The sequence below is a fragment of the Nonomuraea solani genome, assembly GCF_900108335.1.
GTDB classification, from domain to species: domain Bacteria; phylum Actinomycetota; class Actinomycetes; order Streptosporangiales; family Streptosporangiaceae; genus Nonomuraea; species Nonomuraea solani.
Genome location: NZ_FNVT01000007.1, coordinates 1 through 56,833, shown reverse-complemented (window position 1 = coordinate 56,833; position 56,833 = coordinate 1). Strand labels below are relative to the sequence as shown.

Sequence of the window (56,833 nt, the reverse complement as noted above, 5' to 3'; positions counted from 1 at the left end):
CTGGAACCTGAACCAGAAGTGGTGGGCGCCGGGGGTGCCGCGGACCTCCGTGCAGGTGGGGGCCTGCGGCGAGCACGTGGCCGCCGCGGCCGGGCCCACGCCCAAGGAGCATAAGGAGATGACGGCCGCCGCGACGGCGAGGCAGGACTTCAGCATGTGGCTCCCCACTCACGAGATCTTGATACTGATTTCTAACACGGTCAGCCCTTCACCGAGCCGGCGAAGTTGAAGGAGCCCGCCAGATACTTGTTGACCGCCACGTAGAGGACCACCGCCGGGGCCGTGTAGAGGATGGAGAAGGCCGCGAGCTGGCCGTAGGCGACCTGGCCGTACTGGGAGAAGAAGGTGAAGATGGTGACGGCGGCCGGCTGTTTCTCCGGGGCGTCCAGCAGCACGAACGGGGCGAAGAAGTTGCCCCACTGGCCCACGAAGACGAAGATCGCCACGACCGCGATCCCCGGCGCCATCAGCGGGCCCACGACCGACCTCAGCGACTGCACCCAGCCGGCGCCGTCCACCCAGGCGGCCTCCTCCAGGCTGACCGGCACGCCGTCCATGAAGTTCTTCATCATCCAGATCGAGAACGGCAGCGAACTCGCCGTCAGGAACAGCACCATCGCCGGCACCGAGCCGTACAGGTTGAACCGGAAGAACATCGCGTAGACCGGGACGAGGATCGCCGTCACCGGCAGGCCCGTGGTGAACAGGAGCGTCAGCATGAACGAGCGGCGGAAGCGGAGCTGGTAGCGCGACAGTGGGTAGGCGGCCAGGCCCGCCACCAGGACCGTCAGGATCGCCGTGGTGCCCGAGATGACGATCGAGTTGATCATCGGCAGGATGATCGTCTCCCAGGTCAGCACGGCCTTGAAGTTGTCCAGGGAGAAGGTGAGCGCCGGCGCGGCGGCCAGCGTCGCCTCCGGCTGGACCGAGGCGATGACCACCCACAGGAACGGGCCGACGAAGGCCAGCGTGATGAGCAGGAGGGAGAGCCAGGCGGCCCCCCGCGCGGCGAGTCGCGTCATGCGTCCTCCACCTTGATCAGGCGCAGGTAGATCAGCGAGAACAGGGCGCCGATCACCAGCATGACGAGGGCGATGGCCGAGCCGTAGCCGATCTCGAAGTAGCGGAACGCCTGCTCGTACATGTAGAGCGGGGTGGTCTGGCTCTCCGTGCCCGGGCCGCCGCCGGTGAGGGCGTAGATGAGGCCGAAGCTGGCCAGGGTCTGCAGGGTGATCAGCATGAGGTTGGCCATGATGGAGCGGCGGATCAGCGGCAGGGTGATGTGCAGCAGCCGCCGTACGGGGCCCGCGCCGTCCACCGCGGCGGCCTCCACCAGGTCCGAGGGGACCTCCGACAGCGCCGCCGAGTACACCAGCATCGAGAACGCCGTGCCGCGCCAGACGTTGGCCAGGATCACCGCCACCATCGGGGCCGTGTAGAGCCACTCCTGGGAGATGCCGAGCACGGTGTTGAGCGTGCCGTCCTCGGCCAGGAACGAGAACCAGCAGGCCGCCGCCACGATCTCCGGCATCACCCAGGCGGCGATGACGACGCCGTTCACCACGCTGCGCGTCACCCGGCCGCGGCCGCGCTGGAGGAGGGCGATGATCAGGCCCAGCGTGTTCTGGCCGATGACGGCCGAGCCGATGACGAAGACGAACGTGAGCACGAACGAGTTGACGAAGTTCGGGTCGGCGAACATCTTGACGAAGTTGTCGAAGCCGACGAACCGGGAGTTCACCGAGGCCGAGCCGGTGAGGGTCTCGTTCGTGAAGGCGATGTAGAGGCTCCAGAGGATGGGCCCCGCCAGGAAGATCGTCAGCAGGACCAGCGCCGGGGCCAGGGGGAGCAGCCAGCGCAGGACCCGCCGCCGCCGTGACGGCCCGCCGGGTGGCGAGCTCGTCACGGACGGGGAGAGCGCCGTGGCGACCGTCATCGCGCCAGGACCTTGTCGGCGCCCCCGACGACCGCCGGCAGGGCCTTGGCGTAGGCCGCCGTGGCCTCCTCAGGGCTGCGGGCGCCCGTGGTGACCGCCTCCATGGCCTCCTGGACCTGGGCCGACACCTTCGGGTAGACCTCGAAGGCGGGCCGGTAGTGCGTCACCGCGGCCAGGTCCGTGAAGAACTTCACGCTCGGGTTGTCCGCGCTGTACGCCGGATCGGCCGCGACGTCCTTGCGGGGGGCCAGGTCGCCCGAGCCGACCGCGTACGTCATCGAGTTCTGCTTGTTCGTGGCGGTCGTGATGAAGTCGAACGCCTCCTGCTTGAGCTTGGTGTACGAGCTCATCGCCATGACCCAGCCGCCCGACATGCTGACCGCGCCCGGAGCCTCGCCGTTCTGCGTCGGCATGGCGGTCCAGCCCATCTTGTCCTTCCACTGCGGCCACGGCTTCGTGCTGGTCGGCTTCCAGGCCCCGGCGGACCAGGCGCCGTCGAGCGAGATGCCGACCTTGCCGGCCGGGAACCACTCCAGGTTGACCTTGTCGCCCAGCTTGGGGTTGTGGGCGTCGGCCTGCTTGGGGGCGAGCTCCTCGCGGTAGACGGTGTTGACGAAGGTCAGGGCGTCGGTGAAGTTCTTGCCGCCGGCCACCCACTTCTTCTGGGCGTCGTCGTACAGGGTGCCGCCCGCGGTGCCGTACAGAAGCATCTCGAAGCCCTGCATGGTCGACGCCTCGCCGTGGATCTTGGTGGAGTACATGCTGAACGGGACCACGCCGGGCAGCTTCTGCTTGATCGTGCGGGCCGCCGTCAGGACGTCGTTCCAGGTCTTCGGCTCCCAGGGGACGGGCAGGCCGGCCTTGGCGAAGACGTCCTTCTGGTACCACAGGCCGCGGGTGTCGGTGCTGATCGGGACGCCGTAGATCTTGCCGTCGCCGCCCTTGGCGGCCTCCTTGACCGAGTCGGGGAACTGGGTGTTCCAGTCGTTCCACTTGGTCAGGTAGTCGTCGAGCGGGGCCAGCTTGCCGGCCGCGACGTCCGCGTTGACCTGGAAGGTGTCGTGGTAGTAGAGGTCGGGCGCCGAGTCGGGAGAGCGATTCAACAGGGCCAGCTTGGTGTAGTAGGCCTCGTTGTTGCCCTGGACCGCGGTGAGTTTGATGGTGACGCCGGGATGGGCGGTCTCATACTGCTTTTTGGCGTCGGTGAGCATCTTCTCCAGATGCGGCCACGTCGGCTCGACCTTGTAGAGGACTTCGAGTTCCTTGCCGCCCGATGTGGTCTGCGAGGTGCCACCGCAGCCGGTCACGGCTGTCAGCAGCAGGAGCGAACCGGCCAGCGTACGTCTCATCACGGCCTCCCCGTGTTTCCTTGCGGAGAACGTAAATCTTTTTGATTTACTAAGTCAACACTCTGTGGTGACATGACTCACATGCAGCAGGGCACGAATCTGCCCAAGGTGGGGAGCTACAACCAGGCGGTGGTCCTGGAGGCGATCCAGGCTTCAGACGGGATCAGCCGGGTGCAGATCGCCGCCGTGAGCGGGCTCACGGCGCAGACGGTGTCGGTGATCGTGCGCAGGCTGCTCGAAGAGGGGCTGGTCGTCGAGGACGGCTCGGCGCCGTCGAGCGGTGGCAAGCCGCGGACGATCCTGCGCGTCGACGCGGGGGCGGGATACGCGGTCGGCGTGCACTTCGACCCGCAGGAGCTGTCCTGCGTGCTGGCCGACCTGGCGGGCCGTCCGGTCGCCCGGCTGCACCTGCCGGTGCGGCCCGGGGCCCGGCCCGACGCCGTGGTCCGGCAGATGGCCCGGGCGGCGCGGCGGATCCTGCGGGAGGCCGGCGTGCCGGACGGCAAGGTGCTCGGGGTCGGGCTGGCCTGTCCGGGGCCGCTGGACGGCGAGGGCGTGATGGTGTCGCCGCCCCGGCTGCCCGGCTGGGACCAGGTGCCGATCAAGGGGCTGCTGCGGGAGTACACCGGCTTTCCGGTGACCGTGGACAATGACGCGACGGCGGCGGCGATCGGCGAGCGGTGGGCCGGGATCGCGCGCGCCACGCCCAGCTTCGCCTACCTCTACCTCGGGACCGGCATCGGTGGCGGGCTCATCCTGGACAACCAGGTCTACCGGGGGCGGTCGCTGAACGCCGCCGAGTTCGGGCACATCACCGTCGAGCCCGACGGGCCCGAGTGCTACTGCGGCAACCGGGGCTGCGTGGAGGCCGTGTGCTGCCCGAACGCCATCGAGGCGGCCATGGGCGCCGACCACGCCTCGGTCTGCGCGGCGGCCGCCGCCGGGGAGCCCGAGGCGCTCCGGGTGATCGAGCGGGTGGCCGGGCGGCTCGCCGACGCCGCCGTGAGCGTGGTGAACATGCTGGACATCGACCTGCTGGTGCTCGGCGGGCCCGCGCTGCGCGAGGTGGGCGAGATCTACCGGGAGGTGATCACGCGGGCCGTGTCGGAGCGGGCGCTGACCAGGCGGCTGCACGCGGTCCGGGTGGAGACCTCGCCGATCGCGGCCGACGCCGCCGCGATCGGCGCCGCGTCGCTGGTCTTCCACGCCACGTACGCGCCCCGCCTGGGCACCCTGCTGAGCGGATAGGGACCCGTGGTCCCTGCCCGCCGGAACGTCAGGCCCGCTTCAGCCGCAGCGTGACCAGCTCGAACGGCCGCAGGGCCACCGGCAGCGCGTCGCCGGCGCTCCGCGGCTCGCCCGTGGGCCGCTCCAGCAGGTCCGTGGTGACCACCTCCGCGACCGGGAAGGCCGCGCGCAGGGTGGCGCGGGCCCGGCCGCCCCGCGACTCGTGGAAGCGCACGATCACGTCGCCGCTCTCGTCGTCGGCCAGCTTGACCGCGGTCACCACGACGGCGTCGTCGTCCACCGCCACCAGCGGCTCGACCTCGGCGTCGCCGGGCACGCGGCGCTCGGGCTGGTTGATGGACCAGCCCTCGCGGACCGCGTCGCCGATCTCCGCGCCCGGCACCAGCGCGTGCCGGAAGCGGTGCACGCCCTGGTCGGTCTCCGGGTCGGGGAAGCGCGGGGCGCGCAGCAGTGAGACGCGCAGCGTCGTGGTCGTGCCGTCGTCGCCGACCGTGCGGGTGACGTCGTGGCCGTAGGTCGAGTCGTTGACCACGGCGACGCCCCAGCCGGGCTCCTCCAGGTGCACGAAACGGTGGTTGCACGCCTCGAACTTGGCGGCCTCCCAGCTCGTGTTGGTGTGCGTGGCGCGGAAGGAGTGGCCGAACTGGCTCTCGGAGGCGTACCGGTCGGCGCGCACGTCAAGAGGGAAGGCGAGCTTGAGGAACTTCTCCGTCTCGTGCCAGTCGACCTCCGTCTCGATCTCCAGCCGGCCCTCGGCGAGCGCGAGCCGCTGGGTCACCGCCGACGTCCCGAACGAGCGCCTGACCACGACCGCGTCGCCGTCGAGGCGCACCTCGTCGGCCTCGGTCAGGTCGGTGACCGTGTTGCGGTAGAACTCGTCCACGTCCCAGGCGTCCCACTTGTTCGGGAAGTCGGGGTGGAGCTGCAGCAGGCCGGCCGCCCGGCCCGGCGCGACCGTCTCCCGGCCGGCGGTCAGGTCATAGGCGGAGACCACCAGGCCGCGCCCGTCGATCTCCACCCTGAGCAGGCCGTCGTCCAGGACGAAACCGCCGCCCTCGCGGGCGCTCGCGTCGACGCCGCGGGGGAGCGCGGGCCGCGCGGCGGCGCCGGCCGGGACGCCGTTGCGGGCGTGCGGCGCGCCGTTGAAGATCAGCGTGCCGCCCGCCGGGTCGCCCGCCAGCGCCCGCTGGGCGCCGTCGATGATCGCGTTCAGCTCCTCCGCCACCAGCTCGTACGTCCTGCGCGCCTCCCGGTGCACCCACGCGATCGACGACCCGGGCAGGATGTCGTGGAACTGGTGCAGCAGCACCGTCTTCCAGAGCCGGTCGAGCTGGGCGTACGGATACGCCGCCCCCGTACGCACGGCCGCCGTCGCCGCCCACAGCTCGGCCTCCCGCAGCAGCGCCTCGCTGCGCCGGTTGCCCTGCTTGGTCTTGGCCTGGCTGGTCAGCGTGGCCCGGTGCAGCTCCAGGTAGAGCTCGCCGACCCACACGGGCGGGCTGGGATATTCGGCCTCGGCCTTGGCGAAGAACTCGGCCGGCGTCTCCCAGGCGACGGCGGGCGAGCCCTCCAGGTCGCGCACCCGCGCCACCTTGGCCACCATCTCCCGCGTCGTGCCACCGCCCCCGTCACCCCAGCCGGTCGGCGCCAGGGAGTGCCGGGCGACGCCCTTGTCCTTGAAGTTGCGGGCCGCGTGCGCCAGCTCCCGGCCCTGCATCGAGCAGTTGTAGGTGTCGACCGGCGGGAAGTGCGTGAAGATCCGCGACCCGTCGATGCCCTCCCACAGGAACGTGTGGTGCGGGAACGTGTTCGTCTGGCTCCACGAGATCTTCTGCGTGAGCAGCCGCTTCGACCCGGCCGCCTTGATGATCTGCGGCAGCCCGGCCGCGAACCCGAACGTGTCCGGCAGCCACACCTCCTCGTTGTCCACGCCGAACTCGTCGATGAAGAACCGCTTGCCGTGCACGAACTGGCGGGCCATGGCCTCCGAGCCGGGCATGTTCGTGTCGGACTCCACCCACATGCCGCCCGCCGGGACGAACCTGCCCGTGGCCACCGCCTTGGTGACCTTCGCCCACACCTCGGGCCGGTGTTCCTTGACCCAGGCCCACTGCTGCGCCTGGGACATCGCGAACACGAACTCCGGCTCGTCCTCCAGCAGCGCCGTCATGTTCGAGGTGGTGCGGGCCACCTTCCGTACGGTCTCGCGCAGCGGCCACAACCAGGCCGAGTCGATGTGCGCGTGGCCCACCGCGCTGATCCGGTGCGCCGACGGCACCGCCGGGGACGCGAACACGCCGGTCAGCTCGGCTCGGGCGGCGGCCGCCGTGCCGTTGACGTCCTGGAGGTCGACGGCGTCCAGCGCCCGGTTCAGCGCCCGCAGCAGCTCAGCGCGGCGGCCGCTGTCCACGGGCAGCTCCAGCATCAGCTCGCCCAGCACCTCCAGGTCCATCACGAGCTGCCACACCGTCTCGTCGAACACGGCCAGGTCCATGCGGGTCAGCAGGTAAAGGGGGTCGCTCCCGGCCGTCTCCTTCTCACCCATCAACGTCGGCAGGAAGGGGTGGTAGTCGAGGATCACGGGGTTGGAGGCGGCCTCGATGTGCAGCCGCACCTCCTCGCCGCCCTCGACCGGCGAGCCGATCCTGACCCACTGGTTACGCGGGTTGAGACCCTTCACCGGCGTGCCGTCGGGCCGGTAGATCAGGCCCTCGCACTGGAAACCCGGCTTGTTCTCGTCGAAGCCGAGGTCGAGGATCGCCTCGACGGTCCGGCCCGCCCACTCCGCGGGCACGGTGCCGGTGACCGTGAACCAGCTCGTGCCCCACGGCACGCCCCACATCCGGCCCACGGAGATCGGCTCAGGCGTCGCCGCCAGGCCCTCGGCCACCGGCACGGGCTCGTCCGGCGCGTGCCAGACGCTCACCTCAAGGGGCACGGACTCGGGATAGATCGCCGGGCGGATCCGCTCGTTCAGGACACGCCTCAGCCGGGCCTCGATCAGATCGCGGTCGTCATGCATCAGAACTCCTCAAGGCATGGTGATGAGATCATGAGTCACACAGCACGTTAGGCACCCCGGCGGCAAACGGGCAATGCCACAGCCAAAGGGCTATACCGGGCGGCGGTCGGTCAGGTTCATGCGGATGTCGTTGTCCGCCCACAGGACGAAGCGTTCCACGGGCACCACGGGATGGCCGGCGACCGGCTCGAAGCGGAACCTCTTGAGCAGCACCGCGAGCACCAGCTCGGCCTCGACCATGGCCAGGGAGGCCCCTTCGCAGCTCCGCGGGCCCAGCCCGAACGGGACGAACGCGTAGCGGGGCCGGGCGGCCTGCGCCTCGGCGGTGAACCGGGCGGGGACGAACGCGTGCGGGTCCGGCCAGTAGTCCGGGTTGAGGTGCACGGCCCAGAACGGGTAGAAGATCGTGGTCCCGGCCGGGACGTGGTGGTCGCCGAGGGTGAGGTCCTCGGTGGTCTCGCGGGCGCCGTACGGGCCGGGCGGGTAGAGCCGCATCGACTCCTTGAGCGCCATCTCCAGGTGGGGCAGCCGCTTGAGATCGGCGTAGTCGGGCGCGGTCCGGTCGCCCAGCACCTCGTCCAGCTCGGCGGCCACCCGCGCCGCCTCCGCCGGGTGCCCGGCCAGCAGGTGCAGTGTCCAGGAGACCGCGACGCCGGTCGTGTGGTGCGCCGCCAGCATGATCATCAGCACGGTGTCCCTGATCCTGGCCGGGCTCAGCTCGGCCCGGTCCAGGGCGGCGACCAGGTCGCTGCCGCCGGCGGCCAGCACGCCGTCCGTGACCTCGCGCAGGTAGGCCAGCGCCTGCTCGGCCCGCGACAGATCGTCGCCCTGCTCGTAGAGGCGGCCCAGGTAGCCGGTCAGGACGGTCTCGAAGGCGCTCACCACGCGGGCGGGGTCGTCGACGCCGCCACCGAGGGCGTAGCGGCAGATCATCCGCAGCGACAGCTCGCTGAGGTCCTGCTGCAGCTCCACGGGACCCTTGGCGGCGTGGTCCGCCCACCGGCCGGCCAGCTCCTCGGCCAGCGCGGTGAACCCGGCGAAGTGCGCCTCGTGCGAGCGCCGCCCGGCCAGCGCCGTCAGCAGCGCCCGGCGCAGCGGCGCGTGCTCGCCGGACGGCAGGGTCTGCAGGTTGCCCGCCTCGCAGAGCGGGGCCAGGAACTCGAACAGCTTGTCAGGGCGTTCGTTCACCGCGGCGGTGGCCTCCAGCAGCACCGGGTCGGCCACCGAGACCGCGTCCTGCGCGCCGGGGAGCTGGAAGCGCACCACCGGTCCGTAGCGTTCGTGCAACTGGAGCTGGTAGGTGTGCAGGCCGCCCGCCGTCGCGATGGCGCTCAGCCCGCCGTCTGCCTGGGGCGGGGGTCCTGGGATGTCGCGCACGTCGCCACGGTCTAACGGCCGCGCCCGCTTGGCAAGGTCAGGACGGAAGGAGTTCGCGCAGCGCCGTGGCGAACTCCGCCGGGCTGCGGAGATAGCCGACGTAGTCGCCGGGCAGTTCGACGGGCTCGACGGCCAGGTGTTCTGCGACGGCGAGCGTGGCGCGGTGGATGAGGCGGCCCCGGGTGCCGGCGCCCGAGGCGAGGACGAGAGGGGCGTCGCGCAGGGCCCTGGCGTCGGGGACGAAGGCGCCGAAGGAGCGCACCTCGTACAGGAGGCTGGTCTCCATGTTGGCGATGATCCTGGTCAGCATGTCGCGCACCCACGGCGGCAGGCCCGGGTCCGGCTCGGGTGGCGCGGCCGTGCCGGTCTCCTCGCCGAACTTGCGCATCGCGGGGCCGATGCCCTCGCGGTGGCAGACGTCCACCGCCTCCTGCGCCAGCCGCCGCCAGTGGGCGGCGTCGGGGAGGAGGTCGAAGGCGGGCGGTTCGTGGGCGACCAGGCGGCGGATCCGCTCGGGATGGCGGGCCAGGAGGTCGAGGGCGATCAGGGCGCCCGAGTGGGTGGCGAACACGTACGCGGGGCCGGAGCCGGCCGCCCGCAGCAGGCGCAGGGCGTCGTCGGCGTGGACCTCGATGCGCTGCTCCGCGAGCGGGCCGGTCAGCGGGCTGCGGCTGGCGCCGCGACGGTCGTAGGTGATGACCGTGAAGTGGGCGGACAGCGCCTCGGCCAGCGGGCCCGCCATCGCCGCGTCGCCGCCTCCGCCGAGAATGGTCAGCAGCGCCGGGCCGGTGCCGCGTACCTCGAAATAGAGGCGCGCGCCGGGAACCTCGAGCAGTCCAGTGTCCATGATTGGCCAATGTAGGACGGATGCGGCGAGCGGTCGAGACCGCGCCGTGGATGGCGGATGTGCGACAAGTCATGATGTGGCCACCCGAAATTCATGGACAACAGCAGCTCAGGGTCGCTAGGAATTCGGTATTCATGCTTACCGATGTTCTGGAGGTCGTCCGATGCTGCGTGGCATGGGCCGGATGGGGCGCTTGCGGCGGGGGACGGTGATGGCCGTCACCACGGCCGTGGCGGCCTCCTTACTCTCGGCCCCCGGCGCGCACGCGACCACCGCGCCGCCCGTGACGTTCACGGGTGACGCGGCGAGCGATGAGATCACGTTGATCACCGGTGACCGGGTACGGGTGCGGGCCGTGGACGGCGCGCACCAGGCCGTCACGGTCACCCCGGCGCCACGGCCCGACGGCTCGGTGCCGGCGTTCCAGGTGCTGGAGTCGGAGGACGGCGTGACCGTCATCCCCGACGACATCGCCGCCCAGGTGCCGGAGCGGCTCGACGCCGCCCTGTTCAACGTGACGGAGCTGGCCGGGCAGGACTACGGCGGCACCATCCCGGTGATCATCACCTACGCGGGCCAGGCCCCCGAGGCGGCGGTCACGCTGGAGAGCATCGGCGGCGTGGGCGTGTCGCTGGCCGCCCCGGCCAAGCTGGAGCCGGGTGTGACCAAGGTGTGGCTCGACCGCGAGACGGCGAACGGCCGGCTGTCCGCGATCATCGACGGCCTGGAGAAGGCGGCCGCCGAGAAGCCCGCAGAGGCCGTGAAGGTGGCCGAGGCCGGCGGCCCGGTGGAGGCGGCGGTGAAGCGGCTGACCGAGCGGTACGGCACCCGGTTCGACTGCGACTCGTGCCCTTCCACCGAGTCCCAGGCGAGCGCCGGGGAGGAGCGGGTCGAGCTGCGCGTGCGCGGCATCGCCAGGGACGGCCGCCCGGGCCGGGGCGGCTTCACCGTGCTGAACCTGGACGAGGGCACCCTGGTGGGCCGCGTGCTCCCCGGCGACCCCGCCCAGCCCTGCACCGACGCCAAGAACGGCTCCGGCACCTGCCTGCTGGTCAAGCCCGGCACCTACTCCGTGCTCGGCCACATCTTCACCATGCCCGCCACCCAGCCCAGCACCGAGGGTGGCAAGCCGCTCAACGAGAGCCTGGTCGGCGACCCGGAGATGGAGATCACGCGGGACACCGAGGTCGTGCTGGACGCCCGCGAGGCCGTCGAGGTCGAGATCGAGACGCCCGACCACGTGACCAAGCGCAACACCGGGGCGGCCGCCGCGCTCAAGTGGTACCGCGCCGGAGAGCGGGGCACCGTGCTGCGCGGCGGCACCACCATCTCGCCCGGCGGCCAGATCGAGGAGCGGCTGTTCGTCCAGCCGACCAGGCAGGTCACCAAGGGCACGTTCGTCGTCGCCACCCGCTGGCGGCTGAAGGCCCCGGAGATCACCCTCACCACGCCCGGCGTCGAGCTGTCGCCCCAGTACGTGGACCCGGTGCAGTTCAGCGACTTCGCCACCGAATATCCGCGCCTCGACGGCACCCGCGAGCTCACCGCGGTCAACGCGGGCCGGGGCGGCGCGGAGGAGATCAAGGCTCTCAACCTGCGCGGCCGGCTCGCCGTCATCCGGCGTACCGACGGCGTGCCGGTATCGGCCCAGGCCAACGCGGCCGCGGCGGCGGGCGCGGCGATGGTCGCGCTCTACAGTGACCGGCCGGGCGCGGACGTCACCACGGGCGGCAGCAAGGTCAAGCTGGCCGTCCCGACCGTGCGGCTGACACATGAGGAGGGCCTGGCGCTGATCGACCGGCTGGGCCGGCTGCCGGCCCCGGTGGTGGCCCAGGGCGAGCCCGCCAGCCCGTACGTGTACGACCTGTACCTGCGCGAGCAGGGCCGGGTGCGCGACTCGCTCACGTACGTGGTCAAGACGGCCGACCTCGCCAGGATCGACACCGGCTACCACACCCAGCTCTCCGACGACGTGACGGTCAACGAGACCCGTTTCGTCTTCGAGCCGTGGGACACCACGTCGATCTCCTCGAACCTGCCCATGGCCCAGGCGCCGCGCACCCGGGTCGACTACGTCACGCCGGGCGCCGACCTGCGGTGGAGCTCGTCGGCGATCGCGCCGGAGCGGCACTACAACACCATGTGGCCGCACCCGGAAACGCCTCGCGTCGCGGTGTCGTCGCCCGAGTTCCGGCCGTACGAGGCGGGGGAGCGGGTCACGACGACGGTGTTTCAGCAGCCGCTGCTGCCCGGGGTCAACCCGCGCAACCCGCTGCGCAGGGAGGGCGACAAGCTGCGCGTCTCGATGCAGGGGTTCGTGGACGCCGCCGGTAATTACGGCGACGTCTACACCAGCACCTTCGAGCGCGGCATGAAGACCGACTTCCGGCTTTACCAGGGCGACGACCTGCTGTGGCGGACGGAGTTCCTGCCCTCGGGGTCGGGGACGCTGACGCCGGGCAAGGCCACGTACCGGATCGAGTACGACCTCACCAACGAGGCCGAGTGGGCCAAGATGTCGACCAGGACCAGGGGCGTGTGGACGTTCGCGTCCGAGCGGGCCGCGGAGCCGACCGTGATCCCGCTGCTGCTGGCCACGTTCGACGCGCCCGTGGATCTGAAGAACCGGACATCGGCGCGCACGCTGGAGGTGAAGTTCCGCCATCAGGAGGGTGCGGCGCAGAGCGCGGTCAAGGACGTCACGCTGGAGGCGTCGTACGACGACGGCGCCACCTGGCTGCCCGCCGTCCTGCGGGACAAGGGCGACCGGGTCTACGAGGCCACGCTGACCCGGCCGCGGCCCGGGTTCGTCTCGCTGCGGCTGAAGGCGTCCGACGTCAACGGCAACACCGTGTCGCAGGAGGTCGTGCGCGCGTACGCGCTGAGCTGATCAGGCCCACTCGGGCTCGTTGATGGAGGCCGTCGTGTGGGGCGCGGCGCGGGTGAGCATGGCCTGGGCCAGGTTCGCCTTGACCAGCGCCGCGCCGCGCACGACCGGCAGCAGCGTCAGCGCGAACAGCACGCCGGCCACCGTGTTGGCGCCCACGAACATCGCGTCGCCGCCGCCGATCCCCAGCATCGCGGGCCAGCCGCCGTCGACGCCCGGGAGGCTGGCGAGGATCCACCCGTAGAGGGGGAAGGTCAGCCCGGCGATCGCGCCGCCCCACCACACGAGGGCGATGACGCCCGCGACCAGCGAGATGGGGAAGGAGACGATGCCGTACAGCACGTCCACCCAGCCCTGCCCGGTGGCGAGGGGGTTCATCATGCGGCGGAACCAACCGGCCCCGGCCGGAGCCGGCGGGTACGGCGGGCGGGCGACCGGGCGGCCGAGCACCTCGGGCAGCGAGACGCGCTCGAAGTCGGCGAGGTTGCGCGCCACGGCGGCGGTCCCGGCCAGGATCGGCAGGCCGACGAACGCGACCGCGGAGCCCAGCCCGGCGCAGAGCCCGCCCAAGGAGATGGCGAAGGAGACGGCGGCCATCGGCAGGCCGAGCAGGGTGTAGCGGGAGTCGGTGGCGAGCCGCTGGAGGGGTTTCATGAGGAGAACGCTACGGATCGGGGCCGCGCCGGACAATCTTGCGCACGGCCCCGTGGATGGTAGGGCCAGCCCTACCATCCACGGGGCTGCGCGCCGGGGATGGCGGCGAGCAGTTCGCGGGTGTAGTCGTCGGCGGGCCGGTCGAAGATCTCCTCCGCGGTGCCGCTCTCCACGATCCGGCCGTCGCGCATGACGTGCACCGCGTGCGAGATCATCCGGACCACGGCCAGGTCGTGGCTGATGAACAGGTAGCTGAGCCCCAGCTCCCGCTGCAGGCCGGCGAGCAGCTCCAGGATCTGCGCCTGCACCAGCACGTCCAGCGCGGAGACGGCCTCGTCGAGCACGACCAGCTCGGGCGAGAGCGCCAGGGCCCTGGCGATGGCCACCCGCTGGCGCTGGCCGCCGGACAGCTCGTGCGGCAGCCGCTCGGCCATCGACGCGGGCAGCGACACCTTCTCCAGCAGCTCGGCCACGCTCTTCTTACGTTCGGCGGCGGTGCCGACGCGGTGCACGCGCAGCGGCTCGGTGATCGACCGCTCGACCGTGTAGCGCGGGTCGAGCGAGGCGTACGGGTTCTGGAACACCGGCTGCACCCGCCTGCGGAACGCGAACAGCTCCCGCCGCCCCAGCCCGGCCAGGTCGGTGCCGTCGAACCGGATGCCGCCCGAAGTGGGGTCGTCCAGGCCGAGCAGCAGGTTCGCGGTCGTCGACTTGCCGGAGCCCGACTCGCCCACGATCGAGACGGTTCGCCCGCGCGGGATGGTGAACGACACCCCGTCCACGGCCGTGAGCTCCTCGCCGGTGCCCCGGATCGGGAAGACCTTGCGCAGCCCCTCGACCACCACCAGGTCCCGAGGCTCACCGGCCGGCTCGGCCACCCGCACCGACGACAGGCTCGGCACGGCCTTCAGCAGCCGTTTCGTGTACTCGTGCGCCGGCTCTCCCAGGATCCCGGCCGCCGGCCCGGTCTCGACGATCTCGCCCTCGTACATGACCACCACCACGTCGGCCCGCTCCGCCGCCAGCGCCAGGTCGTGCGTGATGAGGAAGACGGCCGTACCCATCTCGGCGGTGAGCCGTTCGAGCTGGTCGAGGATGCGCCGCTGCACGGTCACGTCGAGCGCGGAGGTGGGCTCGTCGGCGATGAGCAGCTTCGGCCGGCAGGCCAGCCCCATGGCGATCAGCGCCCGCTGCCGCATGCCGCCGGAGAACTCGTGCGGATACTGGCCCACCCGCCGCGCCGCGTCCTGGATGCCCACCATGTCCAGCAGCTCCACCACCCGGGCGCGGGCGGCCCTGCCGGTGGCCAGGCCGTGCACCTCCAGAGCCTCGGCGATCTGGTCGCCGACGCGCATCAGCGGGTTGAGGTTCGACATCGGGTCCTGCGGGACCAGGCCGATGCCCGCGCCGCGGATCGCCCGCATCTCGCGCTGCGTGGCGGTGGCCAGGTCACGGCCGTCGAACAGCACCTGGCCGCCGGTGATGCGGCCGTTGCCGGGCAGCAGCCGGTTGACCGCGGCCGCCGTGGTGGACTTGCCGGAGCCGGACTCGCCCACGACGGCGACGGTCTGGCCCGGCAGGATCTCCATCGAGACGTTCCTGACGGCGGTGACCTCCCGCCCGCGGGTGCGGAACGCGACCGACAGGTCCCGGATCTCCAGCAGCGGCGTCATTCGGTCCTCGATCGTCGAGCGGTGGCCTGCAGCAGGTCGTCCCAGAGGAGGTCGGTGGAGGCCGGTTGCCCCTCGACGAGGAGCCGGTTGCTCGCCAGCGCCAGGGCGACGTCGCGGCCGGGCACGAACCCGACGGCGCAGCCCACGTGACCCGGGTGGCCGAGCACGGTGACGCTTTCGCCCGCGAGGTCGAGTTCGTACCTGCGGAAGCCGAGGGCCTGCTCCGGGTCGGGGCCGGGGGCGAAGAACTCCCTGGCGACCTCGGGCCGCCACAGGTGGTCGTACTCCTCGTAGCGGGACAGGGCGGTGGCGTACCGCAGCAGGTCGGGCACCGTCGAGAACAGCCCCGCGTGCCCGGCCACGCCGCCGAAGGCGTGGTGGGCGTTGCCGTCGGCGACCTGCCCGGCGATGGGCTCGGTGCGCCAGCCCGCGAAGTCGGTGCTGCGGTAGGGCACCGGGTACGGGCGGCCGGTGTCGAGCATGGTCATCTCGACCCGGTCGTCCAGCGCGCTCGTGGCCACCTCGGCGCCGGCCGGGCCCGCGTACGTGGTCGAGGTGAGGCCGAGCGGCCGGGTGACCAGCTCGGCCAGCGCCCGGTCCAGCCGCAGCCCGGTGACGGCCGCGACGATCCGGCCGAGCAGCACGAACCCCAGGTCGGAGTAGTGGCGGGCGCGGCCGGGACGGTAGCGCGGCGGCGGGAGCTGCGGCTGGATGTACAGCGGCCACCACTCCCACAGCCCGCCCCGGTGCAGCAGCAGGTCCCGCACGGTGATCGCCTCGTAGGAGCGCGACAGGTACGCGCTCAGCGGCGCGTCCAGGTCCACGAGCCGCTCGGACACCAGGCGCATGAGCATCGTGGTCGTGGCCACGACCTTCGTGACCGAGGCCAGGTCGTGGTAGGTGTCCAGGGTCATCGGCGCGTCGCCGGCCGCGTCACGGTGGCCCGTGCACTCGTTGAGGTCGAACCACGGCGTGCGCGCCGCCATGATCAATCCGGGCGGAGCCTGTCCGCGCGCCTCGTTCATCGGCCCAGCACCAGTGAGCGCGGCCGCTCGGCGACCGGCGACGGCAGGACCAGCGGGCCCGCGCCCGGGGTCAGCGTGCCGAGGATGCGGCTGCCCGCGGCCCCCGTGCCGCCCGGGACCGTTCCTGGCAGGCCGTGCGCGGTCAGCCAGCCGATCAGGGCGAACGCGATGGCCTCCTTGTCGTCGGCGGGCGCGCCGAGCTCGTCGGACGGTGCCACCTCGACCTCCGGCAGCGCCGCCCGCAGCCCGTCCATGATGACCGGGTTGCGGCAGCCGCCGCCGGAGACGACCAGCGCGCCTGTCCCGGCCGCCCGCACGTCCCGCGCGACCGTCCGCACGGTCAGCTCGGTCAGCGTGGCCACCAGGTCGGCGTCGCCGACGGGCGTGCCCACCTTGGCCTGGGCCGCCTCCACGTATCCAAGGTGGAACAGCTCCTTGCCGGTGCTCTTCGGCGCCGGCAGGCCGTAGTAGGGCTCGTCCAGCAGCACCTCCAGCAGCCGTTCGTGCACCCGCCCGGCGGCGGCGATCCGCCCGCCGCCGTCGAAGCCGCGCGGATCCAGCGCCCTGCTCGTGACCACGGCGTCGATCAGCGCGTTCGCGGGGCCGATGTCGTAGGCGTACAGCTCGTCGCCGCGTACCACGGTCATGTTCGCGATGCCGCCCAGGTTGAGCGCCGCCGCGCCGCCCGCGCGCCCGCCGAGCAGCAGCCCGTCGAGCACCGACACCAGCGGGGCGCCGTGCCCGCCCGCCGTGATGTCCCTGATCCGCACGTCGGACAGCACCGGCGCGCCCGTGCGCTCGGCGATCCAGGCCGGCTGCCCGATCTGCAGCGTGCCGAGCGCGTGCGCGCCCTCCACCCAGTGGTAGACCGTCTGCCCGTGCGACACGATCAGATCGACGGGCCCGCCCGCCGCGATCGCCGCGGCCGCCGCGCCGGCGAAGCTCTGCCCGATGAGCGTGTCGAGCTCGCACACCTCGGCCAGCGTCGCCGGCGCCGGCGGCAGCGCCGCGATCAGCCGGGCCCGCAACTCGTCGGGGTACGGCGTGCTCGCCGTGTGGCCGACCCGGCCTTCGAGCACGCTCCCGACGAGCTCGAAGTCCACCACGGCCACGTCGATCCCGTCGTGCGAGGTGCCGGAGATCATTCCCAGAACTTTCATGCCCGCCCGGCCTCCTCGTCGTCTTCGCGGGGCGACACGATCGCGAAGACCTGTTCCGGCGGCGTGGAGAAGGCCGGCGGGCACTGCGAGGCGTCCAGCGCGCCCAGCCTGCCGGGGGTGCCCGCGCCGGGCACGGTGGCGCCGGCCGCGTTCATGGCGTCGATGCGGGGGCCGGCGGATTCCGTCGCCGGTTCTGAGAGGTTCACCGATGTCCTCGGTTCCGGGGGTCGAGGGTGTCGCGCAGGCCGTCGCCGAGCAGGTTGAGACCCACCACGAGCAGCACGACGACCGCGCCGGGCGCGATCAGGGTCCATGGGGCGATGAAGACGAGGCTGCGCGCCTCGAAGATCATCGAGCCGAGCGACGGCGCCGGGGGCGGCGTGCCGAGGCCCAGGAAGCTCAGGGAAGCCTCCGTCAGCACCGCCCACGACAGCGACAGCGCCACCTGGACGACGATGATCGAGGTGATGTTGGGCAGCACGTGGCGCAGCATGATCTGCCAGCGGCTCTGGCCGGTCGAGACGGCCGCCCTGACGTACTCGATCTCCCTGAGCGACAGCACGGGGCCGCGGGTCACCCGGATGAAGATGGGCACGTACACGATGGCGATGGCCACGGCGATCGTGAACCAGTTGCGGTTCAGCACCGACGCCAGCGACAGCGCCAGCAGCAGCGGCGGGAACGCGAACAGCACGTTCGTGACCCCGCCGATCGCGCCGTCGGCGAACCCGCGGTAGAAGCCGGACACCAGCCCGCCCAGCGTGCCCACCACGGTCGCGAACGTCACCGCGATCACCGCGATCAGCGCCGAGTTGCCCACCCCGGCCGCCACCCGCGAGAACACGTCCCGCCCGAACTGGTCGGTGCCGAACAGGTGGCCGCCCGACGGCGCCAGGAACCGCGACGGCGGATGTTGCGCGATCGGGTCGTACGGCAGCAGCCCCAGATACGACAACACCGCCACGACCGCCAGCAGCGCCAGGATCACCACGCCCGCCAGTCCCGCGGGGTCGCGCCTCACGACGCCCTCACCCGCGGGTCGATGACCCGGTACAGCAGATCGGTCAGCAGGTTGACCAGCACGAACGCCAGCGCGATCACCAGAACCGTGCTCTGCACGACCGCGTACTCCTTCTGTTGGATCCCCAGCAGCACCTGACGGCCGATGCCCGGCACGGAGAAGATCTGCTCCACCACGACCGCGCCGCCCAGCAGGTAGCCGAACTGCAGCCCGGTCATGGTCACGATCGGCACGAGCGCGTTGCCGAGCACGTGCCTGATTTGCAGCCGCCGCTCCGGCACGCCCTTGGCGCGGGCGGTGCGCACGAAGTCGTTCGAGCGCACCTCCAGCACCGCCGCCCGGGTGGTGCGCAGGATCGGCGCCGCGATGCCGAACCCCAGCACCAGCGCGGGCAGGAGCAGTTGCCGCAGGTTGAGCAGCGGGTCGGCGAAGAGCGGCGCGAAGCCCTGCCCGTTGGGGTTGAACCCGAACGACGCCGCGAAGACCGACAGCAGCGTGGTGGCCAGCAGGAACGCCGGGATCGACAGCCCGGCCAGGCTCACGACCTGACCGGCGGCGTCGCGGGCGGAGTTGGTCCTGGAGGCCGCCAGCATGCCGAGCGGCACCCCGATCAGCAGGGCGAGCACGATCGACAGCACCGCCAGCTCGACCGTCACCGGCAACGACTGAAGGGTCAGGTCCAGCACGCTCTGCTGGGCGCGGGCCGAGTAGCCGAGGTTGCCGGTGAACATGTTGCCGAGCCACGAGAAGAACTGCGTGACCAGCGGCTGGTCGAGGCCGTAGTAGCGCTCAAGGGCCTGCTGCTGGGCCGGGGTGAGCGCCGCCGCCTCGGTGCCCAGCCCCGCCGTGATCTGGTCGCCGGGGATCGCCCGGAGCATGACGAAGACGACCACGGCCACTCCGAACAGGGTGCCGAGGATCTCCGCGGTGCGCCGGACGGCCCGGTTGCGGAGCAGCCTCATCCGGCGGACGTGGTGCGAAGGTACTGTAGCGAGCCGCTGGCCATCGGGACGAAGCCTCGCACGTTCTGGGCCGTGGCGGTGTAGGTGAAGCCCGAGAACAGCCAGATCCAGGCGGCGTTGTCCTCCAGTTGAGCCGCGACCTTGTCATAGACGACCTTGCGCGCGGCCTGGTCGGTGGTGGCCTTGCCCTCGGCGAACAACTCGTCGAGCTCGGGGGAGCTGTAGCCGGCGACCTTGTTCAGGTTGCCCTTGCTGGTGAAGTAGCGGCCGTAGGAGCCGTCGGGGTCGGGGCGGCCGCCGTTCAGCGCCACGGCCGCGTCGAAGTCGGCCGCCACCCAGCGGTCCACGAACGCGCCCGACTCCAGCACCTCCAGCTCCAGGTTGATCTTGGCCTCGGCGAGCTGGGCCTTGAGGTTCTGGGCCTCGTTGACGGAGGTGGCGTACTCTCCCTGGGAGACGATGGTCTTGACGGTCACGCCGCCGGGCTTGCCCGCCTTGCCGAGATACTCGGCCGCCTTGGCCAGGTCGCGCTTCGGGCAGGGACGCTTGTCCGGGTCGGACTTGAACGCCGGGGCGGTGATCGGCCCGGTCACCTCGCCCTCGCCCAGCGCGGCGGTGTCGAGCACCTGCTTGCGGTCGATCGCGCACTGCATGGCCAGGCGCACGTTGACGTCCTTGAGGTCGCCCTTCTGGGCGTTGAGCTGGAGCACGTGGTAGTTGAGCTGCGGCGTCTTGGCGACGGTGACCGTGCCGCCCTGCGCGGTCTGGGCGACGAGCGGGTCGTTGAAGACCGCGAGCTGGACGTTGCCCGACTGCATGGCCGACACGATCGACGACTCGTCGGGGATCACCCGGAACTCGACGGAGGCGACCTTCGCCTTCTCGGCGCCCCAGTACTTGTCGTTCCTGGTCAGCGTGATCGACTGGCTGGCCACGCGCTTGCCGAAGGTGAAGGGGCCGGTGCCGTTGGGCTTGGTGCTGAGCCCGGCCTCGGAGTCGGCGGAGGAGATCATGGCCATGTTGACGCTGGCCAGGTTCGCGGGCAGCGCGGCGTCGGGGCCGGTCAGCTCCAGCACCAGCGTGCTCGCGTCCGGCGCCTCGACCGACTTCACCGAGGCGAGCGACGTCCTGGCCACGGCCGCGGTCTCCTCGTCCATGATCAGCTCAAGGGAGTCCTTGGCGTCCATCGAGTCGAAGGCGCTGCCGTCGGCGAACGTCACGCCCTGGCGGAGCTTGAAGGTGAGCTTCCTGCCGTCATCGGAGGTCTCCCAGGACTCGGCCAGGCCCGGGACCACGGTGAGGTCCTTGTCGAACTCGGTGAGCGTGCCGTACAGGTTCTGCAGCACGTTGACGGCCTGGAACTGGGTGGCCTTCCAGGGGAAGAGCGTGTCGGGGTCGGAGGTCACGCCGACCACCAGTTTCCCGGCGGAGCCGCCGCTGCCGGTGCTGGGGGCGGGCCCGGAGGAGGACGAGCAGCCGGTGAGGGCGAGGGAGAGCGCAGCGGCGATGCCGGCCGCGGAGAAGGCGCCACGGCGCATGTGGTCTCCTCTGGGCAGTAGGTCATAAAATTACGCAGACCCTACCACCAGGGTATTTTCTTTTCCTTCGCCGGGACGGGTGACGATGGACGAGGACGCCGGGACCGCACTGATCCGCATCCGTGCCGCCCTGCCCGCGCTGCGGCCCTCGGAGCGGCGCATCGCGGAGCTGTTCCTCGGCGGCCCCGCCGGGACGGCGAACCTGTCGATCGCCGAGGTGGCCGCCCGCTGCGCGACCTCGACGACCTCGGTGGTGCGCTTCTACCAGCGCCTCGGGTACGCCCACTACAAGGACTTCAGGATCGACGTCACCCGGGCGGTGGCCAGGGAGGAGCTGACCAGGCCGGGCCTGCCCGAGTCGGGCGACATCGACCGCGACGACAGCCTGGAGGGCATCGTCTCCAAGGTGGCGATGAACGAGACGCTCTCCATCGCCGACACCGCCCGCTCGCTCGACACGACCGCCCTGGGCCAGGCGGTGGAACTCCTGCTGGCCGCCCGCAGGATCGACAGCTTCGGCGTGGGGGCGAGCGCCCTGGTGGGCCTCGACCTGCAGCAGAAGCTGTCACGGATCGGGCGGACGGCGATCAACTGGCCAGACTCGCACTCGGCCTGGACCTCGGCGGCCACGCTCGACCCGGCCTGCGTGGCGGTGGCCGTCTCGCACACCGGGGTGACCGCGGACACGGTCGAGTTCCTGTCGATCGCCCGCAGGTCGGGGGCGGCCACGGTGGCGATCACCAACTTCCGCGACTCGCCGCTCGCGCGCGTGGCCGGCGTGACGCTCACGACGGCCGCCAGGGAGACCCCGTTCCGCTCCGCCGCGCTGGGCAGCCGCATCGCCCAGCTCATGGTGGTGGACTGCCTGTTCACGGGGGTGGCGCAGGGCTCCTACGACAGTTCGATGGAGGCGCTGCGCAACACGTACGCGGTCGTTCACGACCGCGTCGTCAAACGAGCATGATCGCCGCCATCTTCACAGGCCGGATTCACCTGGGGTTCACTGGCCACCCCTACTTTGATGGGCCATGAGCTGGAGGTACCGGGCCAACGCCACGCTTGAGGGCCTGACGGGATACACGTTGAAGCGACGGCTGCGGAAGGAGCCGCCGAAACCGCCGCCGCCGCCCAAGATCCCGCTGGAGCTGCAGCGGCTGCCCGGCGACGAGGTGCGGCCACCGGTGGACCCGGCGCACGACCGGCTGCTGCGCGAGCCGGTCTTCCTGCTCTCGTCCGTGCGGTCCGGCTCCACGCTGCTGCGGGTCATGCTCAACAGCCACTCGCGGGTGCATTCGCCGATCGAGACGCACTTCAGGCGGATGAGCGTGGGGCTCGGCACCGACCCCGTACGGCAGGCCATGGAGCTGCTCGGCCACACCCACAGCGACATCGAGCACCTCGTCTGGGACCGGCTGCTCCACCGCGAGCTGGCCCGCAGCGGCAAGCCGATCCTGGCCGAGAAGACGCCCAGCAACGTGTTCGCCTGGCGGCGCATCGCCACCTGCTGGCCGGACGCGCGGTTCGTGTTCCTGCTGCGCCACCCCATGTCGATCGTGCAGTCCTGGCACGAGGCCGACCCGGTCAAGCGGCCCATGGAGGAGGCGGTGCCGCGGACGATGGCGTACATGACCTACCTGGAGGAGGCCCGTACGCATCTGGAGGGCCTGACCGTGCGCTACGAGTCGCTGGTCGCCGACCCGGAGGCCGAGCTGCGCCGGCTCTGCCTGTTCCTGGGCGTCGAGTTCGAGCCCGCCATGCTCACCTACGGCAAGCAGGACCACGGAGGCTTCGTCAAGGGCATCGGCGACTGGCGCGACAAGATCCGCACCGGCACCGTCGTCGCGGGCCGCCCCCTGCCCACACCGGACGACATCCCCGCTGACCTGCACGACATCTGCCGGCAGTGGGACTACCTGCCTTGAGACGAGGCTGTGACAGAGTTCGCCCGCCATTTGCCCGCCATTCGCCCTGCCCTCCGATATGGTCCCCTTCGTGATCAACGCGCCCTCGCGCCGCGCCTTCTTCGCCGGTACTCTCGCCGGCCTCGCCCTGCCCGCGGTGACCCCCGCGGGCGCCGAGGCCACCTCCACACGAGCAGCTCGCCGGGGCAGCCTGCCCGCCCGGCCGAACATCCTGCTCATCCTGGCCGACGACCTGGGCTGGGGGGAGATCGGCAGCCAGGGGCAGCGCCTCATCGAGACGCCCAACCTGGACCGGCTGGCGGCGGAAGGGGTGCGGTTCTCGACGGCGTACTCGGGGGCGCCGCTCTGCGCGCCGTCGCGCTGCGCCCTGCTCACCGGGCTGCACGCCGGCCACGGCACCGTGCGCGAGAACCCCGAGGGCGGGCCGCAGCGCTCGCTCACCGACGCCGACCTGACCTTCGCCGAGCTGCTGCGGCTGTCCGGCTACCGGACGGCCTGCATCGGCAAGTGGGGCTTCGGCCCCGAGGAGCCCGGCCAGGACTCCCACCCGAACGTGCGCGGGTTCGACGAGTTCTTCGGCTATATCGGTCACCGGCACGCCCACCAGTACTTTCCCAAGTATCTGTGGCACAACGGCGAGAAGGTCACCCTCGATGGCAGGTCGTACGCGCCGCACCTGTTCCGCGAGCGCGCCGTCGAGTTCATCCGGCAGGACGGCGACGACCCGTTCCTGCTGTACTTCGCCACCAACCTGCCGCACTCCCCGAGCGTGATCCCCGGCGGCGGTGGCGTGTACGAGAACCGCCCGTGGAGCGGCCCGAACCGCCGCCACGCCGCCCAGGTGGCCCGCCTCGACACCGATGTCGCCGCGCTGATCAGGGCGCTGCGCGACACCGGCCGGGCCGACGACACGCTCGTGCTGTTCACCAGCGACAACGGCCCGCACCGCGAGAAGGGCGTGACGCCCTGGCTGTTCGACTCCAACGGCCCGTTCCGCGGCGACAAGCGCGACGTGTACGAAGGCGGCATCCGCGTGCCGATGATCGCCTGGTCGCCCGGCCTGCGGCCACGTGTGGAACGGCAGCCGGTGGCCTTCTGGGACGTGCTGCCGACCCTGGCCGACCTGGCGGAGGTGCCCGTCCCCGCTCACCTGGACGGGCTCTCCTTCCGGGGCCTGCTCACCGGCGACGACGCGCCCAGGCACGACCACCTGGTGTGGAACCGGCCGCGCAAGGCCCAGGCCATCCGCCGCGGCCGCTGGAAGCTGGTCAGGTTCGACCCGAACATCGCCGGTGCCGGGCCGCAGGGCCGCGTGGAGCTGTACGACCTGACCGCCGACCCGGGCGAACGCCGCGACCTGGCCGCCGCCAGGCCCGACCTGACCGAGCGGTTACAGAACCGGCTCGACGGCTCGATCGGCCCCGACCCGCGCACCCCGTACGGCCTGCGGACCGAGCTCACCGGTGACCAGGTCGTCGTGACGCTGCACAACGGCTCGGCCGAGCCCTGGCGGGACGTCCGGCTCGGCCTCGACGGGTCGCCCAAGGTGCGGGCGCACGCGGTGGCGCGCGTGGAGCCGGGCATGTCGATCTCGGTCGGCTTCCCCCGGCGCTCCGGCAAGATCACGGCACGGGCGGACTTCGAGTCGGGCGGCCGGTCGCACGTCTTCCGGCGGGCGCACCAGGGCGAGGTGGCCCCGGTGACCCTGCGCTGATCAGGGATGTTTCTCCGCCGCCACCTCACTGTAATGACAAAGAGTGATGACATAACTACTTAGTGTTGGCATTCTGGTGGTCAGGGCTTTCCCGACAGGAGAGGAACACATGAACCTGATCACCCGCGCCGAGTGGCACGCCAAGAAGCCGAGCAGCGACTACACCCGCCTGTCCTCGACCCAAGGCATCAAGATCCACTACACCGGCGGCAAGGTGCCCGCCGACCTCGACGGCTCCGGCAACCACGACACCTGCGTGGAGCTGGTCCGCGACATCCAGCGCATGCACATGTCGGGCGGCCGCGGCGAGCGCTACATCGACCTGGGCTACAACATGGTCTGCTGCCCCCACCGGCGCACGTTCATGGGCCGCGGGCCGCACGCCCTGCCGGCCGCCAACGGGGCGGGCCTCAATTCCGACCACTACGCGGTGCTCGCGCTGGTCGGCGACTCGGGCTTCACCGACCCCAACGACGACCTGCTCAACGCCCTGGTCGACGCCATCGAATACCTGCGCGAGCACGGCGACGCCGGCCGTGAGGTGAAGGGCCACCGGGACGGCTACGACACCTCGTGTCCCGGTGACCCGCTCTATCGCTGGGTCCGCGCGGGTGCGGACCGCCCGTGACCCGTTAGGGGAGCTTTCCGACGTGGGCGAGGGCCTGCTTCAGCAGCACCCCCTGCCCACCGGTCATCTCCTGCTGCACCATCGGGGACGCCGCCTCCTCAGGGGTGAACCACACCAGGTCGAGGGCGTCCTGCCGGGGCCGGCAGTCGCCCGCGACGGGCACGATGTAGGCCAGCGACACGGCGTGCTGGCGCGGATCGTGATACGCGGTGACACCCGGCGTGGGGAAATACTCGGCGACGGTGAACGGCTGCGGGGAGAGGGGGATGTTGGGGAGCGCCACCGGGCCGAGGTCCTTCTCCAGGTGGCGCAGCAGCGCGTCGCGGACCCGCTCATGGTGCAGGACGCGTCCCGAGACCAGCGCCCGGGAGACCGTCCCGTCTGATGCGATGCGCAGCAGCGTGCCGACGTGGGTCACCACGCCGGTCTCGTCGACTCGCACCGGCACCGCGTCGACGTAGAGGATCGGCAGCCGGCCACGCACCGATTCGAGTTCTTCGGGTGCCAGCCATCCGGAAGCGGTTTCGGTCTTTTCGGTCATCTGCTGATCGTACGTCCCTGCCCGGTCTCCCGGACGTGACGCCCTGCCGACGCGCGGCCCCTGGTGACCGAGGGGGCCGGGAGCGTCCGGCCGGCCAGCCAGGACGTGGCGCAGATGACGAGCACGATGCCCAGGAACGGCAGATATTCGATGATTTTCCGGCTCATGTGAGGTCACGCTCGGCTTTCGCTCGGGCCAGTCGCTGCGGCTGCACGGTGTACTTCGGGTCGCCGGCCGACTCCATCCCGGCCCGGAAGATCCCGAACCGGGTGCACGCCGACCCCGCCAGCAGGGCCGCGCCCGCCGCCATGGCGGCGAGCCTGCTCCGGCGGCCCATCGTGATTCCGGCCAGCGCGCCCGCCACCGACAGCGCCTCGCCCAGCCGCAGCAGCCGGTTGCGCTTGAGCGGCTCGGCCAGCGGCCCGAGGCGTCGTTCCATCCGGGCGGCGGCCACGCACTCCGCCGCCGCGCCCATCAGCGCCGCCCGGCGGGCCGGGCCCGCCTCGGCGACCGGCGCGGCCAGCATGCCGAGCCCACCGGCCGCCGCCGCGGCCGAGCCGGCGAACAGGAACGGCATCTCCCGGTAGCCCTCGTGCCAGGCCGGCACGGCGGTGTCACAGATCAGCACCGCCGTGTACGTCGCCACCGCCGGCCCCGCCAGCGCGGCCCCCACCGTGGCGGCCCGCCCGAGCCCGGGGTGTCGGCCCGTCAGGCCGGCGGCCGCCGCGCACCCGGCCTGCGGGGCGTAGCCGGCCAGCAGCCAGGTGCCGACGCTCATCGGCGAGGTCACCTTGAACACCCGGAACATGTTGAGAAAGCGTTCCGGCCGTCCCAGGTCGTGGATCAGCGCGTAGAGCGACCCGCCCACGGCGCACAGCGCGCCCACCTTGCTCACCCTGGCCAGCCGCGGCCTGCCGGTCAGCTCGGCGACCGCCGCCAGCGTCGAGGACGCCCCGGCCAGTCCGCCCAGGAACAGGTATCCGGCGATGTCGTGCGCCTGCCACGTCGGCTCGTTCAGCACCGGCCGCCCGTAGTAGGAGTCGAAGTCCGCCTTGGGCACCATCAGCCGCTCACGCCTGCGCCCCGCGGAGCCGGGCGTGGCCTCCCGCTCGGTGCGCAGCGCGGCCGAGCCGTCCATCCGCACGTCCGTCTGGCTCATCGCCGCCTCCTGAGCGCCGTCGCCGCCATGCCCGCGAGCAGGGCCAGGGCCGCGACGCCCGCGTGCCGCCACATCGACGGCAGGTCCCTCGTGGTCACCACGGGGGCGGGCGGCAGGCCGTACACCTCGGGCTCGTCCAGCAGCAGGAAGAACGCGCCCTGGCCGCCCACGCCGTCGTCGGGGTCGTGGCCGTACAGGCGGGCCGAGCCCACCCCGGCCTCGCGCACCTGCGCGAGGCGGCGGTCGGCGCGCTCGCGCAACTCGTCCAGGTCGCCGAACTGGATGGAGTCGGTGGGGCACGTCTTCGCGCAGGCCGGCTCCTCGCCCGCGCCGAGGCGGTCGTAGCACATCGTGCACTTGGCCGCCGTGCCGGTGCTCTCGCGCTTGCCGATCACCCCGAACGGGCACGCGGGCACGCAGTAGCCGCAGCCGTTGCAGACGTCCTCCTGCACCACGACCGTGCCGTGCTCGGTGCGGAACAGCGACCCCGTCGGGCACACGTCGAGGCAGGCCGCGTGCGTGCAGTGCTTGCACACGTCGGAGGCCATCAGCCAGCGGAAGTCCATATCGCCGACGCCGGGCTCCTGGTGCCCGAGGGGCTTGCGCTGCTCGATGAACGCCACGTGCCGCCAGGTGTCGGCGCCCAGCCCGACGGTGTTGTCGTAGGACATGCCGGTGAACTCCAGCCCGTCCTCGGGGACGGCGTTCCACTCCTTGCACGCCACCTCGCACGCCTTGCAGCCGATGCAGACGCTGGTGTCGGTGAAGAACCCGACGCGCTTCAGGTCGGAGCTCACCGTTCACACCTCCGTTCCGGTGGCGGCGCTCACGCCCGCGCGCCGCCGGTAGGACTCGACCAGCTCCGGCAGCGCGGCCCCGCGCGGCCGCCGGCCGGGCCGGATGTCCGCCGACAGCGCCTTGACCTCCTGGATGTGCGAGTTGGGGTCCAGCGTGATCGCCGACAGCTCGTTGGCCGCGTCGCCCCTGGCCAGCCCGTTGGGCCCGAAGTGGAACGGGAGCCCGATCTGGTGCAGCACCCGGCCGTCCAGGCGCAGCGGCGGGATCCGGTCGGTGACCAGCACCCTGGCCTCGATGGCGTTGCGCGCCGTGACGATCGTGGCCCAGTCGCCGTGCACGAGACCGCGCTCGGCCGCCAGCGCGGGGGAGACCTCGCAGAACATCTCCGGCTGCAGCTCGGCCAGGTACGGAGTGAACCGGCTCATGCCGCCCGCCGTGAAGTGCTCGGTCAGCCGGTACGTCGTCACCACGTACGGGTACACCGACGCCCCCGGCTCGTCCCCGCTGGGCTGGTAGCGGTTGCCCTCGTGCGGGTAGAGCCGCCGCGCCGGGTTGCGCTGGTGCCCGTAGAGCGGGTTGGCCACCGGGGAGTCCTGCGGCTCGTAGTGCGTGGGCAGCGGCCCGTCCACCACCCCCGACGGCGCGTACAGCCAGCCCTTCCCGTCGGCCTGAATGATGAACGGGTCGATCCCCGACAGCGCCGCCACCCCCTCCGCGCCCGGCGGCGGCCGGTAGGCCGGGTCCTTGCCCGCCTCGAAGTCGGGCACGTCGTGACCGGTCCACCGGCCCTGCCCGGCGTCCCACCAGACGAGCCGCTTGCGCTCGCTCCACGGGCTGCCGTCCGGCCTGGCCGAGGCCCGGTTGTACAGCACGCGCCGGTTGGCCGGCCACGCCCACGCCCATTCGGCGGCGATCCAGTCCTGCTCGGCGCCCGGCTTGCGGCGGGCGGCCTGGTTGACGCCGTCGGCGAACACGCCGCAGTAGATCCAGCAGCCGCAGACCGTGGAGCCGTCGTCCTTCAGTTCGCTGTAGCCGGACAGCGGCCGCCCCTGGGCGTCCCAGCCGTTGATCTCGGCCAGCACCGCCTCGGCGGACGGCTCGTCCGTCTCGCCCTCGACCGGGTAGTCCCAGGTGAGTTCGAGCAGCGGCGCGTCCCTGGGGTCCGCCGAGGCCGCCAGCTTCTCCCTGATGATCCGCCCGAGGTGGTACATGAACCACAGGTCGCTACGCGCGTCGCCGGCCGGCTCGACCGCCTGGTGGTGCCACTGGAGCCAGCGGTTGGTGTTGGTGAAGCTGCCGTTCTTCTCGGTGTGCGTGGCCGCGGGCAGGAAGAAGACCTCGGTGCCGATTCCGGCCGTGGTCAGCTCGCCCGTCTCGATCTCGGGGCCGTCCTTCCACCAGGTGGCGCTCTCGATCAGGTTGAGGTCGCGCACCACCAGCCAGTCCAGGTTGGCCATGCCGAGGCGCTGCAACCTGGCGTTGGCCGAGCCCACCGCCGGGTTCTCGCCGAGCAGCAGGTAGCCCTTGCAGGTGCCCTCGATCTGCGCCAGGACCGTGTCGTACGTGCTGTGCGACCCCGTCAGTCTGGGCAGGTAGCCGAAGCGGAAGTCGTTGTCCGGCCGCGCCGACTCTCCCCACCACGCCTTGAGCAGGCTCACCAGGTAGGCCGGCATGTTGGCCCAGAACCCCTGGTGCGGCGCGTCGGCCCGCAGGAAGTCCGGCAGGCGCTCGTCCTCGTGCGCGTGCGGCATCGGGATGTAGCCCGGCAGCAGGTTGAACAGCGTCGGGATGTCACTGGAGCCCTGGATGCCGGCGTGCCCGCGCAGCGCCTGGATGCCGCCGCCTGGCCGGCCGATGTTGCCGAGCAGCAACTGCAGGATGCTCGCCGCCCTGATGAACTGCGAGCCGTCGCTGTGCTGCGTCCAGCCCACCGCGTAGACGAACTCGGCGGTCTTGCCGGGCCCGGAGTTCTCCGTCAGGTGCCGGCACACCTCCGCGAACAGGCGCCGCGGCACCCCGCACACCCGCTCGACCATCTCCGGCGTGTAGCGGGCGTAGTGGCGGCGCAGGGCCTGCATGACGCAGCGCGGATGGCGCAGCGTCTCGTCACGTTGCGGCGTGCCCCGCAACGGTACGCCGGTGCCGCCGAGCATCTCACCGCGTCCCGGGGGCATCGAGCCCTCGTTGTCGCGCGCGCCCGACGCGGCGGCCACCGACGTGCCCTCGTACTGCCAGGTGTGGTCGTCGTAAGTGCGGGTCTCCGCGTCGAAGCCGGAGAACACGCCGTCCTGGTCCTCGGCGTCGCGGTAGTCCTCGCGCAGGATCGTGGCCGCGTTGGTGTAGTTGACCACGTATTCGTGGAAGTAGTGGTGAGCTGCAGGGTGGCCGCGCCCTTCGGGCACAGTCGGCCCCGGCTGATCGGCGAGTCGGGGTCACCCTCGATCTGGACGACCCGCTCGTCGCGTACGTACACGTTCTGGCCGCAGCCCACCGCGCAGTACGGGCACACCGACTTGACCACGCGGTCGGCGGTGGCGGTGCGGGCGCGCAGCGCGTCCGTCTTCGGCGACCTGGCCGCCGCTCCCCGCGCCGTACGGTCCTCGCCCATCAACTGCCGCAGCAGCGGCCACCGCACATCCATGACACCCCCCGATGTCCCCGGCACGAGTCCTGCCCGGGGCGAGCCGGGAGAAAACCGGCAGGTCAGCGGGGGTTAGAACACGCGCGAGGCGGCCTCCGCCCACGCGCCGGTGTCACCGGACGGCTCGTAGCGGCGCAGCGGCTCGGCGGAGGCGACCAGCGCCCGCATCTCCGTCAGATCGGACACCAGCCCGGCCGCCCGCGCCTGCACCAGCACGTTGCCGAACGTCGTCGCCTCAGCCGGGCCCGCCACCACCGGCAGCCCGCACGCGTCCGCGGTGAACCGGCACAGCAGCTCGTTCCGCGACCCGCCGCCCACCAGGTGGACCACCTCGACGTCGCGGCCCGACAGCTCCATCGCCTGCCGCACGGCCAGCCGGTGCCCGAGCGCCAGGCTCTCCAGCACGCAGCGCACGTACGCCGCGGGCGACGCCGGCGGGATTTGGCCCGTGCGGCGGCACTCGGCCGCGATCCTGGCCGGCATGTCGCCCGGCGGCAGGAACACGGGCTCGTCCGGGTTCACCACGGCCGCGAACGGCTTCTCGTGCGCCGCGGCCGCCAGCAGCTCGCCCAGGTCGGAGCCCGGCCAGGCGCGCAGGCACTCCTGCAGCAGCCACAGGCCCATGACGTTGCGCAGATAGCGGACGGTGCCGTCGATGCCGGCCTCGTTGGTGAAGTTCGCGGCCCGGCTCTCCGGCGTGAGCACCGGCTCCGGCAACTCCACCCCGGCCAGCGACCACGTGCCGCACGAGACATAGGCGAACGCGGGACCGGCGGCGGGCACCGCGGCCACCGCCGAGGCCGTGTCGTGCGAGCCCACCGCCCTGACGGGCGCCGACCAGCCGATCTCGGCGGCCACGTCGCGCCGCAGCCCGCCGATCGCCTCGCCCGGCTGCCGCAGCGGCGGGAAGATCCCGGCGGGCAGGCCGAGCCGTTCGATCAGCGGGAACGCCCACGCCCTGGTGTTCACGTCGAGCAGGCCCGTCGTCGAGGCGTTGGTCACCTCGGCGCCCCGCTCGCCGGTCAGCCAGTAGCCGATCAGGTCGGGGACCAGCAGCATCGTCGCCGCGTCGTCGAGCCGGTCGGCCAGGAGCTGGTAGAGCGTGTTGAAGGGCAGCACCTGCAGGCCGGAGACCTCGTACAGGGAGGCCGCGCCCACCGACGCCGCCACCCGCTCGGACACCCCGGCCGTCCGGTCGTCGCGGTAGTGCACCGGGTTGCCCAGCAGCGCGCCCGACGCGTCGAGCAGCCCGTAGTCGACCGCCCACGAGTCCACGCCGATCGACGAGACCGGCCCGGCGGCGCGCAGCCCGGTGAGGATCTCCCGGTAGAGGCCCAGGATGTCCCAGTAGAGCCGGCCGGCCACCCGGACCGGGCCGTTGGGGAAACGATGCGCCTCGGTCAGCCGCAGCCCGTCGGACAGGTCGGCCAGCATCACCCGCCCGCTGGACGCACCCAGGTCGACGGCGGCGAAACGGCGGCTCATTCGGTGAACTCCCTGGTCATTCCGTGATCATTCGGCGGTCATTCGGTGGATTCTCGGGCGACGAGCTCCGGCTGGAACATGATGTGCTGGTGGGCGTGCGTCTCCGGGTTGTCGCACTCGTCCAGCAGCAGCTCGGTGGCGATCCGGCCGAGCTGGTAGGTGGGCTGGCGCATCGAGCTGAGCGACACGGTGGAGGCGGCCGCGAAGTCGATGTCGTCGTAGCCCATCAGCACCACGTCCTCGGGCACCCGCACGCCCGACCGCAGCAACGCGCGCAGCACACCGAGCGCGAGCAGGTCGTTGGCGCAGAACACGGCCTCGGGCAAACCGCGCGCGATCAGGTCGGCGGCGGCCTTCTCGCCCGCGCGGGCGGTCATCGTGGCGTTCTCGGCCACGTAGAGGTCACCGGGGTCGAGCCCGGCGGCGCGCATCGCCGCCTTGGCGCCCTCGCGGCGCTCCACGCACTGCCTGATCGACAGCGGGCCCGTCACATAGGCCACGGTGCGCGCGCCCTTGGCCAGCAGGTGCGCGACGGCGGCCCTGCCGCCCGCCACGTCGTCCACGGCCACGGCGCACTGGTCGGGCCGGTGCGCGGGATGGTCGACCAGCACCACGCTGATGCCGTGCTCACGCAGCCGGTCGAGCCGGGCGGGGTCCTCGCCGGACGGGGTGATCAGCACGCCGCGCACCCGGTGCTCGGCCAGCACCCGCAGGTTGCGCTCCTCCTTGTCCTGCGAGCCCGCCGAGTTGCCCAGGATCACCGCGTAGCCCAGCTCGCTGGCCACGTCTTCCACACCGGCGGCGACCTCGGTGAAGAACGGGTTGCCGATGTCGATCACGCTCAGGCCGATCGTCCTGCTGTGCCCCGCGCGCAGCGTCGAGGCCGAGCCGTGGCGGACGAAGCCGAGCTCGTTGATGGCCGCCTCCACGCGCTCCCGGGTGGCGGGGGCGACTTTGCCGGGCCGGTTCAGTACGTTGGAGACCGTGCCTGGGGAGACGCCGGCGTGGGCGGCGACGTCCTTGATGCTGACCATGGCCATGGCGCCTAATTAAAACGTACTAACAGGCACTACGCCAGTCGCGGCACCGGTGGGGACGTGGATGCGCGTTGACAGGGCCGCTTAGGGAGACCTAACCTCGCGCGCCGGAAGTAAAACGTTCTACTAGAGGGAGCGCTCGTGATCCGGGCTGCCATCGTAGGCGCCGGCGCCATCGCCGCGCACAGCCATGTGCCCGCCCTGCGGGCCCACGACGACCGCGTCCGGCTCGTGGCCGTCGCCGACGTGGACGAGGCCAGGGCCGGCTCGCTCGCCGGGGCGAGCGGGGCGGCGGTCTACGGCGAGACGGGGGAGATGCTCGCCGCCGAGCGGCCCGACCTGGTGCTGATCTGCACGCCGCCGCACCTGCACGCCGGGCAGGCGATCGCCGCCCTGGAGGCCGGGGCGTGGGTGTGGTGCGAGAAACCCGCCACGCTCTCGCTCGCCGAGTACGACAGGATCCAGGCCGCCGAGGGCGCGGCGGGGCCGTACCTGTCGGTCGTCTACCAGCAGCGCTTCGGCTCGGGCGCCACCCACCTGCGCGAGCTGGGCGGCGCGCTCGGCCGGCCGCTGGTCGCGCTCTGCCAGACCACGTGGCACCGGGGCGACGACTACTACGCCGTCCCGTACCGCGGGAAATGGCACACCGAGGGCGGCGGCACCACCGTGCTGCACGGCGTGCACCAGATGGACCTCATGCTGTCGGTCTTCGGCGACTGGACCGAGATCAGGGCCATAGCGGGCCGCCTCGACCGGCCGATCGAGACCGAGGACGTGTCGATGGCCATGGTCAGGTTCGACAACGGCGCGATGGCCTCCGTGGTCACCAGCGTGCTGTCGCCGCGCCAGGAGAGCTACCTGCGCTTCGACTTCGCCGACGCCACGGTCGAGCTCCGCCACCTGCACGGCTACCGCAACGCCGACTGGACCTCCACCTCGCCCCTGTGGAACCCGCCAGAAGACCTCCCGAGCAGCCACGACACCCAGCTCGGTCTGCTGCTCGACGCCTACGAGCGCGGCGAGCGCCCACCGGCGAGCGGCGCGGACGCCCGGCGGGCCATGGAGTTCGTCACCGGCCTCTACGCCTCGGCCTTCACCGGCCGCCCCGTCCGCCGCGACGAGATCACCCCGGACAACCCGTTCTACCACCGGCTCGACGGCGGCATTGAATCGTTCTTCACCGCCGAGCCCACCTCATAACGTTCCGATAACTCCAGTGTCACGGGTCATGCTCGGTCCCGCGTCGCCTGCCTGCGGAATCACCCCATCTGATCAGCGGTAATCGCCTCTGGCGAGCTGTATGGGACTTGTGCGGCACGGTAGAGGAACGTTTTAATCCCCCGTAAACACAGGCGTAACAGACTGTGAGCGCTAACAGTAATTTCGCGAAAGGCAGGCTTCATGCCGGATGTCCCGGGCGTCATCGCCTACGGCGGGGACTGGAACCCCGAGCAGTGGCCCGAGGAGACGTGGGAGCAGGACGTCGCGCTGATGCGCGAGGCCGGCGTCAACCGGGTCAGCGTCGGGATCTTCTCCTGGTCGCTGCTCGAACCCGTCGAGGGGGTGTTCGACTTCGACTGGTTCGACCGCGTGATGGACCTGCTGGCCGCGAACGGGATCCGGGCGAACCTGGCCACCCCCACCGCCGCCCCGCCGCCCTGGTTCGGCGACGCCTACCCGGAGGCGCTGCCCGTGGACGCCGACGGGCGGCGGCTGCACCACGGCAGCAGGCAGGGCTTCTGCCCCAGCTCGCCGATCTACCGCGAGAAGGCGCTGCGCATCGCCGAGCAGGTGGCCCTGCGCTACCGGGAGCACCCGGCGCTGGAGCTGTGGCACGTGCACAACGAGTACGGCTGCCACAACAGCCGCTGCTACTGCGACACCTCGGCGGCGGCGTTCCGGGCCTGGCTGCGCGGCCACTACGCCACGCTCGACGCCCTCAACGAGGCGTGGGGCACCGCGTTCTGGTCCCAGCGCTACAGCGACTGGGCGCAGATCCTGCCGCCCCGGGCCACGCCCAGCTTCACCAACCCGGGCCAGCAGCTCGACTACCGCCGGTTCAGCTCCGACGCGCTCGTGGAGCTGTACACCGCCGAGCGCGACCTGCTCAAGAAGATCACCCCGGACGTGCCCGCGACCACCAACCTGATGGCCGGCGCGCACTGGGACATGGACAACTGGGCCTTCGCCGCCGAGCTGGACGTCGTCTCCACCGACCACTACCTGGTCGGCGCCCGCGCGGAGCCGCACATCGACCTGGCCTTCGCCGCCGACTACGCCCGCTCGCTGAACGGCGGCCGCCCCTGGCTGCTGATGGAGCACTCCACCAGCGCGGTCAACTGGCAGCCGCGCAACCTCGCCAAGACCCCCGGCGAGCTGCGCCGCAACTCCCTGTCGCACCTGGCCAGGGGCGCCGACGGGATCATGTTCTTCCAGTGGCGCCAGTCCAGGGCGGGCGCCGAGAAGTGGCACTCGGCGATGCTGCCGCACGCCGGCACCCGGACCAAGATCTGGCGCGAGGTCGTGGCGCTCGGCGCCGAGCTGGCCGGGCTCGGCGACGTGGCGGGCAGCACGGTCAAGGCCGACGTCGCGCTGCTCCTCGACCACTCCAGCGTGTGGGCCCAGGACCACCCGGCCCAGCCCACCACGGACCTCGACCCGGTGGAGGAGGCCAAGCGCTGGCACGCCGCGCTCTGGCGGGCCGGGATCACCTGCGACGTGGCCCACCCCGAGGGCGACCTGACCGGATACCGCCTGGTCGTGGTGCCCGCGCTCTACCTGGTGAGCGACGCGGGGGCGGCCAACCTGGAGGAGTTCGCGCGCGGGGGCGGCGTGGTCGTCGTGGGGCCGTACAGCGGGATCGTGGACGAGCACGACCGGGTGCGCCTGGGCGGCTACCCCGGCGCCTGGCGGGACCTGCTCGGCGTGAGCGTCGAGGAGTTCTTCCCCCTCGACGGTCCCATCCGGCTGGCCTCCGGCAGGTCGGGGAGCGTGTGGAGCGAGGTGGCGCACACCACCACCGCCAAGGTGCTGGACACCTACGCCACCGGCGAGCCCGCCTGGACCCGCAACGAGTTCGGCGAGGGGGCCGCGCACTACCTGACCACCAGGCTCGACGACGACGCGCTCGCCGAGGTGATCGCCACGGCCTGCGCCGAGGCCGGGGCCGAGCCGCCCGCCACGAGCGCGCCCGGGGTCGAGGTCGTACGCCGCGCGCACCCCGGCGGCCGTTCGTTCCTGTTCGCCATCAACCACACGACCGGCGACGCCACGGTCACCACCCCCGGCGGCGGGACGGCCACGGTGCCGGCGGGCGACGTCCTGATCATCGCGGATTAAAACGTGTCACCGGTGCCGGCACCCTAACGGGGGCGGGTAGCGCATTGACAGCGCGCTGCAGGAATCGTAGTTTCCTGCACGATGGATTAAAACGTTTTGAAGGGAGTGTCAGTGCAACGCGTCTGCTTCCTGCTGAAAGTCCGCCCAGAGCGGCTGGCGGAGTACCGCGAACGCCACCAGGACGTCTGGCCGGAGATGCGAGAGGCGCTGTCGCGCACCGGCTGGCACAACTACTCGCTCTTCCTCAGGGACGACGGCCTGCTCGTGGGCTACCTGGAGACCGACGACTTCGAGGCCGCCAAGAAGGCCATGGCCGAGACCGAGGTCAACGCCCGCTGGCAGGCCGAGATGGCGCCGTTCTTCGAGGACCTGGACGGGCGTCCCGACGAGGGCATGGCACCGCTGACCGAAGTGTTCCACCTGGATTGATCGGGGAGTAATGACTGACATCAAGGCCGTGCTGCGGGCGCAGCACATCGAGACGCCGTCCTGGGCCTACGGCAACAGCGGCACCCGGTTCAAGGTGTTCGCACAGAAGGGGGTGCCGCGCGACCCGTACGAGAAGCTCGCCGACGCCGCCCAGGTGCACGCCTACACCGGCATCGCCCCCACGGTCGCCCTGCACATCCCGTGGGACAAGGTCGACGACTACGCCGACCTGGCCCGGCACGCCCGCGAGGTGGGCGTGGGCATCGGAGCGATCAACTCCAACGTCTTCCAGGACGACGACTACATGCTCGGCAGCGTCACCCACCCGGCCGCCAGGGTCCGCCGCAAGGCCACGGACCACCTGCTGGAGTGCGTGGACATCATGGACGCCACCGGCTCCGGCACGTTGAAGCTGTGGTTCTCCGACGGCATCAACTATCCGGGCCAGGACGACATCCGCGCCCGCCAGGGCCGGCTGGCCGAGGCCCTGTCCGAGGTCTACGACCGCCTGGGCGAGGGCCAGCGCTTCCTGCTGGAGTACAAGCTGTTCGAGCCCGCCTTCTACGCCACCGACGTGCCCGACTGGGGCACCGCGTACGCGCACTGCGTCAAGCTGGGCCCGAAGGCGCAGGTCGTGGTGGACACCGGGCACCACGCGCCGGGCACCAACATCGAGTTCATCGTGGCGTTCCTGCTGCGCGAGGGCAAGCTCGGCGGCTTCGACTTCAACTCCCGCTTCTACGCCGACGACGACCTCATGGTCGGGGCGGCGGACCCGTTCCAGCTCTTCCGCATCATGTACGAGGTGGTGCGCGGCGGCGGCCTCGACCCGGCCAACGGCGTGGCGTTCATGCTCGACCAGTGCCACAACATCGAGCCCAAGATCCCGGGCCAGATCCGCTCGGTCATGAACGTCCAGGAGGCCACCGCCAAGGCCCTGCTGGTGGACCGGGAGGCGCTGGCCGCCGCCCAGTCCGAGGGTGACGTGCTCGGCGCGAACGCCGTGTTCATGGACGCCTACAACACCGACGTGCGGCCGCTGCTCGCCGAGCTGCGCGAGGAGTCGGGCCTGGCGCCCGACCCGATGGCCGCCTACGCCAAGTCCGGATACTTCGAGAAGATCGCCGCCGACCGCGTCGGTGGCGAACAGGCCGGCTGGGGGGCCTGAAACCGATGGACGTCGTGAACGAACTGCTTGAACGCTCCCACCGCCTGGGCGCCGACCCGCGCAACACCAACTTCGCGGGCGGTAACACCTCGGCCAAGGGCGCCGCGCCCGACCCGGTCACCGGGGAGGAGGTCGAGCTGCTCTGGGTCAAGGGCTCGGGCGGCGACCTCGGCACCCTGAAGGAGTCCGGCCTGGCCGTGCTCCGCCTCGACCGGCTGCGCGCCCTCACCGGCGTCTACCCCGGCGTGGAGCGCGAGGACGAGATGGTCGCGGCCTTCGACTACTGCCTGCACGGCAAGGGCGGGGCCGCGCCGTCGATCGACACCGCGATGCACGGCCTGGTCGAGGCCGCGCACGTCGACCACCTGCACCCCGACGCCGGCATCGCCATCGCCACGGCGGCCGACGGCGAGGAGCTGACCCGGCGCGTGTTCGGCGACCGGGTGGTGTGGGTGCCGTGGCGGCGGCCCGGCTTCCAGCTCGGCCTCGACATCGCCGCCATCAAGGAGGCGAACCCGCAGGCCATCGGCTGCGTCCTGGGCGGGCACGGCATCACCGCGTGGGGCTCGACCTCCGAGGAGTGCGAGGCCCGGTCGCTGGAGATCATCCGCACGGCCGAGGCGTACCTGGCCGAGCACGGCCGCCCCGATCCGTTCGGCTCGGTGATCTACGAGACGCTCGGCGAGGCGGAGCGGCACGAGCGGGCCGCCGCGCTCTTCCCGATCATCCGTGGCCTGGCCGCCACCGACGTGCGCGTGGTCGGCCACTACACCGACACCCCCGAGGTGCTGGACTTCGTCGCGCGCGCCGAGCACCCGAGGCTGGCGGCGCTGGGCACCTCCTGCCCCGACCACTTCCTGCGCACCAAGGTCGCCCCGCTGGTGCTCGACCTGCCGCCGGACGCGTCCGTGGAGCAGGCCGCCGAGCGGCTGCGCGAGCTGCACGCCGCCTACCGCGCCGACTACACCGCCTACTACGACCGGCACGCCACGCCCGACTCGCCGCCCATGCGCGGCGCGGACCCGGCGATCGTGCTGGTGCCGGGCGTCGGCATGTTCTCCTTCGGCAAGGACAAGCAGACCGCGCGCGTGGCGGGCGAGTTCTACGTCAACGCCATCAACGTCATGCGCGGCGCCGAGTCCGTCTCCACCTACGCCCCCATCGCCGAGTCGGAGAAGTTCCGCATCGAGTACTGGGAGCTGGAGGAGGCCAAGCTCCGGCGCATGCCCAAGCCCAAGCCCCTGGCCACCCGCGTCGCGCTGGTGACCGGCGGCGGTTCGGGCATCGGCGCGGCCACCGCCCGCCGGCTGGCGGCCGAGGGCGCCTGCGTGATCGTGGCCGACCGCGACCTGGGCGCGGCGGAGAAGGTGGCCGCCGAGCTGGGCGCGGCCGCGTACCGCGTGTCGGACGTCGCGGTGGCGGTGGGCGTGGACGTCACGTCGGAGGAGCAGATCGCCGCCGCCGTGCGCGCGGGCGTGCTCGCGTTCGGCGGGGTCGACCTGGTCGTCAACAACGCCGGGCTGTCGCTGTCCCGGGCGCTGCTGGAGACCACGCTGGCCGACTGGGACCTGCAGCACGACGTGATGGCGCGCGGCTCGTTCCTGGTCGCCCGTGAGACCGCCAGGGTCATGATCGACCAGGCGATGGGCGGCGACATCGTCTACATCTCCTCCAAGAACGCCGTCTTCGCCGGCCCGAACAACGTCGCCTACGGCGCCGCCAAGGCCGACCAGGCCCACCAGGTACGCCTGCTCGCGGCCGAACTGGGCGCCCATGGCATCCGGGTCAACGGCATCAACCCCGACGGCGTCGTACGCGGCTCCGGCATCTTCGCCTCCGGCTGGGGCGCCAACCGCGCCGCCGTGTACGGGGTCGAGGAGGAGAAGCTGGGCGAGTTCTACGCGCAGCGGACCCTGCTCAAGCGCGAGGTGCTGCCCGAGCACGTGGCCAACGCGGTCTTCGCCCTCACCGGCAGCGACCTCACCCACACCACCGGCCTGCACATCCCGGTGGACGCGGGCGTGGCCGCCGCCTTCCTGCGCTGACGGTTCCTTCAGGAATAGGCCGCCACCATCCCGGCCAGCATCAGCGCGCCCCCGGCCGCCGTGACCAGCAGACCCCAGGTCACGGCGGCCCCGCGCCCCCTGCGCGCCCCCAGCCAGTACATGACCACGTACGGCAGGAACCCCAGCCCGCCCAGCCCCACCCCGGGCAGCGTCAGCGCGGCCAGGATCCCCTTCGCCCCGGCCGGCACCGCCCGGTCGCCCGCCGGCGTGAGCTGGGCCCGCAGCACGTCACCCGCGTCCGAGTCGGGTGAGGCGCTCACCTCCACGGCCCCCTGGCCGGAGTCGGGCGTGAACCGCCCCCTGCAGTCGTAGCGGCCCTCGCCCAGGTCCTCGCACGAGACGACCCGCAGTGTCCCCGGCGTGCCGCTCCGCCCGGTCGCGAGCTCCAGGTCGCCGATCGCGAGCACCATCGGCAGCACGCACAGGCCGAGCCACAGCACGACGAGGACGATCCGCCCGAACATGCCGGGGCCGCGCCCGCCTTGAGATGTGACCAAGGGCACATCCGACAGAAATTCGGTCATAAACCCCATCTTGATTGTGTCCTCTTGCAACCGGCTGGGAAGGAACTGCCATCAGTGGCCTCCGCTCGGCTTGCATATCCATCCCCTCCGGTGCATCATCTTCACAGTAAGCAAACTCATGAGGGTAAGTGCATAACCATGCAGGGGGATTTGAATGAGGGCAGCGATCGCGGGAGCCAGCGGCTACGCGGGAGGGGAGCTGCTCCGCCTCCTGCTCGGCCATCCTGAGTTCGAGATCGGCGCGCTGACCGCCGCCTCCAGCGCGGGCACCCCGCTTGGCGCCCACCAGCCCCACCTGCCGCAACTGGCCGACCGGATCATCGAGGACACCACCGCCGAGACCCTGGCCGGGCACGACGTCGTCTTCCTGGCCCTGCCGCACGGCCACTCGGCCGCCGTCGCCGCCCAGCTCGGCGAGGAGACGGTGGTGGCCGACTGCGGCGCCGACCACCGCCTCGCCGACCCGGCCGCCTGGCACGAGTTCTACGGCGGCGAGCACGCCGGCACCTGGCCCTACGGCCTGCCCGAGCTGCCCGGCCAGCGCGAGGTGCTGAAGCGGGCGACGCGCATCGCGGTCCCCGGCTGCTACCCGACCTCCGTGCTGCTCGCGCTGACGCCCGCGTTCGCCGCCGGGCTCGCCGGGCCCGACGTGGTCGTGGTCGCCGCCAGCGGCACCAGCGGCGCCGGCAAGTCGCTCAAGCCCGGCCTGCTCGGCAGCGAGGTCATGGGCTCGGTCAGTGCCTACTCCGTCGGCGGCGTCCACCGGCACACTCCCGAGATGGAGCAGGGCCTGACGGCCGCCGCGGGCACTCCCGTGCGGGTGTCGTTCACGCCGACGCTGGCGCCGATGAGCCGCGGCATCCTCGCCACCTGCTCCGCCCCGGCCGCGCCCGGGGTCACGAAGGAGTCGCTGCGGTCGGCGTACGAGGTCGCGCTGAAGGGCGAGCCGTTCGTCCGGCTGCTGCCCGAGGGCGTCTGGCCCGCCACCTCCATGACGTACGGCGCCAACACCGCCGCCCTGCAGGTGACGCTCGACGAACGCGCGGGCCGCGTGGTCGCCGTCATCGCCATCGACAACCTCACCAAGGGCACGGCCGGAGGCGCCATCCAGAGCGTGAACCTCGCCCTCGGCCTGCCGGAAGAGCTCGGCCTTCCCCTGACAGGAGTCGCACCGTGAGAGAGCGCAGCGAACGAACCAATGAGCACGGGCGTCTAACGCTCCCCATGCCGACGAAGGAGGCCGCATGAGCGTTACCGCCCCTCTGGGGTTCAGAGCCGCGGGTGTTGCCGCCGGGATCAAATCCGGCGGCGCCCGCGACCTGGCCCTCGTCGTCAACGACGGACCCAGCCGCGCCGCCGCCGGCGTGTTCACCGCCAACCGGGTGAAGGCCGCCCCCGTGCTGTGGTCGCAGCAGGTCCTGTCGGGCGGGCGGCTGCGCGCTGTCGTGCTCAACTCGGGCGGCGCCAACGCCTGCACCGGGCCCGAGGGCTTCCAGGACACCCACGCCACCGCCGAGAAGGCCGCCGAGCTGCTGGCCGACTCCGCGGGCGAGGTCGCGATCTGCTCGACCGGCCTGATCGGCGAGCGGCTGCCGATGGACGAGCTGCTGTCCGGCGTCGAGACCGCCGCGGGCCAGCTCTCGCGCGACGGCGGCCTGGCCGCCGCCGACGCCATCCGCACCACCGACACCGTCTCCAAGATCTCCTTCCGCCGCGGCGGCGAAGCCGCCGCAGCAGAAGACGCCTCTTCGAAGCCTTTGGGGGGGAACGCGGGGGGCAAAGCCCCCCGCGGGTACATGGTGGGCGGCATGGCCAAGGGCGCGGGCATGCTCGCCCCCGCCCTGGCCACCATGCTCTGCGTGATCACCACCGACGCCGACCTGACCAGCGAGGAGCTCGACGCCACGCTGCGCAGGGCCACGGCGCAGACGTTCGACCGGCTCGACACCGACGGCTGCATGTCCACCAACGACACCGTGCTCCTGCTGGCCAGCGGCGCCGCCGGGGTCAAGCCCGACCTGGCCGAGTTCGAGCAGAAGGTCGTGGAGGTCTGCGCCGACCTGGCCAGGCAGCTCCTGGTGGACGCCGAGGGCGCCTCCAAGGCCATCGCCATCGAGGTGGTCGGCGCCGCCTCCGAGGACGACGCCGTCAAGGTCGGCCGCTCGGTCGCCCGCTCCAACCTGCTCAAGTGCGCCATCCACGGCGAGGACCCCAACTGGGGCCGCGTCCTGGCCGCCGTCGGCACCACCGACGCCGCGTTCGAGCCCGACCGGCTCAACGTGGCCATCAACGGCATCTGGATCTGCCGGGCCGGCGCGGTCGGCGACGACCGCTCCAAGGTGGACATGCGCCCCCGCGACGTGACGATCACCGTCGACCTGTCGGCGGGCCCGCACACCGCGACCGTGCACACCACCGACCTGACGGCCGACTACGTGCACGAGAACTCGGCGTACTCCTCATGAGGCTGTCCACCGCCCAGAGCAAGGCCGGCGCCCTGATCGAGGCGCTGCCCTGGCTGACGAGCTTCCGCGGCGCGACCGTCGTCATCAAGTACGGCGGCAACGCGATGATCGAGGAGTCCCTCAAGGAGGGCTTCGCCGAGGACGTCGTGTTCCTGCACCACGTCGGCCTGCGCCCGATCGTCGTGCACGGCGGTGGCCCGCAGATCAGCAGCGCGCTCGACAAGCTGGGCATCGAGTCCACGTTCACCGCCGGGCTGCGGGTCACCACGCCCGAGGCCATGCAGGTCGTCAGGATGGTCCTCACGGGCCAGGTCAACCGCGACATCGTGGGCCTGGTCAACCGGCGCGGCCCGTTCGCCGTCGGCATGTCCGGCGAAGACGCCCACCTGTTCACGGCCGAGCGCAAGTACGCCATCGTGGACGGCGAGCCCGTCGACATCGGCCAGGTCGGCGAGATCATCAAGGTCGACCCCGGCGCCGTGCGCGCCCTCATCGACGACGGCCGCATCCCGATCGTCTCCAGCGTCGCCAGGGGCGACGATGGAGAGATCTACAACGTCAACGCCGACACCGCCGCCGCCGCACTGGCCGTGGCGCTCTCGGCGCACAAGCTGATCGTCCTGACCGACGTGGAGGGCCTGTACGCCAACTGGCCCGACGACACCGACGTCATCGACAAGCTGAACGCCGACGAACTCGAGGCGATGATGCCCGCCCTGTCCAGCGGCATGGTGCCCAAGATGGAGGCGTGCCTGACGGCCGTGCGCGGCGGTGTCCCGCAGGCCCACGTGCTGGACGGCCGCGTGCCGCACTCGCTGCTGCTGGAGATCTTCACCAATGAAGGAATCGGAACGATGGTGATGCCCTGATGAACCTGTTCGAGAGGTTCGGCCAAGCATTCATGCCCAACTACGGGGTCCCCCCTGTGGCGCTGGCACGAGGCGAGGGCACCCGCGTGTGGGACGTGGACGGCAAGGAGTATCTCGACTTCATCGCCGGCATCGCGACCAGCTCGCTCGGCCACGCCCACCCGGCCCTGATCGAGGCCGTCAGCAGGCAGGTCGCCACGATCGCGCACACGAGCAACCTGTTCCTGCACGAGCCCGAAGTGCTGCTCGCCGAGAAGCTCCTGTCCCTGCTGGACGGCCCCGCCCGGGTGTTCTTCGCCAACTCCGGCACCGAGGCCAACGAGGCGGCGTACAAGCTGGCGCTGAAGTACGGCAGGCGCGAGGGCCGCACCTACTTCGTGGCCGCCGAGAACGGCTTCCACGGCCGGACGATCGGCGCCCTGTCGCTGACCGGCAAGAAGGCCATCCGCGACCAGTTCGGCCCGTTCCCGGTGGAGGTGCGCTTCGTCCCGTACGGCGACGCCGACGCCCTCAAGGAGGCCGTCACCGGCGACTGCATCGCGGTCTTCCTGGAGCCCACGCAGGGCGAGGCCGGCGTGGTCCCGCCGCCCGAGGGCTACTTCGAGGCCGCCCGCGAGATCTGCGACTCGACCGGCGCCCTGCTGGTCGCCGACGAGATCCAGTCCGCCATCGGCCGCAGCGGGCACTGGTTCGCCCACCAGGCCGACGGCGTCACCCCCGACATCCTGACCCTGGCCAAGGGCCTCGGGGGCGGGCTGCCGATCGGCGCCTGCATCGGCTTCGGCGACGTGGGCCGGCTGTTCGAGAAGGGCGACCACGGCTCGACGTTCGGCGGCAACCCGGTCTCGTGCGCCGCGGCGCTGGCCGTGCTCGGCACCCTCGACCTCGGCCACGTCACGTCGGTCGCCGACCGGCTGCGCACCGGCCTCGAATCGGTCGATCACCCGCTGCTCAAGGGGGTGCGCGGCCGCGGCCTGTGGCTGGCCGCCGTCCTCGGCGAGCCGCGCTCGGCCCAGGTCCAGCAGGCCGCCCAGGACGCCGGCTTCCTGGTCAACGCCCTTCAGCCGGACGCGGTCCGCATCGCGCCGCCGCTGGTCGTGACGGCCGGCGAAGTGGACACGTTCGTCTCCGCGTTCCCCGCGATCCTGACGGAGGCGGCGAAATGACCATCAGGCCTGGCGCGGACTCGGCGCAGATCAGACACTTCCTGCGTGACGACGACCTCTCGCCGGACGAGCAGGCGGAGGTGCTCGACCTCGCCGCCGCCATGAAGAAGGACAGGTTCGGCTACCGCCCCTTCGAGGGCCCGCGGACCGTGGCCGTCCTGTTCGACAAGCCGTCGGCCAGGACGCGCGTCTCCTTCCACACCGGCATCGGCGAGCTCGGCGGCCTGCCGCTGGTCGTCGACAACGTCTCGGCGCTCATGGGCCGCGGCGAGCCGCCCGCCGACCTCGCCAGGGTCCTCGACCGGCAGGTCGCCGCCATCGTCTGGCGGACCAGCGGCCAGGAGCTCATCGACGAGATGGCCGCCCACTCCGGGGTGCCGGTCGTCAACGCGCTCACCGACGAGTTCCACCCCTGCCAGATCCTCGCCGACCTGCAGACCGTGCGCGAGCGGCTGGGCCGCACCGCCGGGCTCACGCTCACCTTCGTGGGCGACGGGGCCAACAACATGGCCCACTCCTACCTGCTGGGCGGCGCCACAGCAGGCCTGCACGTACGTATCGCCGCCCCGGCCGCCTACCAGCCGGACGCGGTCATCCTCGACCAGGCCGCCGCCATAGCCGCCAAGACGGGCGGCTCGGTGGTCGCGCTGTCCGACCCCGTGGCCGCCGTCCAGGGCGCCCACGTGATCGCGACCGACACGTGGGTCTCGATGGGGCAGGACGGCAAGGAGGAGCGGGTGGCGGCGCTGATGCCGTACCAGGTGAACGACGAGCTGCTCGAACACGCCGCGGCGGACGCGATCGTGCTGCACTGCCTGCCCGCCTACCGTGGCTACGAGATCACCGCCGAGGTCCTCGAAGGCCCGCGCAGCGTCGTGTGGGACCAGGCGGAGAACCGCCTGCACGCCCAGAAGGCCCTGCTGCACTGGCTGGCCACCCGGAGATGACGATCCCGATGACCAAGGCGGGGCGGCAGGCGAAGATCACCGACCTGCTGCAGCGGCAGGCCGTGCGCTCCCAGCCGGAGCTGGCCAAGCTGCTCGCCGAGAGCGGTGTCGAGGTCACCCAGGCCACGCTCTCGCGTGACCTCGACGAGCTCGGCGCGCTCAAGCTGCGCGCCGAGGACGGCTCACTCGTGTACGCGCTGCCCGGTGAGGGCGGCGGCCGGATCCCGCTGGCCCGGCTGGGCACCGGCGAGTCCCCGGCGGCGCGGCTGCACCGCATCGCGGAGGAACTGCTGGTCGCGGCCGAGGCGTCGGCCAACCTGGTCATCGTGCGCACCCCGCCGGGCGCGGCCCAGTTCCTCGCCTCGGCCATCGACCACGCCGACTGGGAGTCGATCCTCGGCACGGTCGCGGGCGACGACACGATCCTCGTGATCAGCCGCGACCCCACGGGCGGGCAGGCGGTCGCCGACGCCCTGCTGAAGGTCGCCGACAAACGAAGCTAAGAGACCCTTAGGAGAGTGAAATGTCCGAAAGAGTAGTCCTCGCATATTCCGGGGGTCTCGATACCTCCGTTGCCATCCCCTACCTCGCCGAGAAGATGAACGCCGAGGTCGTGGCCATCGCCGTGGACCTCGGCCAGGGCGGTGAGGACATGGAGATCATCCAGAAGCGGGCCATGGACTGCGGCGCCGTCGAGTCGGTCGTGGTGGACGCCAAGGAGGAGTTCGCCACCGACTTCTGCGTGCCGGCCCTCCAGGCCAACGCCCTCTACATGGACCGCTACCCGCTGGTCTGCTCGCTGTCGCGCCCGCTCATCGTCAAGCACCTCGTCACGGCGGCCAAGCAGTTCGGAGGCACGGTCGTCTCCCACGGCTGCACCGGCAAGGGCAACGACCAGGTCCGCTTCGAGGCCGGCCTGGCCGCGCTCGCCCCCGACCTGCGCGTCATCGCCCCGGCGAGGGACTTCGCGTGGACGCGCGACAAGGCCATCGAGTACGCCGAGGCCAAGGGCCTGCCCATCGAGACCTCGAAGAAGAACCCGTTCTCCATCGACCAGAACCTCTGGGGCCGCGCCGTCGAGACCGGCTTCCTGGAGGACATCTGGAACGGCCCGACCGACGAGGTCTACTCCTACACCGCCGACCCGGCCACGCCGCGCCCGGCGGACGAGGTCGTGATCACGTTCGAGGGAGGCGTGCCGGTCAAGGTGGACGGGCGGGCGCTGACGCCGTACCAGGTCATCGACGAGCTGAACAAGCGCGCCGGCGCCCAGGGCGTCGGCCGCCTCGACATGGTCGAGGACCGCCTGGTCGGCATCAAGTCGCGCGAGGTGTACGAGGCCCCCGGCGCCATCGCCCTCATCGCCGCGCACATGGAGCTGGAGAACGTCACCGTCGAACGCGACCTCGCCCGCTTCAAGCGCGGCGTGGACCAGCGGTGGGGCGAGCTCGTCTACGACGGCCTGTGGTTCTCGCCGCTCAAGGGCGCGCTCGACGCCCTCATCGCCGACGCCCAGAAGCACGTCAACGGCGAGATCAGAATGACCCTGCACGGCGGAAACGCGACCGTGACCGGCCGCCGCTCCGAAGATTCCCTGTACGACTTCTCCCTGGCCACCTACGACACCGGCGACACGTTCGACCAGTCGCTGGCCAAGGGCTTCGTCCAGCTCTTCTCCCTGCCCGCTAAGATCGCGGCGGCCCGGGACGCGCGCAAGGGCTGACTTGCACTATGGTCGCGCCGGGGCTCGGGGGGAATGAACGGGCCCCGGACGCGGCATCGGAAAGGTAATGGAGGATATGACGGTGAGTGATGGCAAGCCGATGCGGCTGTGGGGCGCCCGCTTCGAGAGCGGCCCGGCCGACGCGCTGGCCCGGTTGTCGGTGAGCGTGCACTTCGACTGGCGGCTGGTGCCGTACGACCTGGCCGCGTCCAGGGCGCACGCCCGCGTGCTGCACAGGGCGGAGCTGCTGAGCGACGAGGAGCTCGAGCGCATGATCGGCGCGCTCGACGATCTGGAGCGCGCCTGCAAGGCGGGCGAGTTCCGGCCGACGATCGCCGACGAGGACGTGCACACCGCGCTGGAGCGCGGCCTGCTCGAACGGCTCGGCTCGCTCGGCGGCAAGCTCCGCGCCGGCCGCTCGCGCAACGACCAGATCGCCACCGACCTGCGGCTCTACCTCCGCGACCACGCGCGCTCCGTCGTCTCCCGCCTGGTCGAGCTGGAGACCGCGCTCATGGCCCAGGCCGAGCAGCACGCCGAGACGGCCGCGCCCGGCATGACGCACCTGCAGCACGCGCAGCCGGTCTCCTTCGGCCACCAGCTCCTCGCCCACGTGCACGCCTTCACCCGCGACATCGACCGGCTCATCGACTGGGACAAGCGCGCCGCGATCTCCCCGCTCGGCGCGGGCGCCCTGGCCGGCTCCTCGCTGCCGCTCGACCCGCAGGCCGTCGCCGCCGAGCTGGGCTTCTCCGCCGCCGCGCCCAACTCGATGGACGCCGTCGCCGACCGCGACTTCGCGGCCGAGTTCCTGTTCGACGCCGCCATGATCGGCATGCACCTGTCGCGGCTGGGCGAGGAGATCGTCCTGTGGGCCTCGCAGGAGTTCCGCTGGATCGAGATGGACGACGCCTACTCCACCGGCTCGTCGATCATGCCGCAGAAGAAGAACCCCGACGTGGCCGAGCTGGCCCGCGGCAAGTCGGGCCGCCTCATCGGCAACCTGATGTCGCTGCTCACCACGCTCAAGGGCCTGCCGCTGACCTACAACCGCGACCTGCAGGAGGACAAGGAGCCGGTGTTCGACTCCGTCGACACGCTGCTGCTGGTCCTGCCCGCGATGGCCGGCCTGGTCGCCACCATGCGCGTCAACACCGCCCGCATGGAGGCCTCGGCTCCCGACGGGTTCGCGCTGGCCACCGACCTGGCCGAGCTGCTGGTTCGCCGCGGCGTGCCCTTCCGCGAGGCGCACGAGGCGGTCGGCCACCTCGTGGTCTGGTGCCAGGTCAACGACAAGGACCTCGGCGACCTGACCGACGACGAGCTGGCCAAGGTGTCGCCGCACCTGACGCCCGACGTCCGCGGCGTGCTGAGCGTGCCCGGCGCCATGGCCGCCCGCAAGGCGCACGGCGGCACCGCCCCCGACCGCGTCCGTGACCAACTCGGCGCGCTCAGGGAAGTGGTCGACACGCAGGCCGCATGGGCCGCGGGCAGCTGAGCTCCGCGGCGCTGCCGCGCGGCTTCTTCGACCGGCCGGCACACGAGGTCGCGCCCGATCTGCTCGGGCGCGTGCTCGTCCACGGCGGCCCGAACGGCCCCGTCGCCGTCCGCCTCACCGAAGTGGAGGCGTACGGCCTGCCCGGCGAGGACCCGGCCTCCCACACCTACCGGGGCAGAACGCCACGCAACGCGGTCATGTTCGGCGCGCCGGGCCACCTGTACGTGTACTTCACCTACGGCATGCACTTCTGCGCCAACCTCGTCTGCCTGCCGGAAGGCCACGGCTCGGCCGTGCTGCTGCGGGCGGGCGAGGTCGTGGCCGGCCTGACCGTGGCCCACGCCCGGCGCTCGGCCGGCGCCCGGATCGAGGACCGCGACCTGGCCCGCGGCCCCGCCCGCCTGGCCGTGGCCCTCGGCCTGCTGCGCGAGCACAACGGCCTCGACGCCATCCTCGAAGGCTCGGGCCTGGGCCGGCCGCGCGAGTCGGTCACCGTGCTGGAAGGCCGGCCCGCCGACCCCGCCACGATCAGGTCAGGCCCGCGCACCGGCGTCTCGACCGCCAAGGACACCCCGTGGCGGTTCTGGATCGACGGCGACCCCACGGTCTCCCCGTATCGCGCTCACGTGCCGCGCCGCCGCAACGCCGCCGCCACCTCCGTGGGGGAGGTGCCCAGCTCGTGAGGGCTGAAGATGTGCAGGTAGTCGCCGGTGTCGATCTCCAGCATCTCGCTGCGCAGGCCCCACCGCCTGCGTACGTCGACCTTGACGTCCCAGATCGACTCCCACGGCACGTGCCGCCGGCCCGCGAACCCGTGCACGACGGTGATGCCGTCGGTGTCGGCGGCCAGCCGCACGGGGACGAGCAGGTCGCGCAGCCCCATCGCGCCCACCAGCAGGGTCGCGGGAACGGCCAGGATCACCCCGCGGACATCACCCCCGAACCACCAGAAAACGCCGAGCCCGGCACACACCAGAGCCCCTAAGATCTTGAAAACGGCCAGCTCGCGACGGACCCTCCACATGGCCACCCAGCGTATCCAAGTGGCGGGCATCCTGATGGATCGGGCAGGCTAAAGGCAACGACCTCCAACCCAGGGAAGCCAGATCACCGTGACCGACATCCTTGACGACCTCGCGTGGCGAGGCCTGATCGCGCAATCCACCGACCTTGACGCCCTGCGCGCGGCCATGGCCAAGGACCCGATCACGGTCTATTCCGGCTTCGACCCGACCGCGGCGTCCCTGCACATCGGTCACTTCGTGCCGCTGCTCACGCTGCGCCGCCTCCAGCTCGCCGGGCACAACCCGATCGGCCTGGTCGGCGGCGCCACCGGCCTGATCGGCGACCCGAGCGGCCGCAACACCGAGCGCTCGCTCAACTCCAGCGACATCGTCGCCGACTGGGTCGAGCGCCTGCGCGGCCAGGTCGGCAAGTTCCTCGACTTCGACGCCGAGCACAACCCGGCGCGCCTGGTCAGCAACCTCGACTGGACCGGCGAGCTGAGCGCGATCGACTTCCTGCGCGACATCGGCAAGCACTTCCCGGTCAACCGCATGCTGGCCAGGGAGTCGGTCTCCGCGCGGCTGGCGGGGGAGGGGCTGAGCTACACCGAGTTCAGCTACCAGATCCTGCAGGCCAACGACTACCTGGAGCTCTACCGCCGCTACAACTGCTCGCTGCAGATCGGTGGCAGCGACCAGTGGGGCAACATCACCGCGGGCGCCGATCTGATCCGCCGCATCGAGGGCGGGCACGTCCACGTGCTCACCCAGCCGCTGATCACCAAGGCCGACGGCACCAAGTTCGGCAAGACGGCGGGCGGCGCGCTCTGGCTCGACCCCGCGATGACCTCCCCCTACGCCTTCTACCAGTACTTCCTCAACGCCGACGACCGCGACGTGATCCACTACCTGAAGGTGTTCACGTTCCGGAGCCGCGAGGAGATCGAGACGCTGGAGAAGGCCGTCGCCGAGCGTCCCTTCGCCCGCGAGGCCCAGCGCACGCTGGCTGAAGACCTCACCGAGCTGCTGCACGGCGCCGACGAGCTGGCCGCGGTGGTGGCCGCCTCCAAGGCGCTGTTCGGGCAGGGCTCGCTGGAGGAGCTGTCGTCCGCCACGCTGGCGGCGGCCCTGGCCGAGGTGCCCAAGGCCACCGTGCCCGCCCTCGGCGCGCCGCTCGTGGACCTGATGGCCGACAGCGGCCTGGTGGAGTCCAGGTCGGCGGCCCGGCGGGCGGTCAAGGAGGGCGGGGCTTACCTCAACAACGTCAAGGTCACCGACGAGTCGTACGTGCCGGGCGCCGATGACCTGCTGGCCGGGCGGTTCATGGTCCTGCGGCGCGGCAAGAAGTCGATCGGCGGCGTCGAGGTCGGTTAGCCGGGCGGGCCCTTCGCGCCGCGGAGGGCCCGCTTTCGCCTTGTGCGGTTCACCGACGGGTGAACAACGCCACCGTCAACCCCGGCAGATCCCCCGAATGCTTGGCCACGTCGAGCTCGAACCCGGCCCGTTCGACTTCCCCCACCCGGCCGATGGCATCGCCTTCGAGCCCCGACTTCTTCGTCCCCCGCCACACGACCCAGACCCGCTCCCGCCCTTCCAGGCTCGCCGAGACATCGGACCGCTCGGGGTAACCGAAGCCATCAGGATCGGGTGAGTCCCCCGATCGCAGGACATCCACCGGCATCGCGGAATCGGCGTAGTAATCGAACCCCGAACGCAACTGGCTCTGCCCGTACACGATCGCGTCCTCCGGCTCGGCCTTGATCACCCGTAGCGCCCACGGGATGTTCTCGAACCGCCCGTTCTCCTCCCGTACCTCCACATGGTCGGCGAACGCCAGCGCGCACCCGAGCGCCACGACCACCACCCCCGCCACCACGTGGAACCGGGGCAGAGCGGCCACGGCCAGCCCGGCCAGCAGAGCGAGCACCGGGGCCGTCACGAACAGGTACCGGTCGACGTACACGGGGGTCAGCAACTGGGAGACCGCGAGCAGCAGCACCGGCGGCAGCACCAGCCAGCCGACCAGCACGAACGCCCACTCCCGCACGCGCGGGGCCGTCCGCCACAGCAGCACCGCCCCGGCCAGCGCGAGCGCGAACAGCAGCAGGCCGAGCCCGGCCGAGCCCGCCGCCATCTTCGGGAACTTCAGCCACACCTCGGGCCCGCGCTGCGGGATCCAGCTGATCGCGTGCCGCTCGCCGTATCCGATCAGGCCCAGCACGGCGGCCGGTATACATCCGATCGCCATCGCGGCCAGCATGGGGACCACCACCGCGCGCCGGGCCAGCAGCAGTTGCGCGGGCAGGACGAGCACCGCGAAAAGGTGCGTGGAGCAAACGAGCGCCACCGCCACCCCGTACACCACCCACCGCCGGGCGCCGGGCCGTTCGACGGCGCGGTGCAGCGCCCAGAACGAGAACACGACCGCCGCCGCGGCGAACGCGTACGACCTGGCGAAAGCCCCGTAATAGGACACCGACGGCAGGATCGTGAAGACGGCTGCGGCGATCACACCCGCGCGGATGCTGTGCAGGCGGCGGCCCAGGTCGACCAGGAACCACGCCGCCACGCCGATCGCCACCGCCGACGGCAGCCGCAACCACAGCTCCGCCGTGCCGATCTTCCCCCAGAAGTGCATGAACAGGTAGTACGGCAGGAAATGGCCGTCGATGTGCCGCGCCAGCTCGAACAGCCCCGGCAGGGACCGGGAGGCGGAGCTGATGGTGGCCAGCTCGTCGCCGTTCAGCGTGGCGGCACCCGTGCCCGAGAAGGCCGCGAGCCCGGCGACCAGCCCCATCCACCAGGGGGTTGACGTGCGAAGACGTGGGGCGGGGCGGGCCGGGGGCGCGAGTGTGGCGGCAGAGGTCACCGGGGCAGGATACGCGCGTAGGGTCGGGAGCATGACGAATGTGATCGTGTTCGACCTTTATGGCGTTATAGCGCGAACTCAGTCCTCCGAGGCGCGGGAGCGGATCGCGGGGCTGGCGGGGGCGCCGGGGGAGGGATTCTGGGAGGCGTACTGGGCCTGCCGGCCGCCGTACGACGCCGGCCAGGACAGTGCCGCGTACTGGGGTGCGGTGGGGGAGCGGCTCGGCACGACCTTCGCGGACATTCCCGCCCTCGTCGCCGCGGACCTGGACAGCTGGTCCGAGGTGGACACCGGCATGGTGGACCTCGTCCACGAACTGGCGGACCAGGGGCACCGGCTGGGGCTGCTGTCGAACATCATCGAGGAGCTGGTGCCGGTGTGGGAGTCGGGGCATGGTGACTGGCTGGGGAGGTTCGCCGCTTTGACGTATTCGTGCAGGATCGGGGTGGCCAAGCCGGAGCGGCGGGCGTACGAGATCTGTGCGGAGCGGATGGGGGTGGCGGTGGGGGACGTGCTGTTCTTCGACGACAACCTCGCCAATGTCGTCGCGGCGCGGGAGGCGGGGATGAGGGCGGAGGTGTTCGAGTCGGCGGAGCAGGTACGGAGGCTCGCGAAGACCATCACGCTCCGCACCTGACCCGTTTCACCAGACCTCGGACCTCCGACCTCGGCCGCTGCCGGCGTTACGCCGTCTGTGTGGCGTCGAGCCACTTGCTCAGCGCTCCTGCAGGCTGCCCCTCAGACCGCGTCGCCCACCGGACCCGGTTGCCGTCGAGGCCCTCCAGATCCTTGCCAATCCACTGATCCGCTGACATGACCCGCCTGCCTGGCCTGGCTACCCGCCTGCCTGGCTACCCGTCTGTCCAGCGTGCGTCGCCTCTAGCGTGCGTCGCCTCTAGCGTGGCTCGCCGTCGAGGACGAGCAGCGCGGCCAGGGCGGCGTCCTTGTGGTCGCGCGTCCACGGCGAGCCGACCTGTGACCGCAAACCGTCCACCCGCCCCACCACGCCAGGGCCGAGCAGGTGGGCGGCGGTGTCGCGGAGTTCCTTGAAGTCGTACCGGCTCACCGCCAGCCCTTCCGTCCGAGCCGCCTCCGCCAGCGCCTCGTGGTAGAGCTCACCCTCGGCACCGTGGAGGAAATGGTGCTTGGCCAGCACCTCCGCCAGCTTGTCCGGGAGCGTCATCCGCCCGGCGCCGACCGCGCCCAGGTCGAGGGCGACGCCCAGCACGTCATGCCCGTCGCCGGTCAGCTTCCGGGCCGCGGTGGCGAGGGCGTCGCGTGAGGCCGTGCATGCGGCTCGTTCCACGCGCGAGATCAGCTCGCCGGCCGCGGCCACACCGAGCCCGGCGGCGGCGTGATAGGGCTGTTCGGGCAGGTCAGGGTCGGCGAGCAGCACCACTCGTTCGCGCATCAGCACCTCAGGCGCCTCGGGTACGCCCCCGATCGCCACCAGCACCGCCCAGCCACAGTGGTCCTTCACCCCGAGCACCGCCTGCCCCAAGGTCGCTCACCTCCGCGTCACTGCCGGGTGATCCGTGTCGGCTTCATAACGATCACCACCCGCCGCTCGGCGTCGCCGACGGGCCGGTCGTAGTCGAGGTCGTAGCGGCGGGCCAGCACGTCGAAGAAGTCGCCCGACGGGTCCGGGTCCACCCGTACGACCTCGCCACGGATCTCCACATAACGGTACGGCTGCTCGGGGTCGTGGATCGAGACCGCAACGTGCGGATTTTCCACGACATTCCGGTACTTGCGGCGATCCTTCGTGGTCGTGAACCGCAGGAGCTCCCCGTCCCAGATCGTCCAGACCGGATTCACCTGCGGAGTTCCGTCAGGACCGATCGTGGCCAGATGAGCGAACACCGGACGGGTCAGCAGGTCCAGATGGCTTTCAGGAATCATCACACCTTCTCTTTTCGGTCGCCTCCGGGCACGATATCAAAGCTTTGATTCTTATCAAGGATGGAACAATCGTATGAGGTTGTACGCTCCCCCGTATGGGGATGCCTGCGGAGGAACGACTCGGTTTGCACATCAAGCGAGCCGAGCAGGCCCTGATCGCCGCCAAACAGTCCGCCGTACGCCCCGCTGGACTGACCGTTCCCCAGTACGCGGCCCTCTTCGCCCTCGCCGGCAGCCCCGGCATCTCGGGCGCGGCGCTCGCGAGAGCATGCCTGGTCACCCCTCAGGCCATGACCGTGGTGCTCAAGAACCTGGAGGAACGGGGATTCATCGAACGCTCCCCGCACCCTTGGCACCGCAACGTCCTGGAAACCCAGCTCACGGACACGGGCCGTACGGCACTGGAGGAGGCGGACCGGCGGGCCGTGGTGGTGGAGCGGGCGATCGCGGACGAGTTCAGCGCCGAGGAGCGAAAAACCCTCCGCGACCTCCTGGCCCGATGCACCAAAGCCATCACCCGCACCACCCCCGACCTGTAGCCACTGCTCCGACACCGGGCTGGGAAACGATCGGGCCTGAGAACGATCGGCCGAACAACCAGCGGCCCAGCAACGCTTTGGCCCGCAGTCTTGGGCCCGCAGCCTTGCGGTCGGCAATCTTGAGACACGCGATCTTGCGGTTGGCAGCCTTGGGCCCGCAATCTGGCGGTCGGCAACCCGAGCTTCCGGTGAGCGGGCCATGTCGGCCGCTCACCGGAGGCTGAATGGCATGCGTGGTCGCAGCTGCGTTCGGCTCGCGCAGTAGCCGGCGGCCCACGACCGCCGGCCGCCCACGACCGCCGGCCGCCCACGACCGCCGGCCGCCCACGACCGCCGGCCGCCCACGACATACCGGTGCCCCGCAGTACGCCGGTGACACACCACCCGCGCAACCACGCCACAGACAACCCGGTCGGCCGCCGATTCGGACCAATCAGCCTGGCCAGCTCATCCCGGCCCATCCCGGCCCATCGTTCTTGGCCCCGGCGCCGCCAGCTTCAAGGTCACCGGCCTCAGCTCCTGAACTGTCGATAGGTCACACCTGTCGAGGTTCGGTGAGCGGGCGACAAGGCACGCCCGTCGAGATTCGGCGAGCGGCGGGCGTGGCACCCGCTGACACTCGGCGAGGGGCCGGCATGACATACCCGCAGATGTCCGGCGAACGATCGCGACGCCACGCAGGCCGAAATCCCTTGAGCAGCCGCGATGCCACACAGGCCGAGGCCCCCTGAGCCGTCGGCAACCCTGTGACGGCATCGCATGAGCGGTCGGCATGCTCGTTCCACCGGCACTCTGCCCAGGAGTCGGCCTCCCGGCACTCCACCCCCGGGAATCTCCGCCTCTCAGAAGTCCCCCTGCGGAGCCCACCTCTCAGGAGTCCGCGTCCCGACACGCCATTCCCGGGAAGTCCTTCCTCCCGGCGCTTCACCCTCAGGAGCCCACCCACCGGCACTCGGCCGACCGGACATCCTCACCCAGGACACGTCGCTCTCGGAACGGCTGTCGGAACCGCCTCCGCAACCGACGGCCTCCCGCCGACCGGAGGCGATTTGACGTGTCGCGGATCCGGACCTAATCTTTCACTTCGTCCCCGGGAGCGAGCCGGACGCCAGTCAGGCGGACGGGCCCCAGGACAAGCCCCTTGAAACAACGAGCCACTCGGCAGATCCGCTTCGGCGTGCGTCAGCATGAGTCGTCTCAGGGCGAGTGCCGTGATCACCGGAAAATCGGTTGATTCGACACGAGCCCGATGACACGGTAAGTTACGAGGGTTGCCCCGGAACCGGGGCGCACAATCTTGAAAGGTTTGGCCCGCTTCGATCAAGTCTCCGGATTTGACACAAAGCAGGACAATCCGGTAAGATTGAGAAGAGCGAGATGGCGCCTTCGAGCAGAGATCACCGCAAGTGAGTCACTGCCGGATGTACGCGTCCGTTTCTTGAGAACTCAACAGTGTGTTAAAAGCCAGTGCATGATGCACAACCCCGTCATATTGATTGACGGATTCCTTTGGTTGGCATTCATCTTTGGATGGGTGCTGGCTGGGACATTTTTTCCAGGCATTTTTTGGAGAGTTTGATCCTGGCTCAGGACGAACGCTGGCGGCGTGCTTAACACATGCAAGTCGAGCGGAAAGGCCCTTCGGGGTACTCGAGCGGCGAACGGGTGAGTAACACGTGAGCAACCTGCCCCTGACTCTGG

General features: G+C 71.3%; 49 protein-coding genes, 1 rRNA gene and 1 pseudogene (1 of these 51 cut by a window edge). 24 read left to right on the top strand and 27 right to left on the bottom strand.

Annotation, left to right across the window (positions count from 1 at the left end):
* The 4 genes in view from C4V41_RS25390 to C4V41_RS25375 are tightly spaced (at most 44 nt apart) and all read right to left on the bottom strand, a layout consistent with a single transcriptional unit that may run on beyond the window.
* Positions 1-156 carry the beginning of a hypothetical protein gene (locus tag C4V41_RS25390; protein WP_103958451.1) on the bottom strand. Its footprint begins 189 nt before the window's first position, so 156 of the gene's 345 nt are visible here — the first part of the coding sequence; the start codon lies at positions 154-156; its stop codon lies off the left edge, out of view.
* A 44-nt stretch (positions 157-200) separates the two neighbouring features.
* Entirely contained in the window at positions 201-1,022 is an 822-nt protein-coding gene (locus C4V41_RS25385; protein WP_103958450.1) for a carbohydrate ABC transporter permease, read from the bottom strand.
* The gene (locus tag C4V41_RS25380; protein WP_103958449.1) at positions 1,019-1,936 is read right to left on the bottom strand and encodes a carbohydrate ABC transporter permease; all 918 of its coding nucleotides are present in this window, start codon (positions 1,934-1,936) and stop codon (positions 1,019-1,021) included. Before C4V41_RS25380 ends, C4V41_RS25385 begins: the two co-directional genes overlap by 4 nt.
* A complete protein-coding gene (locus C4V41_RS25375) occupies positions 1,933-3,285 on the bottom strand; it encodes an extracellular solute-binding protein (RefSeq protein ID WP_103958448.1) in 1,353 nt (450 codons plus the stop codon). Before C4V41_RS25375 ends, C4V41_RS25380 begins: the two co-directional genes overlap by 4 nt.
* 72 nt (positions 3,286-3,357) lie before the next feature.
* Here C4V41_RS25375 and C4V41_RS25370 point away from each other — a divergent pair, with 72 nt between their 5' ends.
* On the top strand, positions 3,358-4,533 hold the full coding sequence (locus C4V41_RS25370) for an ROK family transcriptional regulator (RefSeq protein ID WP_235030367.1): 1,176 nt from the start codon (positions 3,358-3,360) through the stop codon (positions 4,531-4,533).
* Between the two features lie 28 nt (positions 4,534-4,561).
* On the opposite strand, the gene C4V41_RS25365 is transcribed toward C4V41_RS25370, so the two are convergent.
* From C4V41_RS25365 to C4V41_RS25355, 3 genes are all read right to left on the bottom strand, one after another.
* The gene (locus C4V41_RS25365) at positions 4,562-7,555 is read right to left on the bottom strand and encodes an alpha-mannosidase (protein ID WP_103958446.1); all 2,994 of its coding nucleotides are present in this window, start codon (positions 7,553-7,555) and stop codon (positions 4,562-4,564) included.
* A gap of 90 nt (positions 7,556-7,645) precedes the next feature.
* On the bottom strand, positions 7,646-8,932 hold the full coding sequence (locus tag C4V41_RS25360; RefSeq protein WP_103958445.1) for a cytochrome P450: 1,287 nt from the start codon (positions 8,930-8,932) through the stop codon (positions 7,646-7,648).
* Between the two features lie 37 nt (positions 8,933-8,969).
* The gene (locus C4V41_RS25355) at positions 8,970-9,779 is read right to left on the bottom strand and encodes an alpha/beta fold hydrolase (protein ID WP_200824223.1); all 810 of its coding nucleotides are present in this window, start codon (positions 9,777-9,779) and stop codon (positions 8,970-8,972) included.
* 163 nt (positions 9,780-9,942) lie between these two features.
* On the opposite strand from C4V41_RS25355, the gene C4V41_RS25350 reads away from it, so the two are divergent.
* Positions 9,943-12,669: a PA domain-containing protein gene (locus C4V41_RS25350; RefSeq protein WP_235030366.1), complete on the top strand. Its 2,727-nt coding sequence runs from the start codon at positions 9,943-9,945 to the stop codon at positions 12,667-12,669.
* Here the strand turns inward: C4V41_RS25350 and C4V41_RS25345 are convergent, their stop codons facing one another.
* From C4V41_RS25345 to C4V41_RS25310, 8 genes are all read right to left on the bottom strand, one after another.
* Positions 12,670-13,320 carry a sensor domain-containing protein gene (locus C4V41_RS25345; RefSeq protein ID WP_160150390.1) on the bottom strand — a complete coding sequence of 217 codons (651 nt, stop codon included), beginning with the start codon at positions 13,318-13,320 and terminating at the stop codon, positions 12,670-12,672.
* A 71-nt stretch (positions 13,321-13,391) separates the two neighbouring features.
* On the bottom strand, positions 13,392-14,993 hold the full coding sequence (locus C4V41_RS25340) for an ABC transporter ATP-binding protein (protein ID WP_103958442.1): 1,602 nt from the start codon (positions 14,991-14,993) through the stop codon (positions 13,392-13,394).
* Positions 14,990-16,018, bottom strand: a complete 1,029-nt coding sequence (locus tag C4V41_RS25335; protein WP_103958441.1) for a serine hydrolase domain-containing protein — start codon at positions 16,016-16,018, stop codon at positions 14,990-14,992. The genes C4V41_RS25340 and C4V41_RS25335 overlap by 4 nt, the downstream gene beginning before the upstream one ends.
* A complete protein-coding gene (locus C4V41_RS25330; RefSeq protein WP_103958440.1) occupies positions 16,015-17,178 on the bottom strand; it encodes an anhydro-N-acetylmuramic acid kinase in 1,164 nt (387 codons plus the stop codon). The genes C4V41_RS25335 and C4V41_RS25330 overlap by 4 nt, the downstream gene beginning before the upstream one ends.
* Entirely contained in the window at positions 17,175-17,384 is a 210-nt protein-coding gene (locus C4V41_RS25325) for an N-acetylmuramic acid 6-phosphate etherase family protein (RefSeq protein WP_200824222.1), read from the bottom strand. Before C4V41_RS25325 ends, C4V41_RS25330 begins: the two co-directional genes overlap by 4 nt.
* Positions 17,381-18,199: an ABC transporter permease gene (locus tag C4V41_RS25320; RefSeq protein WP_103958439.1), complete on the bottom strand. Its 819-nt coding sequence runs from the start codon at positions 18,197-18,199 to the stop codon at positions 17,381-17,383. Before C4V41_RS25320 ends, C4V41_RS25325 begins: the two co-directional genes overlap by 4 nt.
* Positions 18,196-19,161 (bottom strand): ABC transporter permease, encoded by a 966-nt coding sequence (locus C4V41_RS25315; protein WP_103958438.1) that lies wholly within the window; start codon positions 19,159-19,161, stop codon positions 18,196-18,198. Before C4V41_RS25315 ends, C4V41_RS25320 begins: the two co-directional genes overlap by 4 nt.
* Positions 19,158-20,699, bottom strand: a complete 1,542-nt coding sequence (locus C4V41_RS25310) for an ABC transporter substrate-binding protein (protein WP_103958437.1) — start codon at positions 20,697-20,699, stop codon at positions 19,158-19,160. The genes C4V41_RS25315 and C4V41_RS25310 overlap by 4 nt, the downstream gene beginning before the upstream one ends.
* Before the next feature lie 85 nt (positions 20,700-20,784).
* On the opposite strand from C4V41_RS25310, the gene C4V41_RS25305 reads away from it, so the two are divergent.
* The 4 genes from C4V41_RS25305 (at position 20,785) to C4V41_RS25290 (ending at position 24,963) form a co-directional block, all read left to right on the top strand.
* Positions 20,785-21,663, top strand: a complete 879-nt coding sequence (locus C4V41_RS25305) for a MurR/RpiR family transcriptional regulator (protein WP_103958436.1) — start codon at positions 20,785-20,787, stop codon at positions 21,661-21,663.
* 64 nt (positions 21,664-21,727) lie between these two features.
* Positions 21,728-22,621, top strand: coding sequence for a sulfotransferase family protein (locus C4V41_RS25300; protein WP_103958435.1), 894 nt, complete (start codon positions 21,728-21,730; stop codon positions 22,619-22,621).
* 70 nt (positions 22,622-22,691) lie between these two features.
* Positions 22,692-24,335: an arylsulfatase gene (locus C4V41_RS25295; RefSeq protein WP_160150389.1), complete on the top strand. Its 1,644-nt coding sequence runs from the start codon at positions 22,692-22,694 to the stop codon at positions 24,333-24,335.
* Positions 24,336-24,444: 109 nt separating this feature from the next.
* Complete coding sequence (locus C4V41_RS25290; protein ID WP_103958433.1) at positions 24,445-24,963, top strand: peptidoglycan recognition protein family protein; 519 nt, start codon at positions 24,445-24,447, stop codon at positions 24,961-24,963.
* Between the two features lie 4 nt (positions 24,964-24,967).
* Here C4V41_RS25290 and C4V41_RS25285 read toward each other — a convergent pair whose 3' ends face one another.
* The 7 genes and pseudogenes from C4V41_RS25285 to C4V41_RS25260 all read right to left on the bottom strand — a co-directional run bounded on the left by C4V41_RS25285 (position 24,968) and on the right by C4V41_RS25260 (position 32,627).
* On the bottom strand, positions 24,968-25,504 hold the full coding sequence (locus C4V41_RS25285; RefSeq protein WP_103958432.1) for an NUDIX hydrolase family protein: 537 nt from the start codon (positions 25,502-25,504) through the stop codon (positions 24,968-24,970).
* Complete coding sequence (locus C4V41_RS61995; RefSeq protein WP_160150388.1) at positions 25,501-25,671, bottom strand: hypothetical protein; 171 nt, start codon at positions 25,669-25,671, stop codon at positions 25,501-25,503. The genes C4V41_RS25285 and C4V41_RS61995 overlap by 4 nt, the downstream gene beginning before the upstream one ends.
* Entirely contained in the window at positions 25,668-26,663 is a 996-nt protein-coding gene (nrfD, locus tag C4V41_RS25280) for an NrfD/PsrC family molybdoenzyme membrane anchor subunit (protein WP_103958431.1), read from the bottom strand. Before nrfD ends, C4V41_RS61995 begins: the two co-directional genes overlap by 4 nt.
* Complete coding sequence (locus C4V41_RS25275; RefSeq protein WP_103958430.1) at positions 26,660-27,460, bottom strand: 4Fe-4S dicluster domain-containing protein; 801 nt, start codon at positions 27,458-27,460, stop codon at positions 26,660-26,662. The genes nrfD and C4V41_RS25275 overlap by 4 nt, the downstream gene beginning before the upstream one ends.
* Before the next feature lie 3 nt (positions 27,461-27,463).
* A pseudogene (gene fdh, locus C4V41_RS25270) lies at positions 27,464-30,102 on the bottom strand (formate dehydrogenase).
* Positions 30,103-30,174: 72 nt separating this feature from the next.
* Positions 30,175-31,587, bottom strand: coding sequence for a rhamnulokinase (locus tag C4V41_RS25265; RefSeq protein ID WP_103958429.1), 1,413 nt, complete (start codon positions 31,585-31,587; stop codon positions 30,175-30,177).
* Between the two features lie 38 nt (positions 31,588-31,625).
* Positions 31,626-32,627, bottom strand: a complete 1,002-nt coding sequence (locus C4V41_RS25260; protein ID WP_103958428.1) for a LacI family DNA-binding transcriptional regulator — start codon at positions 32,625-32,627, stop codon at positions 31,626-31,628.
* Positions 32,628-32,765: 138 nt separating this feature from the next.
* On the opposite strand from C4V41_RS25260, the gene C4V41_RS25255 reads away from it, so the two are divergent.
* From C4V41_RS25255 to C4V41_RS25235, 5 genes are all read left to right on the top strand, one after another.
* Positions 32,766-33,824 (top strand): Gfo/Idh/MocA family protein, encoded by a 1,059-nt coding sequence (locus C4V41_RS25255; protein ID WP_103958427.1) that lies wholly within the window; start codon positions 32,766-32,768, stop codon positions 33,822-33,824.
* A gap of 201 nt (positions 33,825-34,025) precedes the next feature.
* The gene (locus C4V41_RS25250; RefSeq protein ID WP_103958426.1) at positions 34,026-35,963 is read left to right on the top strand and encodes a beta-galactosidase; all 1,938 of its coding nucleotides are present in this window, start codon (positions 34,026-34,028) and stop codon (positions 35,961-35,963) included.
* A 111-nt stretch (positions 35,964-36,074) separates the two neighbouring features.
* Entirely contained in the window at positions 36,075-36,392 is a 318-nt protein-coding gene (locus C4V41_RS25245) for an L-rhamnose mutarotase (RefSeq protein WP_103958425.1), read from the top strand.
* A gap of 10 nt (positions 36,393-36,402) precedes the next feature.
* Positions 36,403-37,560, top strand: a complete 1,158-nt coding sequence (gene rhaI / locus C4V41_RS25240) for an L-rhamnose isomerase (RefSeq protein ID WP_103958424.1) — start codon at positions 36,403-36,405, stop codon at positions 37,558-37,560.
* Positions 37,561-37,565: 5 nt separating this feature from the next.
* Positions 37,566-39,605 (top strand): bifunctional aldolase/short-chain dehydrogenase, encoded by a 2,040-nt coding sequence (locus C4V41_RS25235; protein WP_103958423.1) that lies wholly within the window; start codon positions 37,566-37,568, stop codon positions 39,603-39,605.
* Positions 39,606-39,613: 8 nt separating this feature from the next.
* Here the strand turns inward: C4V41_RS25235 and C4V41_RS61990 are convergent, their stop codons facing one another.
* The gene (locus tag C4V41_RS61990) at positions 39,614-40,150 is read right to left on the bottom strand and encodes a hypothetical protein (protein WP_160150387.1); all 537 of its coding nucleotides are present in this window, start codon (positions 40,148-40,150) and stop codon (positions 39,614-39,616) included.
* A 154-nt stretch (positions 40,151-40,304) separates the two neighbouring features.
* Here C4V41_RS61990 and argC point away from each other — a divergent pair, with 154 nt between their 5' ends.
* The 9 genes from argC (at position 40,305) to C4V41_RS25185 (ending at position 49,501) form a co-directional block, all read left to right on the top strand.
* Positions 40,305-41,327 carry an N-acetyl-gamma-glutamyl-phosphate reductase gene (gene argC / locus C4V41_RS25225; RefSeq protein ID WP_103958422.1) on the top strand — a complete coding sequence of 341 codons (1,023 nt, stop codon included), beginning with the start codon at positions 40,305-40,307 and terminating at the stop codon, positions 41,325-41,327.
* 67 nt (positions 41,328-41,394) lie between these two features.
* On the top strand, positions 41,395-42,615 hold the full coding sequence (gene argJ, locus C4V41_RS25220; protein WP_103958421.1) for a bifunctional glutamate N-acetyltransferase/amino-acid acetyltransferase ArgJ: 1,221 nt from the start codon (positions 41,395-41,397) through the stop codon (positions 42,613-42,615).
* On the top strand, positions 42,612-43,484 hold the full coding sequence (gene argB / locus C4V41_RS25215) for an acetylglutamate kinase (protein ID WP_103958420.1): 873 nt from the start codon (positions 42,612-42,614) through the stop codon (positions 43,482-43,484). Before argJ ends, argB begins: the two co-directional genes overlap by 4 nt.
* Positions 43,484-44,650: an acetylornithine transaminase gene (locus C4V41_RS25210; RefSeq protein WP_103958419.1), complete on the top strand. Its 1,167-nt coding sequence runs from the start codon at positions 43,484-43,486 to the stop codon at positions 44,648-44,650. Before argB ends, C4V41_RS25210 begins: the two co-directional genes overlap by 1 nt.
* Entirely contained in the window at positions 44,647-45,597 is a 951-nt protein-coding gene (gene argF, locus C4V41_RS25205; protein ID WP_200824221.1) for an ornithine carbamoyltransferase, read from the top strand. The genes C4V41_RS25210 and argF overlap by 4 nt, the downstream gene beginning before the upstream one ends.
* Positions 45,594-46,100 carry an arginine repressor gene (locus C4V41_RS25200; protein ID WP_103958418.1) on the top strand — a complete coding sequence of 169 codons (507 nt, stop codon included), beginning with the start codon at positions 45,594-45,596 and terminating at the stop codon, positions 46,098-46,100. Before argF ends, C4V41_RS25200 begins: the two co-directional genes overlap by 4 nt.
* Positions 46,101-46,120: 20 nt before the next feature.
* Positions 46,121-47,320 carry an argininosuccinate synthase gene (locus tag C4V41_RS25195; RefSeq protein WP_103958417.1) on the top strand — a complete coding sequence of 400 codons (1,200 nt, stop codon included), beginning with the start codon at positions 46,121-46,123 and terminating at the stop codon, positions 47,318-47,320.
* Positions 47,321-47,396: 76 nt separating this feature from the next.
* Positions 47,397-48,818, top strand: coding sequence for an argininosuccinate lyase (gene argH, locus C4V41_RS25190; protein WP_103958416.1), 1,422 nt, complete (start codon positions 47,397-47,399; stop codon positions 48,816-48,818).
* On the top strand, positions 48,800-49,501 hold the full coding sequence (locus C4V41_RS25185) for a DNA-3-methyladenine glycosylase (RefSeq protein WP_103958415.1): 702 nt from the start codon (positions 48,800-48,802) through the stop codon (positions 49,499-49,501). The genes argH and C4V41_RS25185 overlap by 19 nt, the downstream gene beginning before the upstream one ends.
* On the opposite strand, the gene C4V41_RS25180 is transcribed toward C4V41_RS25185, so the two are convergent.
* Entirely contained in the window at positions 49,441-49,842 is a 402-nt protein-coding gene (locus C4V41_RS25180) for a PH domain-containing protein (RefSeq protein ID WP_103958414.1), read from the bottom strand. The two genes, C4V41_RS25185 and C4V41_RS25180, sit on opposite strands and share 61 nt — an antisense overlap.
* An 88-nt stretch (positions 49,843-49,930) precedes the next feature.
* Here C4V41_RS25180 and tyrS point away from each other — a divergent pair, with 88 nt between their 5' ends.
* Positions 49,931-51,196 (top strand): tyrosine--tRNA ligase, encoded by a 1,266-nt coding sequence (gene tyrS / locus C4V41_RS25175; RefSeq protein WP_103958413.1) that lies wholly within the window; start codon positions 49,931-49,933, stop codon positions 51,194-51,196.
* A 49-nt stretch (positions 51,197-51,245) separates the two neighbouring features.
* Here tyrS and C4V41_RS25170 read toward each other — a convergent pair whose 3' ends face one another.
* A complete protein-coding gene (locus C4V41_RS25170; RefSeq protein WP_235030365.1) occupies positions 51,246-52,691 on the bottom strand; it encodes a glycosyltransferase family 39 protein in 1,446 nt (481 codons plus the stop codon).
* A 31-nt stretch (positions 52,692-52,722) separates the two neighbouring features.
* Between C4V41_RS25170 and C4V41_RS25165 the strand changes: the two genes are divergently transcribed.
* Positions 52,723-53,328 (top strand): HAD family hydrolase, encoded by a 606-nt coding sequence (locus tag C4V41_RS25165; protein ID WP_103958411.1) that lies wholly within the window; start codon positions 52,723-52,725, stop codon positions 53,326-53,328.
* 258 nt (positions 53,329-53,586) lie between these two features.
* On the opposite strand, the gene C4V41_RS25160 is transcribed toward C4V41_RS25165, so the two are convergent.
* Both C4V41_RS25160 and C4V41_RS25155 read right to left on the bottom strand, forming a co-directional pair.
* The gene (locus C4V41_RS25160) at positions 53,587-54,192 is read right to left on the bottom strand and encodes a hypothetical protein (protein WP_103958410.1); all 606 of its coding nucleotides are present in this window, start codon (positions 54,190-54,192) and stop codon (positions 53,587-53,589) included.
* A gap of 17 nt (positions 54,193-54,209) precedes the next feature.
* On the bottom strand, positions 54,210-54,593 hold the full coding sequence (locus C4V41_RS25155) for a PPOX class F420-dependent oxidoreductase (RefSeq protein WP_103958409.1): 384 nt from the start codon (positions 54,591-54,593) through the stop codon (positions 54,210-54,212).
* A 95-nt stretch (positions 54,594-54,688) separates the two neighbouring features.
* On the opposite strand from C4V41_RS25155, the gene C4V41_RS25150 reads away from it, so the two are divergent.
* Entirely contained in the window at positions 54,689-55,132 is a 444-nt protein-coding gene (locus C4V41_RS25150; protein WP_200824220.1) for a MarR family winged helix-turn-helix transcriptional regulator, read from the top strand.
* Positions 55,133-56,695: 1,563 nt separating this feature from the next.
* A 16S ribosomal RNA gene (locus tag C4V41_RS25145) occupies positions 56,696-56,833 on the top strand; the annotation flags it as partial.

What these genes read in the sequence shown, in the direction of transcription:
- C4V41_RS25305 (WP_103958436.1), top strand. Translation starts at nt 20,785, where the DNA reads ATGGACGAGGACGCCGGGACCGCACTGATCCGCATCCGTGCCGCCCTG.
- argB (WP_103958420.1), top strand. Translation starts at nt 42,612, where the DNA reads ATGAGGCTGTCCACCGCCCAGAGCAAGGCCGGCGCCCTGATCGAGGCG.
- C4V41_RS25195 (WP_103958417.1), top strand. Translation starts at nt 46,121, where the DNA reads ATGTCCGAAAGAGTAGTCCTCGCATATTCCGGGGGTCTCGATACCTCC.
- argH (WP_103958416.1), top strand. Translation starts at nt 47,397, where the DNA reads ATGACGGTGAGTGATGGCAAGCCGATGCGGCTGTGGGGCGCCCGCTTC.
- C4V41_RS25335 (WP_103958441.1), bottom strand. Translation starts at nt 16,018, where the DNA reads ATGAACGAGGCGCGCGGACAGGCTCCGCCCGGATTGATCATGGCGGCG.
- C4V41_RS25285 (WP_103958432.1), bottom strand. Translation starts at nt 25,504, where the DNA reads ATGACCGAAAAGACCGAAACCGCTTCCGGATGGCTGGCACCCGAAGAA.
- C4V41_RS25260 (WP_103958428.1), bottom strand. Translation starts at nt 32,627, where the DNA reads ATGGCCATGGTCAGCATCAAGGACGTCGCCGCCCACGCCGGCGTCTCC.
- C4V41_RS25235 (WP_103958423.1), top strand. Translation starts at nt 37,566, where the DNA reads ATGGACGTCGTGAACGAACTGCTTGAACGCTCCCACCGCCTGGGCGCC.
- C4V41_RS25310 (WP_103958437.1), bottom strand. Translation starts at nt 20,699, where the DNA reads ATGCGCCGTGGCGCCTTCTCCGCGGCCGGCATCGCCGCTGCGCTCTCC.
- C4V41_RS25385 (WP_103958450.1), bottom strand. Translation starts at nt 1,022, where the DNA reads ATGACGCGACTCGCCGCGCGGGGGGCCGCCTGGCTCTCCCTCCTGCTC.
- C4V41_RS25370 (WP_235030367.1), top strand. Translation starts at nt 3,358, where the DNA reads ATGACTCACATGCAGCAGGGCACGAATCTGCCCAAGGTGGGGAGCTAC.
- C4V41_RS25375 (WP_103958448.1), bottom strand. Translation starts at nt 3,285, where the DNA reads ATGAGACGTACGCTGGCCGGTTCGCTCCTGCTGCTGACAGCCGTGACC.
- rhaI (WP_103958424.1), top strand. Translation starts at nt 36,403, where the DNA reads ATGACTGACATCAAGGCCGTGCTGCGGGCGCAGCACATCGAGACGCCG.
- C4V41_RS25315 (WP_103958438.1), bottom strand. Translation starts at nt 19,161, where the DNA reads ATGAGGCTGCTCCGCAACCGGGCCGTCCGGCGCACCGCGGAGATCCTC.
- argJ (WP_103958421.1), top strand. Translation starts at nt 41,395, where the DNA reads ATGAGCGTTACCGCCCCTCTGGGGTTCAGAGCCGCGGGTGTTGCCGCC.
- C4V41_RS25290 (WP_103958433.1), top strand. Translation starts at nt 24,445, where the DNA reads ATGAACCTGATCACCCGCGCCGAGTGGCACGCCAAGAAGCCGAGCAGC.
- C4V41_RS25180 (WP_103958414.1), bottom strand. Translation starts at nt 49,842, where the DNA reads ATGTGGAGGGTCCGTCGCGAGCTGGCCGTTTTCAAGATCTTAGGGGCT.
- C4V41_RS25330 (WP_103958440.1), bottom strand. Translation starts at nt 17,178, where the DNA reads ATGAAAGTTCTGGGAATGATCTCCGGCACCTCGCACGACGGGATCGAC.
- C4V41_RS25210 (WP_103958419.1), top strand. Translation starts at nt 43,484, where the DNA reads ATGAACCTGTTCGAGAGGTTCGGCCAAGCATTCATGCCCAACTACGGG.
- argF (WP_200824221.1), top strand. Translation starts at nt 44,647, where the DNA reads ATGACCATCAGGCCTGGCGCGGACTCGGCGCAGATCAGACACTTCCTG.
- nrfD (WP_103958431.1), bottom strand. Translation starts at nt 26,663, where the DNA reads ATGAGCCAGACGGACGTGCGGATGGACGGCTCGGCCGCGCTGCGCACC.
- C4V41_RS25150 (WP_200824220.1), top strand. Translation starts at nt 54,689, where the DNA reads ATGGGGATGCCTGCGGAGGAACGACTCGGTTTGCACATCAAGCGAGCC.
- C4V41_RS61990 (WP_160150387.1), bottom strand. Translation starts at nt 40,150, where the DNA reads ATGACCGAATTTCTGTCGGATGTGCCCTTGGTCACATCTCAAGGCGGG.
- C4V41_RS25250 (WP_103958426.1), top strand. Translation starts at nt 34,026, where the DNA reads ATGCCGGATGTCCCGGGCGTCATCGCCTACGGCGGGGACTGGAACCCC.
- C4V41_RS25155 (WP_103958409.1), bottom strand. Translation starts at nt 54,593, where the DNA reads ATGATTCCTGAAAGCCATCTGGACCTGCTGACCCGTCCGGTGTTCGCT.
- C4V41_RS25300 (WP_103958435.1), top strand. Translation starts at nt 21,728, where the DNA reads ATGAGCTGGAGGTACCGGGCCAACGCCACGCTTGAGGGCCTGACGGGA.
- C4V41_RS25340 (WP_103958442.1), bottom strand. Translation starts at nt 14,993, where the DNA reads ATGACGCCGCTGCTGGAGATCCGGGACCTGTCGGTCGCGTTCCGCACC.
- C4V41_RS25355 (WP_200824223.1), bottom strand. Translation starts at nt 9,779, where the DNA reads ATGGACACTGGACTGCTCGAGGTTCCCGGCGCGCGCCTCTATTTCGAG.
- C4V41_RS61995 (WP_160150388.1), bottom strand. Translation starts at nt 25,671, where the DNA reads ATGAGCCGGAAAATCATCGAATATCTGCCGTTCCTGGGCATCGTGCTC.
- C4V41_RS25350 (WP_235030366.1), top strand. Translation starts at nt 9,943, where the DNA reads ATGCTGCGTGGCATGGGCCGGATGGGGCGCTTGCGGCGGGGGACGGTG.
- C4V41_RS25380 (WP_103958449.1), bottom strand. Translation starts at nt 1,936, where the DNA reads ATGACGGTCGCCACGGCGCTCTCCCCGTCCGTGACGAGCTCGCCACCC.
- C4V41_RS25200 (WP_103958418.1), top strand. Translation starts at nt 45,594, where the DNA reads ATGACGATCCCGATGACCAAGGCGGGGCGGCAGGCGAAGATCACCGAC.
- argC (WP_103958422.1), top strand. Translation starts at nt 40,305, where the DNA reads ATGAGGGCAGCGATCGCGGGAGCCAGCGGCTACGCGGGAGGGGAGCTG.
- C4V41_RS25345 (WP_160150390.1), bottom strand. Translation starts at nt 13,320, where the DNA reads ATGAAACCCCTCCAGCGGCTCGCCACCGACTCCCGCTACACCCTGCTC.
- C4V41_RS25365 (WP_103958446.1), bottom strand. Translation starts at nt 7,555, where the DNA reads ATGCATGACGACCGCGATCTGATCGAGGCCCGGCTGAGGCGTGTCCTG.
- C4V41_RS25165 (WP_103958411.1), top strand. Translation starts at nt 52,723, where the DNA reads ATGACGAATGTGATCGTGTTCGACCTTTATGGCGTTATAGCGCGAACT.
- C4V41_RS25265 (WP_103958429.1), bottom strand. Translation starts at nt 31,587, where the DNA reads ATGAGCCGCCGTTTCGCCGCCGTCGACCTGGGTGCGTCCAGCGGGCGG.
- C4V41_RS25185 (WP_103958415.1), top strand. Translation starts at nt 48,800, where the DNA reads ATGGGCCGCGGGCAGCTGAGCTCCGCGGCGCTGCCGCGCGGCTTCTTC.